The following is a 57,671-nucleotide window of genomic DNA, read 5'->3' as shown; positions in this document are numbered from 1 at the left end:
CGCCGACTCGGCGACGCGCATGACCTGCCGCCGGAATCAGGGGCCGATGCATGGAGGGCAATCATGAAGGGCAACAGTAAGGCTGGCGGGATCGCGATCCTGATTGCGATCGGGCTGGTGTTGGCCTACTGGAAGTGGATCGTCGGGTTCGCGGCCATGTGCCTGGCAGTGTGGGGTGCCTACGTCGGCCTCACGGCGGCGGTTCGACGGCATCAGGAGCGGACCGCGAAGGATCGTGCCGACAACGCCGCCCTGGCCGCCCGTGCTGACGAGCAACACCAGGAGTACCTAGCCGGCAAGGACGATGGACTGTACGGCGACTATCAGCCGGCGCCACTGGACTAGTCGACCGTCTCCGCTACGTTCGCCACGATCGACCGGTGTGGGCGCATATCCAGCGGCTGACCTGGTTGAATCCGGTGGGTTCGCGGATGGCGAGTCTTCGTACTCGGTCCCGCAGCCTTGTCGACCTGCTGTAGTGGTGCCCCCGGCAGGAATCGAACCTGCGACCTAGAGATTAGAAGGCTCTTGCTCTATCCAACTGAGCTACGGAGGCGCGCGGGAAAGCATACCCGCTGAATGTGGATGGCCTGTGCAACCGGGTCAGCTCCAGAGCGTCACGTGCACCTTCGGCTTGAAGTGGGTGACGTCGACGCCGGTGCCGCGGATCATCGCCTGGATGCAGCGGGGGGTGTTGACGAAGTGCAGTAGTTCGGATGCGGCGGGTTGCAGGTGCTGGTGGTGCAGGGTGGTGGCGCACCATTTGCCGGTGGCGCGTAGTTCGGGGCCGTCGATGCGGGTGAGGGAGCCCTCGGACAGTTCGTCGCTGACGGCGAACCCGAGGGCCAGGGTGAGCGCGGACGAGCGTCGGACGGCGTCGGTGGCGGCGGCGTCGCTCTGGAAGATCCGTTGTCGGTCGCGGGGGATGTCGAGGGCCCGCAGCAGATGGCGCATCGCGCCGTCGCCGCCGACCGCGGACGGGCCGAGGAACCACTGTTGCTCGCGCAGCCGGGACCGCGTCGGGCGGGTATGGGCGAGTGGATGATCGGGGGCGCCGACGGCGAGTACCTCGTAGTGCAGGAAGGGGTGGTTGCACAGGGGTTCGCCGCCGACGATGCGGGGGCCGAGGGCGACGTCGACCGCGCGGGACGAGATCAGGTTCGCGAACTGGCGGACCGGGTGGACGCTGAGTTCCACCGCCAGGTCCTTCGCCCGTCCGGCGAACCTGTCGATCAAACCGGGGGCGGCGTGCTCGGCGAACAGCGGTGACGCCGCGAGCCGCAGGAGGCGTCGTCCGTGCCCGGCCTGGCTCACCTCGAGCGCCGTCTGCTGCTGCAGCCCCAGGATCTCGACGGCCCGGCTCGCGAGACGCAGACCGCCGGGTGTGAATGCGAGTCCGGACGGCCGGCGGCAGTACAGCGGGTCGTCGAGTTCCTTGCGGAGTTGGGCGATATGCATGGAGACGCCCGAATCCGTCATGCCCAATTCGCGGGCGGCCGCTCGAACCGATCCGAGTCGCACCACCGCGGAATAGGCTCGCAGTTGAGCGGGTGTCACGAATTCGAGGGTACGTCCCGGCGAAGATCGACATCCGCGATTCGGCCCCTCGGACCTGCGTCGACGGGCCGGGGCTGGAGGCCGACTCGATGCGTGACGTGTTGTCCGATCTGCTCGGAATCTGGCGGGCCGGAGGCACCGCCGGACTGGCCACCGTCGTCGCCACGTTCCGGTCCGCGCCGCGCACCCCGGGGGCCGCGATGGTGGTGGCACCGGACGGCGTCGTCGCCGGATCCGTGTCCGGGGGATGCGTGGAGGGCGCCGTGTACGAGTTGGCGGCGGAAGTGGTCGCCACCGGCGAGCCGGTGCTCGAGCGATACGGAGTGAGCGACGACGATGCGTTCGCGGTGGGGCTCACGTGCGGCGGCATCCTCGACGTGTTCGTCGAGCCCGTCTCGTCGCGCACCTTCCCGGACCTCGCCGAGGTCGCCTCCGACGTCGAGACCGGCCGGCCGGTGGCCGTCGCGACGGTGATCGAGCACGAGGACCGTGCCCGGATCGGCCGGCATCTCGTGATCCGTCCGGAGACGGTGTCGGGTTCGCTCGGCTCGTCGCGCGCCGACGCGGCCGTCACCGACGACGGCCGCGGCCTGCTCGCCGCGGGCCGGACCGCGGTGCTCGAGTACGGGCCGGACGGCCAGCGCCGCGGCGAGGGGATGCGGGTGTTCGTCGCGAGCTACGCCCCGCCGCCGCGGATGCTGGTGTTCGGCGCGATCGACTTCGCGGCCGCGGTGGCCCGGCAGGGCGCGTTCCTCGGTTACCGGGTCACGGTGTGCGACGCGCGGGAGGTGTTCGCGACGGCGAGCCGATTCCCGACCGCCGACGAGGTGGTCGTCGACTGGCCGCATCGCTACCTGGCGGGTGAGGCCGCGGCGGGCCGGATCGACGGCCGCACCGTGATCTGCGTCCTCACCCACGACCCCAAGTTCGACGTGCCGCTGCTCGAGGTGGCACTGCGTCTGCCGGAGGTGGGGTACGTGGGGGCGATGGGGTCCGCGCGGACGCATGCCGACCGGCTCGGACGCCTGCGTGAGGCGGGGCTCACCGACGACGAGCTGGACCGGTTGTCGAGCCCGATCGGTCTGGATCTCGGGGCCCGGACACCGGAGGAGACGGCGGTGTCGATCGCGGCGGAGATCATCGCCCGCCGGTGGGGCGGTGGCGGGCTTCCCCTGCACGACCTGCACGGACGAATCCACCACGAGCAATCAGGATGATCACGACAGGCCCGGCGCCGACGTGATCAAGTGATCGCTGAATCGTGCTTGACGGTGGCCCCGGCCGGGCACACGCTGGAAGATATCCGGCGGTGTGAGGGGTGCCACATGCAGGTTCCGGGACTGTTCGAATACGAACGCGCAACCGACGTCGAGCACGCGATCGCGCTACTCGACCGGCTCGGCGACGAGGCGCGGGTCGTCGCCGGTGGGCACAGCCTGCTGCCGATGATGAAACTCCGCCTCGCCAACCCCGAGTACCTGATCGACATCAACGATCTGGTCGCCGAGCTCGGTGACATCACCGTCGAACCGGACGCCGTGCGGATCGGCGCGATGGTGCGGCACCGTCAGATCCTCGAGTCCGCCGATCTCGCCGCGCTGTTCCCGATCTTCCGGGACGCCGAGCGGGTGATCGCCGACCCGGTGGTCCGCAACCGGGGCACGATCGGCGGGTCGCTGTGCCAGGCCGATCCCGCCGAGGACCTGACGACGGTGTGTGCGGTGATCGGGGCGGTGTGCGTCATCCGCGGACCGACGGGGGTGCGTGAGGTACCGATGGACGACTTCCTCGTCGGCCCCTACGAGACCGCGGTGCGCGGCAACGAGATCCTCGTCGAGGTGCGCATCCCACGCGAGCACGCCGGCGGCAGCGCGTACGCGAAAGTGGAACGGCGGGTGGGGGACTGGGCCATCGCCGCGGCGGGCGCCTCGATGTGGCTGGACGGCGACCGGATCGGCGGCGCCCGGGTGGGGCTCACCGCGGTACAACCGGACGCCGCCCGCGTCGCCGCCATCGGGGAGTACCTCGGCGGGCTGGCGCTGTCCGAGGACGTGTTCATCGAGGCCGGGGTCCTCGCCGGGCAGGCGTGCGACCCGGTGACCGATCCACGCGGAACCGCCGCCTACAAACGCCATCTCGCCGGGGAACTGACCGTCCGCGCGCTGCGGACTGCCGCGCAACGCGCCTCGGGAACGCTCGACGGAACGGAGTCCTGACATGCAGGTGACGATGACGGTCAACGGGACCGAGGTGTCCGAGGATGTCGAACCGCGGATGCTGCTGGTGCATTTCCTGCGGGACTGCTTGGGGCTCACCGGAACCCACTGGGGTTGCGACACCAGCAACTGCGGGACGTGCGTGGTGTCGGTGGACGGCGAGCCGGTGAAGTCGTGCACGATGCTCGCCGTGATGGCCGGCGGCCGGGACGTGCGCACCGTCGAGGGTCTCGCGGCCGACGGGGTGCTCGATCCCGTGCAGGAGGGCTTCATGCAGTGCCACGGATTGCAGTGCGGCTTCTGCACCCCCGGCATGATGATCACCGCCCGGGCCCTGCTCGATCGCGACCCGGACCCCGACGAGCAGACCATCCGCGAGGCCATCTCCGGCCAGATCTGCCGCTGCACCGGCTACACGACGATCGTCCGGTCGGTCCGCTGGGCCGCCGAGCACGGCGGTGCGACCACCGACACCGTGACGACCGGAGGCGCGTCGTGACCACAGTGGACGAACCGGCCGAGGTGAACCCGGACCGGGTCGCGAACGACGAGAAGCCGTGCGGGCACGGCCGGATGCTGCGCAAGGAGGACCCCCGCTTCATCCGGGGCCGGGGCCGCTACGTCGACGACGTCCAGTTGCCCGGCATGCTGCACCTGGCGATCCTGCGCTCACCCGTCGCACACGCCCGCGTCGTGCGCATCGACACGACCGCGGCGCAGGCGCACCCGAAGGTGGCGGCGGTTGTGACCGGCGCGGACCTCGCCGAGAAGAGCCTGGCGTGGATGCCGACATTGTCGAACGACGTGCAGGCCGTCCTCGCGACCGACAAGGTGCGGTTCCAGGGGCAGGAGGTGGCGTTCGTCGTCGCCGAGGACCGCTACGCCGCGCGGGACGCCCTGGAGTTGATCGACGTCGAGTACGAGATCCTCGATCCGGTGATCGACGCGCGCCGCGCCCTCGAACCGGACGCCCCGGTGATCCGCACCGACCTGGACGGCAAGACCGACAATCACTGTTTCGACTGGGAAACGGGGGACGCCGAGGCCACCGAGGCGGCGTTCGACCGGGCGGATGTCGTGGTGCGGCAGGAACTCGTCTACCCGCGGGTCCATCCGGCGCCGATGGAGACGTGCGGGGCCGTCGCGGACTACGACGCCGTGGACGGCAAGCTCACCCTGTGGTCCACCAGTCAGGCGCCGCACGCGCACCGCACGCTGTACGCGCTGGTCGCCGGGCTGCCCGAACACAAGATCCGCGTCATCTCCCCCGACATCGGCGGCGGGTTCGGCAACAAGGTGCCGATCTACCCGGGCTACGTGTGCGCGATCGTCGGATCGCTGCTCACCGGCAAGCCGGTCAAGTGGATGGAGGACCGCAGCGAGAACCTCACCAGCACCGGCTTCGCCCGCGACTACATCATGGTCGGGGAGATCGCGGCGACGTCCGACGGCAAGATCCTCGCGATCCGCACCGACGTCCTCGCCGACCACGGCGCGTTCAACGGGACCGCGGCGCCGGTGAAGTACCCGGCCGGCTTCTTCGGGGTGTTCACCGGCAGCTACGACCTCGAGGCCGCGTACTGCCACATGACCGCCGTCTACACGAACAAGGCGCCCGGCGGCGTCGCCTACGCGTGCTCGTTCCGGATCACCGAGGCCGTCTATCTCGTCGAGCGTCTCGTGGACTGCCTCGCGTTCGACCTCGACCTGGACCCGGCCGAGCTGCGGCTGCGAAACCTGCTGCGGCCGGAGCAGTTTCCGTACACGTCGAAGACGGGCTGGAAGTACGACTCCGGTGACTACGCCACCACGATGCGCAAGGCCATGGACATGATCGGGTACGACGCGCTGCGCCGCGAACAGGCCGAGAAACGCGAACGCGGTGAACTGATGGGCATCGGGATGTCGTTCTTCACCGAGGCCGTCGGCGCCGGCCCACGCAAGGACATGGACATCCTCGGCCTCGGCATGGCCGACGGTTGCGAGTTGACCGTGCACCCCACCGGCAAGGCCGTCGTCCGGATCTCCGTGCAGACCCAGGGGCAGGGCCACGAGACGACGTTCGCGCAGATCGTCGCCGAGGAACTCGGCATCCCACCCGACGACGTCGACGTGGTGCACGGCGACACCGACAACACCCCGTTCGGGCTCGGCACGTACGGCAGTCGATCCACCCCGGTGTCCGGGGCGGCCGCCGCGCTGGTGGCGCGCAAGGTCCGCGACAAGGCGCGGATCATCGCGTCGGGCATGCTCGAGGTGTCCGTTTCGGATCTGGAATGGGAGAAGGGCCACTTCCACGTGACGGGGGATCCGTCGGCAGCGGTCACCATCCAGGACATCGCGATGCGCGCGTACGGCGCGGGCGACCTGCCCGACGGCATCGAGGGCGGGCTCGAGGCCCAGATCTGTTACAACCCGGAGAATCTCACCTACCCGTACGGCGCGTACTTCTGCGTCGTCGACATCGATCCGGGCACCGGCGTCGTGAAGGTACGCCGCTTCCTTGCGGTCGACGACTGCGGCACCCGCATCAACCCGATGATCATCGAGGGGCAGGTACACGGCGGCATCACCGACGGAATCGGTATGGCGCTCATGGAGATCATCGCGTTCGACGAGGACGGCAACTGCCTCGGGGGCTCGCTCATGGACTACCTCATCCCCACCGCGTTGGAGGTGCCGCACCTCGAGACCGGCTTCACCGTCACTCCGTCGCCGCATCACCCGATCGGGGCCAAGGGGATCGGGGAGAGCGCCACCGTCGGGTCGCCGCCCGCCGTCGTCAACGCCGTCGTCGACGCGCTGAAACCGTTCGGGGTGCGGCACGCCGACATGCCGCTGACACCGTCGCGGGTATGGGAGGCGATGCAGGGCCGAGCGACCCCGCCGATCTGACGAGGAGAGTGCACATGGACCTGAGTGCGCGCGCCGCGCAACTGGCGGGCGAGCGGCGCCCGTACGTGCGCGCGACGGTGGTCCGGGCGCAGCAGCCGACGTCGGCATCGCCGGGTGACCGCGCGATCCTGTTGCCGGACGGCACGATCGAGGGATTCGTCGGTGGTCACTGCGCGCAGAACTCGGTGCGCGTCGCGGCGGCCGACGTCCTCGCATCGGGGGAGAGCCTGCTGCTGCGGATCCTGCCGGACGGCGGTGTCGACTACCCGGAGGCGCCCGGCGCGCGGGTCGTGGTCAACCCGTGCCTGTCCGGCGGCGCGATGGAGATCTTCCTCGAGGCGTGCCTGCCCGCCCCGATCGTGCGGGTGGTCGGCGCGACCCCGGTCGCCGACGCCGTCGCCGATCTGGCCGACCGACTCGACCTGGACGTCCGCCGCGGCGGCGAGCCGGTCCCGGACGAGACCGCGGTGATCGTGGCGAGCCTCGGTGGGGACGAGCCGACGACGATCCGGGAGGCGCTCGACGCCGGAGCCGGATACGTCGGCCTCGTCGCCGGCCGGGTGCGGGGCGCCGCTGTCGTCGACGGACTCGACCTCGATCCCGGGCCGCGGGCACTCGTGCACACGCCCGCGGGACTGCCGATCGGCGCCCGCACCCCCGGCGAGATCGCGGTCGCGATCCTCGCGGAACTGGTGCGGGAAATCCGTGTCGAGGGACTTCCCGTCGTAGGCCGGTTCGGCGGCGAGGCGGAGAATGCGGCCGCGCTGACCGTGATCGACCCGGTGTGCGGCATGTCGGTCACCGTCGGCGAGGACACCCCGCACCTGCAGATCGACGGCGAGGACTACTGGTTCTGCGCGCCCGGATGCCGCCGCAGCTACGAGAAGGAGCGTGCGCGATGTTCGTGACCGGACTGGTCCTGGCGGCCGGCGCGTCGCGGCGCCTGGGACGGCCGAAGCAGCTGTTGCCGTACCGCGGTGCGACGCTGCTCGACGCGACCCTCACCGTGGCGCGCGCGTGCCGGTTCCAGCAGCTGCTGGTGACCGTGCCCGGCGCCGCCGAGGCGATCGAGGACCTCGTCGACCTCCGCGGCTGCACCGTCGTCCACTGCCCCGACTCGGGGAGTGGATGCTCGGCCTCGGTGAAAGCGGCGCTGCCGGAGATCGATCCGCTGGCGTCGGGGATCGTGCTGATGCTCGGCGACCAACCCGGCGTCACCCCCGCGACCGTGCGGGCGCTGGTGACCCGCGGTCGTCTCGAGAACATCGGACTGTGCCGCTACACAGACGGTCCCGGACATCCACTGTGGTTGGGCCGCAGCAGCTTCGGTGACCTCGCCGCGCTGTACGGCGACAAGGCCGTGTGGAAGCTCTTCGATCGCGCGCTCACGGACGTCTTCGAGATCCCGGCCGAGGGACGGATCCCGCTCGACGTCGACACATGGGACGGCTACCGGGCGCTGCTCGACCAGGACCGGGACGCGTCGTGACCGCTGCCGCCGCCGAATTCGCCGACATCGAGGACCTGACGCGACGGTTCGACGCGCAGGACTACCTGCTCGACGAGGGGACGGCGACAGCGCTCTACCTGGCGTCGCGGCTGGGCCGCCCGCTGCTGCTCGAGGGCGAACCGGGGGTCGGGAAGACGACGGCGGCCAAGGCGCTCGCCGCCGCGTCGGGGACACCACTGGTCCGGCTCCAGTGCTACGAGGGTCTCGGTGCGGACGAGGCGCTGTACGACTGGAACTACCAGCGGCAGCTGCTCGCGGTGCGGTTGTCGGAGGCACACGGGGAGCGACTGCGGGAGGCGGACCTGTTCACCGAGCCGTTCCTGCTCGAGCGTCCGATCCTGCGGTGCGTGCGACACCGCGGTCCGCGCCCACCGGTGCTGCTGATCGACGAGATCGACCGGGCCGACGACGAATTCGAGGCGCTGCTACTCGAGTTCCTCGGCGAGTCCTCGGTGACGGTCCCCGAACTCGGCACGTTCGTCGCCGAGCGACCACCCACCGTGGTCCTCACCTCCAACCGCAGTCGGGACCTGCACGACGCGCTGCGCCGCCGCTGCCTCTACCACTGGATCGACTACCCGCAGCCCGCCCGCGCCGCCGCGATCCTGCGTCGCACCGTGCCCGGCGCCGACACCGCCCTGATCACCGCCGTCACCGACTTCGTGGCATCGGCCCGTTCCCTCGACCTCGACAAGGCGCCGGGCATCGCGGAGGCCATCGACTGGGTGTCCGCGCTCGCGGCGCTCGGGGCGGCGGATCTGGCGCCGGCCACCGCACTGGCGAGTCTCGGTGCGATCGCGAAGACCCCGGACGACCGCGTCCTGCTGGCCGCGGCGGTCGGCGAGTACGCGGCCGGCCGGACACCCCAGTGACACCACCGACACCACCGACAGCACCGAGAGGACCGGCATGAAGATCGCAGATCAGTTCACCGTCGACGCACCGATAGACCGGGCGTGGGAGATCCTCACCGATCTCGAGGGCATCGCCCCACTGCTGCCCGGTGCCACGATGACCGGACGGGAGGGCGACGACTACCTCGGCACCGTGAAGATCAAGGTCGGTCCAGTGACGAGTGAGTTCGCCGGCCGGGCGTCGTTCACCGAGAAGGACGAGAACTCGCACACCGCGGTGATCGACGCCCGCGGCCGGGAGAAGCGCGGCAGCGGCAACGCGTCGGCCACCATCACCGCCCGCCTGCACGAGGACGGCGGCGCCACCCGCGTCACGGTGGACACCGACATGAAGATCGTCGGCAAACTGGCCCAGTTCGGCAGCGGCATGATCGCGCAGGTGTCGGAGAAGCTGATGGGCCAGTTCGCGGCGTCCCTTCAGGGCAAGCTCGCGGCCGGCGGAGCTGAACCGGACGTCGCGCCGGCATCCATGCCGGTCGGGACCGTGTCGCCGGCAGCGCCGACAGCGCCTCCAGCGTCTTCTCAGGTGCAGCCCATCGACCTGATCGAGTTGGCCGGCGGGTCGGCGGCCCGGCGCGCGACGCCGTGGATCGTCGCGGTGGTCGCCGCCGTCGTCGTCTTCGCGATATTGCGGTCCCGGCGGACGTGACCGGATCCGCGGTCCTGCTGCGCGGTGTCGACCTCGCGGCGTTCGCCGTCGCGCTCGTCACCCGCGCCCGCCGCGCCGGGGTCGACGTCTCGGCGAGCGGCGCCGCGCGGTTCACCGAGGCGCTGCGGGTGCTGCCACCCACCGGCCGGCGACGGCTGTACTGGACGGCTCGGGTCAGCCTCGTCGGCCGGCACACCGACATCGAGCGGTTCGACGCGGTCTTCGCGGCGGTGTTCGACGACGCGGTACTCGCGCTCGACCCCGCCGCCCGCGCCTCGGCCCCGCACACGAAGCGGACCCGCGCCGGCGGGGGAGCCGACGACGGGTCAGCGGCGCCCGGGCCCCGGTCGCGGGGCGCGCCGCCGTGGGCGACCCTCGACGCCACCGCGGCCCCGCCGCCGGATCCGGGCGGGGGCGACGAGACCACCGCGGTGACGTTGCGGCTGCCGAGCCCGATCGAGGCGATCGCCGACGAACCGTTCGGGCTGTTACGTGACGACGACCTGCGCCGGCTGGGTCGCTGGCTGGAACAGACCGAACCGGACTGGCCCCGCCGGCCGGGCCGCCGCCACGAACCGCACCGGCACGGCCGGGTGGATCTGCGGGCCACCATCCGCCGGGCCCGCGGCACCGGCTTCGAACCCGTCCGGCTGGTGCGGTGCCGGCCGCGCGAGCGGCGGCGGCGGATCGTGCTGCTGTGCGACGTGAGCCGGTCCATGCACGGGTACGCCGACGTGTACGTGCACCTGATGCGGGCCGCGGTCGTGCGGGGCAACGCGGAGGTGTTCGCCTTCTCGACCCACCTGACCCGGCTGACGCCCGTCCTCGCGCACCGAAGCGCGGACGTGGCCGTCGCGCGTGCCAGCGAGCGTGTCGTCGACCGATTCGGCGGCACCCACATCGCCGGCAGCCTCGCCGCACTGTTGTCCTCACCACACGGAAGCGCGCTGCGGGGCGCCGTCGTGATCGTCGCGTCGGACGGCTGGGACAGTGACGATCCCGCCGACCTGGCCCGCGCCGTCGCCCGCATTCACCGCCGGGCCCACCGGGTGGTGTGGCTCAATCCCCGTGCCGGGGCAGCAGGATTCGAGCCGACCGCCGGTTCGATGGCCGCGGCGTTGCCGCACTGCGACGACTTCCTCTCGGCCCACACCGTCGCGGCGCTCGGAGAAATGCTGACCACCGTCGCCCGGAACGACCGAGTCGCGCGCGCCCGCGCTCGGGTGAGGGGCAAGTCCGACAGATTGTCGTAGGTCCTACCCTTGTCGGTATGGCAACACCCCTGCGCGAGCAGTCCGACCACGCTCCCGTCAGCTCCCCCCGATCAGGATCCGGCGTCGTCTACGCGGTCAGCGGAGTCCTCGCCGGGATCGTCGCCGCGCTCGTCGTGGCGATGTCCGCATCCCAGGCGCTGGTCTTGATGGGCATCCCGGACCCGGGCCCCCTCACCACGTACGGCCTACCCGCGCTGCGCGCGGTCAGCGAGGTCGCCGCCGTCATCGCGGTCGGCTCCCTCCTGTTCGCGGCGTTCATGGTCCCGCCGCAGAAATCCGGCGTCCTCGACGTCGACGGCTACCGTGCGATCCGGACCGCCTCCGCTGCGGCCCTCGTGTGGGCAGTGTGCTCGGCGGTCCTGGTGCCGCTGACACTGTCCGACACGTCCGGGCAGCCGTTCTCGGAGGCGGTGAAGCCGGCCAACCTGTTCTCCGCGATGGGGCAGGTCGAGACCGCCGTCGCGTGGCAGTGGACAGCGATCCTCGCCGTCGTGCTCGCGGTCCTGTCACGGATCGTGCTGCGCTGGTCGTGGACGCCGTTCCTGCTGGCGCTGAGCGTCGCGACGATGATGCCGCTCGCACTCACCGGACACTCGTCGTCCGGCGGTTCGCACGACATCGCGACCAACAGCCTGATCTGGCATGTCGTCGGGGCGGCGTTCTGGGCCGGTGGCCTGTTCGCTCTCCTCGCACACGCCCGGCGCCGCGGGGCGTACACCGACGTCGCGGCGCGCCGGTTCTCGTTCGTGGCGACCATCTGCTTCGTCGCGATGGCCCTGAGCGGTGTCATCAACGCGCTCGTGCGCCTGCCGCTCGACGACCTGTTCACCACGACCTACGGCCGCCTGATCGTCGCCAAGGTCGTCGCGCTGGTCCTGCTCGGCGTCTTCGGGTGGATGCAGCGCCGTCGGGCCCTGCCCGCGCTCGCCGCCGACCCGGAATCCCGGGGCGCCCTCATCCGGTTCGCCGGCGCCGAGGCCCTCGTGTTCGCCGCGACGATCGGCATCGCGGTCGGCCTCGGCCGGACCCCGCCGCCCCCGCCGGCCACGCTGCCGACCATCACCGAGGTGGAACTCGGCTACAACTTGGACGGCCCGCCGACCTTCGCGCGTCTCGCGCTGGACTGGCGCTTCGACCTGATCTTCGGCACGGCCGCGATCATCCTCGCGGTGCTGTACATCGTCGGGCTGCGCACGCTGCGCAAGCGCGGCGACAGTTGGCCCGTCGGACGCACGATCGCATGGATCAGCGGCTGCGTCGTGCTGCTGATCGCCACCTCGTCGGGCGTCGGCCGGTACGCCACGGCGATGTTCAGTGTCCACATGGGTGGGCACATGGCACTGTCGATGCTCGCACCGGTGCTGCTGGCACTCGGCGGCCCGTTCACCCTCGCGCTGCGGGCGCTGCGCCCGGCCGGCAAGGACGGGGTGCCGGGTCCCCGCGAGTGGCTGCTCGCGTTCCTGCACAGCCCGATCTCGCGTTTCCTCACCCAGCCGATCGTCGCGTCGGTGCTGTTCGTCGGAGGCTTCTACGCGCTGTACCTCGGCGGCATCTTCGGTGCGAACGTCGACAGCCACACCGCGCACCTGCTGATGAACGTGCACTTCATCCTCAGCGGGTACCTGTTCTACTGGGTCGTCATCGGCGTCGACCCGGCGCCGCGGCAGTTGCAGCCCATCACCAAGCTGGCCATGGTGTTCGGATCGTTGCCGTTCCACGCGTTCTTCGGCGTCACGCTCATGAGCATGGGCACGGTCATGGGCGGGACGTTCTACCGCTCGCTGGGTCTGGACTGGAACGCCGACCTGCTCGAGGACCAGCAGCTGGGCGGCTCCATCGCGTGGGCCACCGGCGAGGTGCCGCTGGTGCTCGTCATGCTCGCGCTGCTGGTGCAGTGGTCGCGCAGCGACCAGAAGACCGCCAAGCGTGTCGACCGGGCCGCCGACCGCGACGACGACGCCGAACTGGCCGCACACAACGCGATGTTCGCCGAACTGGCCCGCCGCGAACGTGAGGCCGGTCGATAGCACACCGGCACGACACGAACCGTCGCCGAACCCGGCTCCAGGGCGAGGCTGTGGATACGACTCCGGTTCGTCCACAGATCCGTCCCGGCCCGGATTCGGGCCCGAATCCACGGCATCGTCGAACGCACCGTCCCGATCGGGCGGTGCGTTCGCCGTTCCGGGGACGACAGGGTGTGAGACGCGAGGGGGCAACAGATGTACGAGACACACGGCACGGTCGTGGGCACCGTCATCACCGATCCGGTGAAGCGGGAGACGACGTCCGGTGAGGAAGTGATGAGCTTCCGGATGGCGAGCAACGTGCGCCGACGGGACCGCGAGACGGGTGAATGGACCGACGGCGCGACGCTGTACCTGACGGTGAGCTGCTGGCGCCGGCTCGTGCAGGGGGTGGGTGCCTCGCTCATGAAGGGCGACCCGATCATCGCGCACGGCGAACTGCGCACCAACGAATACAAGACGCGTGACGGCGAGCCGCGGTCCGACCTCGAGATGCGGGCCACCGCGATCGGGCCGGACCTGGCGCGCTGCACCGCCAAGCTCGACCGATCGTGGCGGATCCGGGTCGCGCCGTCGCCGGACGACGCCGCGACGTCGTCACCCGACCACGCCGACGACGGTGAGGACGTCGGTGACGCCGCCGGGGACGGCGTCGAATCGCTGGCCGGCTAGCCGGAACCGGATCGACGGATTCGGCGGATCGCCGCGTGGTGGCCCGCGCGGTCTGCGAAGGTGATCGAACGTCCGTTCAGGATATTCGCGACATACGGGGAGTGGGCCATGCGTCGATCGAGCCGTCAGTCATTGCGCCGCGCAACAGCGGTGGGGGCGGTCCTCGCCCTCACCGCGCTCCTGCCGGCCACCGCGTCGGCGGGCGGGGTGGTGTCCGCGGACACCGCGCCCGGACACGTCGAGTCCGTCGAGGCATTGCCGCCCGGGCTCGGATTGGCCGGGACGGCGCGTGAGTACCGCCTCACGTATACGACGCGGGACGCGGCAGGGCGTCCCGCGTCGAGTTCCGGGGTCGTGTTCGTACCTCAGGGCGTTCCACCGGAGGGCGGGTGGCCGGTGGTGTCGTGGGCGCACGGGACGGTCGGGCTCGGCGACGCGTGTGCGCCCTCGCAGAATCCGCGGTCGGCGCGCGACGCGAACTACCTCGGGCACTGGCTGTCCCAGGGGTACGCGATCGTCGCATCGGACTACATCGGACTGGGCACACCCGGTGTGCACCCGTACCTGGAGAGTGCGTCCGAGGCGAATGCCGTGGTCGACATGGTGCGGGCCGGGCGCGCGGTGGTGCCCGAGCTGTCGCCACGGTGGATGGCGATCGGGCAGTCGCAGGGTGGGCACGCCGCGCTGGCCGCCGCCCACCAGGCGACCCGCTACGCGCCCGAACTCGACTACCGCGGCGCGGTCACCACCGGCGCGCCGTCGAACCTCGAGTACGCCTTCTCGATCGGCGGCCCGTGGATCCCGCCGCTCGGGTTCGACGGGCTGACCTCGTTCACGACGTACATCCTCGCCGGGATGCGCGCGACCATGCCCGAGGTCGACGTGAACAGCTACCTCACCCCGCGCGGCCGCCAGCTCGTCGACGCCGCCGAGACCCTCTGCTACCAGGAACAGGCCGAGGCCGTGAAGGGCGTCTCCGTGGGTGAACTGCTGACCCGATCGCTCGGCGAACCTCCCATGCACGCGGCGATGACCGAGTATCTCGGCGTGCCCACCAGCGGCTACGACCGGTCACTGTTCATCGCGCAGGGCCTGCTCGACACCGTCGTCCCGGCACCGCTGTCGTTCAAGCTCATCGCCGACCTGCGACTGGCCGGCGTCGACGCCACCTACATGACCTATCCCACCAACCACGACGGGACCATGGCCGCGTCGCTGCCGGACTCCACGTCGTTCGTCCGGCACCGACTGTGATCACGCTCGATCAGGAGATGCTGCAGCCCGGCGCGACCGGAACATCGTCGAGACGGTCGAGCAGGTAGCGGACGGGTTCGCCGTCGACGTATGCATCGTCGATCAGCGGTCCGAAGTGATTGCCGAACGTGGTACCCGGTGCGAGCGGCGGCAGGTCGTTGGTGCGGAACGTGACGTTCGCGCCGCGGTCGCACCAGTCCACGGCCAGCTGTCGGGCCTGGCCGTAGGGGACGGTGTCGTCGTTGCGGCCGCTGCTGATCAGGACCGGGACGTCGGGCGCGACAGTGCCGATGCGTTGCTTGCGGAGCACGTCGAGGGCCTCGGGAACGTCGCGGAGGTTGTCGAGCAGGGGCCTGCCGTCCCGCGTGTAGGCGCTCGTCCGCAGGAACGGGCGTTCGACGATGATGTCGGCGATGCATTCGGTGGCGATGCCGTCGAGCGTCGCCCTGCCCTCGGGGGTGAGTCGCTCGTCGACCACCGACTGCAGGTCCGGGTAGCGCGCGACGAAGCCGTTGATCGCGAAGCCGATGGCGCCGCCGATGAGATTTCCGTCGATCTGGGCCAGTACCTGCTCGAGATCGGCGGTCGGACCACCGGCCCAGGCGCCCTTGATGTTCAGTTCGGGGGCGTACGAGGCGGCGAGTTCGACCGCGGCCGCGGTGGCGCCGCCGCCCTGCGAATAGCCCCACAGCGCAATCGGAGTCGCATCGTCGCCGCTGAGTGCGTTCGCGGCGCGGGCGGCGTCGAGCACCGCATGCGCCTGCTCGAGCCGGTTGACGTAGGTGTGGACACCGGGTGTGCCGAGGCCGACGTAGTCCGTCACGAACACTCGCGCCCCCAGCGACGACCACAGCGCTGCGGACGGTGCCTCCTGATTGGCCGACAGGAACAGCGGATCGACACCCGCGATCAGGCCGGTGGGGAACGCACGCGACATCGCGCACTGGTCGCCCTGCCCGGACGTGCCGGGCGCGATGACGACGGTCGGCCGCGGGCCCCCGCCACGCCACGGGTGCGTGCTGTCGATGAAGGTGCCCGTCACCGCGGTCGGCGTGCCGTCCTGCAGGCGCGAGGTGTACATCACCAGTTGCGCTGCGACAGGCCAGGTGCCGTCGGCTTCAGGGGGTGTGCCGAACACCGGCATCGGCTGCGCGCGGACGACCTCGCCCGCAGTCGCCGGCAACTCGGCCGGCGGCGTGTAGAAGTCGGGTGCGGGAGCGGCGGACACGGGCCCCGCCGTCGTGACGGCGAGCGCGACGGCGACGGCGCCTCCCAGGGCCGCGAGGGTGGAACGGAGCGGTCGAGAGCTGGTCATGGACAGGCCTTTCGGTCCGGAGTTCGAGCTGCGACGGGGCTGCGATGGGGCTGCGGCGGTCAGATGACCGTGCCCACGTCGTGCGCGACGATGCGGTCGAGGGCGCGCTCGGCGACCGCGGCGATGGTCATGGACGGGTTGCACGCGGCGGTGTTGCCCGGCATCAGGGCGCCGTCGAGGACGTACAGCCCACGCTGGCCGTGGACGCGGCCCTCGAGGTCGCAGACCGCGCCCATGTTCGCGCCGCCCAGCGGATGCCACGTGGACGGCACGATCGCGTTCGTGTCGGTGAGGATGCTCGTCGGGCCGGCGATCGCGCGGACCGTCCGATCGATGTGACCGTTCTGGATGGCCCGGTCGCCCTCGTGCGGCCAGCGCAGTACCGCGTCGCTGCTGGCAGGGTCGTACTCGAACCGTCCGCGGCCGTCGCTCACGCCGTAGCCGACGAGCATGGTGCTGCGCACGTCCACCGACAGCGACGGGATCGAGGCCTGGATGACGGTGTGGGCGGTCGCCGGATCGTCCCAGTTGAGGCTGCCGTAGACGACCGGTCCGCCCTGCGTGACGCCGAACTCGCGGGTCGGGTCGGTCCACACGTAGATCCGGTCGGCATTGGTGCCCCAGCCGCCGCCCAGCGCGTCGGGCAGGTCGGAGATCCGTCCCTGCGCGGCGGCCCGCACCAGCATCTTGGTGGTGTTCAGGCTGCCGGCGGACATGACGAGCGCGTCGGAGGTGAGGATCTTGTTCTCGAGCACGCGGCCGGTCGTGTCGATCCGGTTCACGAACACCGTCCAGCGGCCGTCCGGTGCCCGTTCGACGTCGGTGACCTCGTGCAGCGTCTGCACCGTCACCCTCCCGGTCGCCTCGGCGGCCGCGATGTAGGTGACGTCGACGGAGTGCTTGCCGCCGTTGTTGACGCCGAGCGCACCGTCGCCGTTGGTGTAGGCCGGCTTCATCAGCCCGCGCAGCTCGTCCAGGGCGTAGTTCCAGTCGATCGGCATCGGGATCTTCGACAGCGGCAGCCCGGCACGTTCGACGTTCTGTGCGAACGTCCGCGGTGCGAGGTAGCTGGGACTGTCGACCAGTTCGTCGGGTGCGACCGCGAGCCCCAGCATCCGGGCGACCCGGGGGTAGTGGACCCGCTCCATCTCCGCCCAGTCGATGCCGCCGGGGAAGTGCGTGGTGAACACGGCCTCCGACGGCTGCAGCGACATGCCCTGGTAGATCAGCGAGCCGCCGCCGACGCCGGCCGCGCACAGCGCGGTGATGTTGTCGCCCGGAACCGCCTCGATCAGACCGGTGAAGGGCTCCACGAGGATCGGCCGGCCGAACAGCTGCGGCGCGGACCGGTACCAGAGCGCACGCTTGTCCGGAGCGGTCGGGCTCGGGAAGGTCGTCGCGTTCGGCCCTGTCGGCCAGCGGATTCCGCGCTCCAGGACGGTCACCTGCACGCCTGCTTCCGCGAGCCGCAGCGCGGTCACGCCGCCGCCGAAGCCGGAGCCGATCACGATCACGCGGTGGTCCTCGCGAGTGACCGGAATCCGGTCGACGCGGGCAGCGATCCCGGCCGCGTGGGCACCGCCCGGCGCGGCCAGTGCAATCCCCGCGGCGGTGGCGGCAGCGGCGGTCAGGAACGACCTTCTCTTGATCTCGGACACGGCAAACCCCCCAGTTGGAACGCAGTGGTCGTCAACAGTCGAAGGGTCCCTTCATGCGCTGTAGGCGCATGAACGGTCCCTTCAGCTCGGGGCGGACGGATGGTCAGCCGCGCGGAGTGATCCGACTCACTCCGGAGAGCCAGGTAAAACTAGACACCTGTCGTCCCGAGTGTCAAGAACTTTCGGGTTTGGGGGCGGTGTGAGGGTCGGGCGTCATCGCCGGTGCCAGCCAGCGCGTGAGGAATCTGCGCAGGTCGTCGTCGGCGTGGACCGCGTCGTCGTCGAAGATGACGACGGACATGCCCAGGCGCAGAGCGATCTCGACGATGTCGTCGAGGCGGTCCGCGAGTGCGGGTTCGTACTCGAGGATCGGCGAGAGCAGTTCGCGGGCAATCGGCTTGGCGCGCGCGATCATCCCCGGGTCGAACAGCGGGTTGCCGTCACCCGCGTGGAGCAGGGCGGCGAGCACGGGCACGTCGCGGATCGCGGCACGCCCGGCGACGACGAGTTCGACGACGTACTCGACGGGGGACTGCGCCGTCGCGAGGCGGGCGCGGATGTCGCCGAGTACATCGACGAGGAGACCGGCGACGGCCTGCGAGACGAGGTCCTCGCGGGTGCCGAAGATGGAGTAGACGGTCTGCCGGGTCACGCCTGCGGCGGCGGCAACGGCGGCAATGTTGACACCCTCGAATCCGGCGCCGCCGATCAGTCCGACCGTGGCGTCCAAGATCTTCTTCCGTGACCGCACCGGGTCATTATCGGGTACCGGTCGCGCACGCGGGAGGGCCGTGGGTCGGGCGCGGTAGGCTGGCTGGCGAGTCGTACGTTCTCGCAGCCGGTGAGCTGCACTTTTCCGGTCCAGATTGGAGCCTTTGGGTGGCTGAGTTTATCTACACGATGAAGAAGGTGCGCAAGGCGCATGGTGACAAGGTCATCCTCGATGACGTCAGCATGAGCTTCTACCCGGGCGCCAAGATCGGTGTGGTCGGCCCGAACGGTGCCGGTAAGTCCAGCATCCTGAAGATCATGGCCGGTCTGGACCAGCCGGGCAACGGCGAAGCGTTCCTCGCTCCTGGCGCGTCGGTCGGCATCCTGATGCAGGAGCCGCACCTGGACGAGACCAAGACGGTCCGCGAGAACGTCGAGGAGGGCCTCGGCGAGACGATGGTGCAGCTCAAGCGCTACAACGAGATCGCCGAGCTGATGGCCACCGACTACTCCGACGAGCTGATGGAGGAGATGGGCACCCTTCAGGAGAAGCTCGACCACGCCGACGCGTGGGAGATCGACTCGCAGCTCGAGCAGGCGATGGACGCGCTGCGCTGCCCGCCGCCGGAGGAGATGGTCACCCACCTGTCCGGTGGTGAGAAGCGCCGCGTCGCGCTGTGCAAGCTGCTGCTGAGCAAGCCCGACCTGCTGCTCCTCGACGAGCCCACCAACCACCTCGACGCCGAGTCGGTCCTCTGGCTCGAGCAGCACCTGGCCGCCTACCCGGGCGCCATCCTGGCCGTCACCCACGACCGGTACTTCCTCGATCACGTCGCGCAGTGGATCTGCGAGGTCGACCGTGGCCGCCTGTTCCCGTACGAGGGCAACTACTCCACCTACCTGGAGCAGAAGGCCGCCCGCCTCGAGGTGCAGGGCAAGAAGGACCAGAAGCTGCAGAAGCGCCTCAAGGAGGAGCTGGCCTGGGTCCGGTCCGGTGCCAAGGCTCGCCAGGCCAAGAACAAGGCCCGTCTCGATCGCTACGAGGAGATGGCGAACGAGGCCGAGAAGACCCGCAAGCTCGACTTCGACGAGATCCAGATCCCGGCGCCGCCGCGACTGGGCGACGTCGTCGTCGAGGTCAACCACCTCGACAAGGGCTTCGATGGCCGCCTGTTGATCAAGGATCTGTCGTTCACGCTGCCGCGCAACGGCATCGTCGGCGTCATCGGCCCCAACGGCGTCGGCAAGACCACGCTGTTCAAGACCATCGTCGGTCTCGAGGAGCCGGACAGCGGCGAGGTCAAGATCGGCCAGACGGTCAAGCTCAGCTACGTCGACCAGAACCGATCGGGTATCGATCCGACCAAGACGGTGTGGGAGGTCGTCTCCGATGGCCTCGATCACATCGTCGTCGGTCAGACCGAAATGCCGTCGCGTGCCTACATCAGCTCGTTCGGTTTCAAGGGTCACGATCAGCAGAAGCCGTCCGGGGTCCTCTCCGGTGGTGAGCGCAACCGCCTCAACCTGGCGATGACGCTCAAGCAGGGCGGCAACCTGATCCTGCTCGACGAGCCGACCAACGACCTCGACGTCGAGACCCTGGGATCGCTCGAGAACGCGCTCGAGCAGTTCCCGGGCTGCGCCGTCGTGATTTCGCACGACCGCTGGTTCCTCGATCGCACGTGTACCCACATCCTGGCGTGGGAAGGCGGCTTCGGCGACAACGAGGCTGCTTGGTACTGGTACGAGGGCAACTTCGAGGGCTACGAGCAGAACAAGGTAGAGCGTCTCGGCCCCGACGCCGCACGCCCGCATCGCGTCACGCACCGCAAGCTGACCCGCGACTGACCTCGTGTCGAACCAGATCTACACCTGCGACATCCAGGTTCGCTGGGGTGACTCCGATCGGCTCGGGCACGTCAACAACACGCGGGTCGTGGAGTACATGCAGGAGGCGCGTTCGCTCTTCCTGATCGAGGGTGCGGCGTCGGTCGGCGCCGCACCCGGCGCGGCCGTCGTCCGGAAGATGGACGTCGAGTTCCTGCGCCCCATCACCGACGCGTCCGGACCGGTGCGGGTCGAGGTGTCGGCAGTGCGGCTGGGGACGTCGTCGTTCACGCTGCGGCACGTCGTCAAGGACGTCTCCGGCAACGTCTGTGCCAGCGGCGACGCCCTCATGGTCGGGTTCGACGTCCGAGGCGAGCGTTCGCGCCCGCTCAGCGACGGCGAACGCCGGGTCCTCGAGGGCTACCTGCCGGCCTCGGCGCCGGCGTAGGTCCGGCGCGGACTCGGTCGGATCGAGATCCACCCCGCTCGGGGTCACCGCGGTTAGGCTCGCCTTGAGCCACCCGCGGTGACCTCGAACAGGGATGGAGCGTCGTATGACGGATTCTGCCGATTCCGACTGGTCTCTCGCACTGCCCGACGGACTGCGGGCCTGTCTGCCTGATCTGGCGGCCGCGTACTTCCGGCACACGTCGGCCGGTGAGCCCGACAGCGTTCTGAACGGTCGTTCGGACGCCATCCTGCGGGAGCATGTCGCGCTCGCCAGCCACCGGATGCCGGGGTGGGCCGCGACGCGCGTGCACCGGCCGTCGGACGGGACCGGGCTCGGTGCGGCGCTGCAGATCGTCACCGACGACATGCCGCTGCTCGTCGAGTCCGTCACCGCTCTTCTCGGCCGTCTCGACGCGGCCATCGGCGAGGTGGTGCACCCGATCTTCACGGTGCGCCGCGATACCGCCGGCAATCTGGAGACGGTCCTGCCGACCTCGTCGATCCATGATTCGCCCCCGGGCTGCCTCGCCGAGTCGTGGATGCATGTGCAACTGCATCCGGCGACCGACGACGCGACGCTCGACGCGCTCGAAGGGGCGATCGGCGACGTCCTGTCCGACGTCCACCAGGTGGTGGCCGACACCGAGGCGATGAGGGCGTTGCAGTTGGCGCTCGCGGCCGAGCTCGACGTCCGGGCCGGTGACCCGCCGTCCGGGCGTTCGGCGGACGAGCTGAGGGACTGCGCGAATCTGCTGCGCTGGCTCGCGGACGGTCACTACGCGGTGCTGGGGTACCGGCGCTTCGAGTTCGACGGCTCGGATGCGGCCGGCGGCCGGGCCCGGCAGTGGGTGCCCGACAGTGGCCTGGGTGTGCTGCGGGCGGACGTCCGAGCCGACGAACGCGTCAATATTCCTCTCGCCGCGGATATTCCGGATCGTCCACTGCTGGTGCTGACGCAGGGCTCGGCCCCGGCGACGGTGCACCGCTCGGTGTACCCGTACTTCGTGGGGGTGAGCATCCTCGCCGACGACGGAACGATCGTCGGCGAACACCGCTTCCTCGGGGTATTCACGGTGACCGCGATGCACGAGAACGTGCTCGAGATCCCGGTGATCGCGCGGCGGGTGCGGACCGCGATCGAGCGTGCAGGATTCGATCTCGGCTCGTTCTCGGGGCAGGCGATGCTCGAGGAGGTCCAATCGTTCCCCCGCACCGAGCTGTTCTCGATCGACACCGACACCCTGCTCGAGACGATCACCGCGGTGCTCAACATCGGACTCCGTCGTCAGGTGCGGTTGTTCATGCGGGAGGACGGTTTCGGTCGTTTCGTCTCGTGTCTGGTCTATCTCCCGCGGGACCGCTACACGACGCGGGTGCGGTTGGAGATGCAGCGGATCCTGCTCGACGAACTCGGCGGTGGTTCGCTCGAGTACACCGCGCGTGTCACCGAAGGCGACCTGGCGCTGCTGCACGTGACGATCCGCAAGCCGGTCGGGAGTCCGCCTGCGCCGGTCGACACGTCCGAGGCGAATCGGCTGCGGATCCAGAACATGCTGGCCGAGGCGAGTCGGAGCTGGGACGACCATTTCGCGGACACGGTGGCGGCCGACCCCGACGTGGACCCGGTGATGGCTGCCAGGTACGCGGCCGAGCTTCCCGACGCCTACAAGGAGGACTTCGACGCGGCGGAGGCGCTCGTCGACATCAGCCGGTTTGCCGGGCTCACGGCCGATTCGATCGACATGCGGATCCACCACGATCCGCCGGCCCCGGCGTGGCGATGGCAGTTCGCGCTCTACTTCGCGGGCACGGGAATCTCTCTGTCCCACGTACTTCCGGTGCTGCACAGCCTGGGTGTCGAGGTGCTCGACGAGCGGCCCTATCAGGTCCGGCGCCCGGACGGACTGCAGTGCTGGCTGTACGAGTTCGGGATTGCCGTCCCGCCGGAGCTGTTGGACGACGCCGCTGCCGGCGTGCGGTCCGGTGGGCCCGACCAGCAGTTGCGCGATCGTCTCACCGACGCGTTCACCGCGGTCTGGTACGGCCGCTGCGAGGCCGACCGGTTCAACCAGCTCGTGCTGCGTGCCGGGCTGGAGTGGCGTCAGACCACGGTGCTGCGGGCGTACGTGAAGTATCTGCGGCAGGCCGGTTTCGCGTACAGCCAGGCGCACATCGAGACGGTGGTGCTCGCGCACCCGGAGATCGCGCGATCGTTGATCGATCTGTTCGAGGCGTTGTTCGATCCGGACGACGCCTCCCCGACGCGGGTGAAGGACCTCGAGCGGGGACTGCGGGCCGCGATCGGAGAGGTGGTCAGCCTCGATGTGGACCGCATCCTGCGCGCCCTGTTCGGCCTGGTGCAGGCCACACTGCGTACCAATCACTACGTCCGCGGCGACGACGGTGCGCCGCGTGGCTTCCTGTCGCTGAAGTTCGAGCCGCACCGCATCTCGGAACTGCCGAAGCCGCGGCCGCGTTTCGAGGTGTTCGTGTACTCGCCCGAGGTCGAGGGCGTCCACCTGCGGTTCGGACCCGTCGCGCGCGGCGGGCTGCGCTGGTCGGACCGGCGCGACGACTTCCGGACCGAGATCCTCGGCCTGGCCAAGGCGCAGGCGGTCAAGAACGCGGTGATCGTGCCGGTCGGGGCGAAGGGTGGGTTCGTCGTCAAGCAACCCGTGGCGCCGACGGGTGATCCGGCGCTCGACCGGCAGGCCGTGCGGGACCAGGGCGTCGCGTGCTACCGGACGTTCATCTCGGGTCTGCTCGACGTGACCGACAACGTCGACCGCGCCAACGGCGCGGTCGTGCCGCCGCAGCGGGTGGTCCGCCGCGACGCGGACGACACGTATCTCGTGGTCGCCGCCGACAAGGGGACGGCCACGTTCTCCGACATCGCCAACGACGTGGCGGCCGGTTACGGCTTCTGGCTCGGTGACGCGTTCGCGTCGGGAGGCTCGGCAGGCTACGACCACAAGGAGATGGGCATCACCGCCCGAGGGGCGTGGGAGAGCGTCAAGCGGCACTTTCGTGAACTCGGAATCGATGTCGCGGCAGACGATTTCACGGTTGTCGGGATCGGCGACATGAGCGGCGACGTGTTCGGCAACGGCATGCTGCTGAGCGAGCACATCCGACTCGTCGCGGCGTTCGACCACCGGCACATCTTCCTCGACCCCGACCCGGACGCGGCCCGGTCGTTCGCCGAGCGGCGCCGGATGTTCGCGCTGCCCCGATCGTCCTGGGCCGACTACGATTCCACGGTCGTCAGCGAGGGCGGCGGCGTCTACCCGCGCACCGCGAAGTCGGTGCCGGTCAGCCCCCAGGTGCGCGCGGTGCTCGGGCTCGGGGCCGACGTGACGACGATGGCGCCGCCGGACCTGGTGAAGGCGATTCTGGCCGCGCCGGCGGATCTGCTGTGGAACGGCGGTATCGGCACCTACGTCAAGGCGGCGTCCGAGTCCGACGCGGCGGTGGGGGACAAGAGCAACGACGCCGTCCGGGTGCACGGGGCCGACCTCCGGGTGCGGGTGGTCGGGGAGGGCGGCAATCTCGGTGTCACGCAGCTCGGGCGCATCGAGTACGCCCTGCACGGCGGCAAGATCAACACCGACGCGATCGACAACTCGGCCGGGGTGGACTGCTCCGACCACGAGGTCAACATCAAGATCCTGCTCGACTCGCTGGTCAGCAGTGGCGCCCTCGCGCAGCGTGACCGGGACCCACTGCTCGCGTCGATGACCGACGACGTGGCCCGACTGGTGTTGGCGGACAACGTCGCCCAGAACAACCAGCTGGGAATGTCCCGCGCCAGCGCGTCGCAGATGCTCGGCGTGCACCGTCGGTTGATCGCGATGCTGATCTCGCACCACGGCCTCGATCGGAAGCTCGAGGCGCTGCCCACCGAATCCGAGTTCAACCGGCGCGCGCAGGCCGGCGCCGGCCTGACGTCACCCGAGTTGGCGACGGTGATGGCACACGTGAAGCTGGCGTTCGAGCAGGACCTGCTCGCGACCGATCTGCCGGACAGCGAGTTCTTCGCGTCCGGGCTGCCCGGCTACTTCCCGCGTCCCCTGCGGGAGCAGTTCGAGGCCGCGATCCGCGCGCACCCACTGCGCCGGCAGATCGTCGCGACGATGCTCGCCAACGAGACGATCGACAACGGCGGCATCACCTACGTCTACCGGCTCGCGGAGGACGCCGGTGCGTCGAGCACGGACGCGGTCCGCGCCTACGCGGCCGTCACGCAGATCTTCGGCCTGCACGACGTGTGGGAGCGGGTCCGGATCACCGACGTCCCGTCGGACGTCTCGGATGTGCTGATGCTGCAGTCGCGCCGGGTACTCGACCGCGCATCGCGGTGGTTCCTGTCGAACCGGCCGCAACCCATCGCGGTCGGGGCCGAGATCAGCCGCTACGCGACGGCGTATCGACAGCTGGCGCCGCAGGTGCCCGGGTGGCTGCGCGGACACCACGTGACGGACCTCGAGAAGCGGTCGCGGGCGGTCATCGCGGACGGCGCACCGCGGGAACTCGCCCTCGAGGTGTACCGGCTGCTGGACCTGTTTCCGCTGCTCGACATAATCGACATCGCCGACATCTGCGAGCGGGACGGCGCGGAGGTCGCAGAGTTGTACTACGCGCTCGACGCGCACCTGGGCATCGACTGGTTGCTCACGGCGGTGTCCGACCTGGCGCGCGGCGACCGCTGGCATTCGCTGGCGCGGCTGGCGCTTCGGGACGACCTGTACGGGTCGCTGCGGTCACTCACGCTGGAGGTGCTGGTCGGTGGGGAACCGACGGAGACGCCGCAGGAGAAGATCGACTACTGGGAGTCGACCAACGCGTCGCGACTGTCGCGGGCGAGGTCCGCGCTCGCCGAGATCTTCGAGTCTGGAACGCTGGACCTCGCGACGCTCTCGGTGGCGGCGCGTCAGGTTCGCAGCATGGTGCGGGGTGTGGGCACCAGATCGGAGGTCGGAAGGTGAGCGGTTCTCAGGAGGCCGTGAGGAACGGGAGCCCTGTCGGTGCGGAGCCGGTGGGATTCCACACGCGGGTCGCGGTCCGCTGGTCGGACATGGACGCCTTCCAGCACATCAACCACGCCCGGATGGTGACGCTGCTCGAGGAGGCGCGGATCCCGTGGTTGTTCGAGGACCACTCGCCGACGGTGACGCTGCGGGACGGCGCGGTGATCGCCGACCTGCACGTGCGCTACCGCGGTCAACTCCGGCACGACGACAGCCCACTCGACGTCCTGATGTGGATCGAGCAGGTCCGTGCCGTCGATTTCACGATCGCCTACGAGGTTCGGCCCGCGGGCGCGGCATCCACGACGCCGGCGGCGATCGTCGCGTCCACCCAGATCGCTGCCTTCGACATCGGGACCCAGCGGTTGCGGCGGCTGACGGATTCCGAGCGCGCGTACCTGGAGCGCTGGAAGCGTGCGTGAACGTGTTCTGACGGTCCCGAACCCCGCGGACCGGGCCGACCTGGCGGTGTTCGTCGGGCGTGCCTTGCGGCTCGACGAGGCTGCGGTGGTGCGGCTGCGACAGCGGCCGGCGGGAGGGCTGTCGGTCTGGGCGGCAACAGGATTCGACGCCCTGGCGACGCGAGTCGTTGCCGGGGAGATCCGTCCGCAGGACACGACGGCCGGCGCCGACATCCTGCTACGGGCGATGTCGGAGCCCGATGTCGGCGCCGAGATCGACCCGGGGTTCGCGATGGACTCGGCGTGGCGCGGCGCGTTGCCGCCCGAGTCGGGATACGTACACGTGGACGACGTGCCCGCGCGGGTCCTGCTCGAACTGGCGCAGCGCGGCGCCGCGCTGGCGAAGGAACACGGCAGCGCGCAGGGCCCGCCCACGTCGCTGCTCGAGCAGAAGGTGCTCGACGTCGAGGGCGGCGGCACCCGCATCGAGGTCTCGATGCGCACCGTGTTCGCGCTCACCGGAATGGGATTCGTGCCACTCGCCGCGGGCGGTGCCGCGACCGCCGACACCGACCTCGCCGCGATCGCCGAGACCGAGATCGTGCGGGTGCGTGCGCACCCGTCGTGGCTGCGACTCGACGCCCGATTCGGATCGGTCTACGCGCGTCGGGCCGGCGCCATTCCGCTCTTCACGACGTAGGTCGGTGATCGGTGCCGGGTGCAATCAGCACCGGCACCAGGAACTGCTCGACCATGGCCCGCTCGTCCGCGGCGTCGGCGCCGGGCACGGTCAGTAGCGAGACGATCGCCCGCACCAGCCAGCGTGCGCGCCGGACGATCTCGATGTCGTCGGCGTGCCACAGGTCGGCCAGGAACGCGGTGCCGATCACCTCGATCACCTCGGACGTGCCTGCCAGTTCCGACGCGAGACCGGCGTCGCCCAGGCCGAACCACGCCGCCAGTGTCGGGGTGGAACGGACCTCGGCGATCGCCAGGAGGACAGCTTCGGTCACCCGCACCCGTGGGTCGTCGATGGGCGCGACCGTCGCCGCGATCTGCTCACCGAGCCGGCGGGCCTCCCGGTGCACGTACGCCCGGTGCAGTGCGCGTCGGTTCTCGAAGTAGCGGTAGAGCGTGGCGCGCGAACACCCGGCGGCCTTGGCCACCTCGGCCATCCCGGTTCCGGCAACGCCGCGTTCGACGAACAACTCGGCGGCGGCGTCGAGGATCTTCCCGGCCGCCGCCTCGTTGCGCTCGTCGCTCAGCCATACGCCGGATGTCTTGGCGGTCATGGCTATCCGGCGCGGAACGGGACGTGGGTGGGCCGGCGGACGTAGTTGCCGGCGGCGTACTCGACGCCGTCGATGTCGACCTCGAAGTCCGGGCAGCGCGCAAGCAGTTCCTCGAGCGCCACCCGAGCCTGCATTCGTGCGGCGGCAGCACCGAGGCAGTGGTGGTTGCCGTTGCTGAACGTCATGATCTGACGCGGATTGCGCAGCACGTCGAGTTCCTCGGCGTCCGGCCCGTACACCCGCGGATCACGGTTCGCGGAGCCGTACACCAGCAGCACCTTGCGGTCGGCGGGGATCGTGACGTCGTCGATGGTGACGTCGCGGGTGGTGGTGCGGGCCAGTCCCTGCACGGGGGACGTCAGTCGCAGCAGTTCCTCGATGGCGCCGTTGATGCGCGACGGATCGGCCAGCAGCAGTTCCCGCTGATCCCGGCGCTGGGTGAGCAGTTGCACTGCGCCGCCCAGCATTCCGGTCGTGGTGTCGTTCCCGCCGGTGACCATCGTGAAGGCGAACCCGAGGATCGACAGCAGTCCCGAGATGTCGTCGCTGTCGGCGCCGACCCCGGCCGCCACGAGGTGCGAGATGGTGTCGTCGCCCGCGGCGCCCTTGCCGATCTCGGCCCGACGCCGTTCGATGAGCCCGCCGAAGTAGCCCATCAGTTCGCCGACGGCGTTCGCCGCATCGAGTGGATCCCCGGTGGCGTTGGCCGCGACGATCGCGTCCGTCCAACCGTCGAACTGCCCGCGGTCCTCCGCCGGCACGCCCAGATAGTGGGCGACGACCATGCTGGGCAGCGGCTTGAACAGCGCCGTGACGATGTCGCCCTCGCCGGCGGCCCGCAGTTCCTCGAGTCGCTCGACGACGAACCTGCGCACCTCGGGTTCGACGGCCTCCACCTGGCGCGGTGTGAACCCGCGGGCGACCAGGCGGCGGAACTGCGTGTGGACGGGCGGGTCGAGCATCACCAGCGGGGGATTGTCCCGGAGCCCGATCTTGTCGAGTTCGCCGTAGGTCATGGTCAGTCCCTCGGCGGACGAGAACGTCCCCGCGTCGCGCGACGCCTCGTACACGTCCGCGTGCCGGGTGAGCACCCAGAAGTCGTCGGCGGGGGAGTTCGCGGGCACGACATTGTGGACGGGGTCGTGGTCGCGCAGTGCGGCGTACATCCCCCACGGGTCGCGCCAGGACTCGCCGGAGCGGGGCACGTAGGACGCCTGGCCGGACACTGTCGTCGTCATGTTTCGACAGTGAGACACATCACCCTTTTTGTCAAGGGTTCGAGTGTGCCCGCCGGCCGGCGGTGTCAGACCATCCAGGCGGCCGAATCTGCCGGAAGCAGCCCGTCGACGAGGGGTGCGCTCGAGAGCACGACCGTGCCCGGCGGGAGTTCGATCGGGCCGTCCGTCGCGTTCAACACGCAGATCAGACCGCCGGTGCGGCGGAATGCGAAACAGCCGGGAGGGCTTCCGTACCAATCGATTCCGGGCCCCGAACACTCCGGCAGCCTGGCTCGCAACTCGAGCGCCGCGCGGTACAGCGACAGCGTCGAGTCGACGTCCTCGAGCTGGGACTCCACGGTCAGTGCCGTCCACTGCGGCGGCATCGGCAGCCACGTGTCGGGGGTCGTCGAGAAGCCGAAGGGCGGGCGGTCACCCTCCCACGGCACCGGGACCCGGCACCCGTCGCGACCGCGCTCGGTATGCCCGGATCGCTCCCATGTCGGGTCCTGGAGGACGGCGTCGGGGAGATCGACGTTCGGCAGGCCGAGCTCGCCACCGTTGTAGATGAACGCCGCCCCCGGCAACGCCAACTCCACCAGGGCCATCGCGCGGGCGCGGGCCACACCGCGGGCGCCGCCGCCGTACCGGGTCACCTCGCGTTCGACGTCGTGATTCGACAGCGTCCAGGTCGGGGTGCCGCCGACCCGCGCCACCGCGTCGAGCGAGTTCTCGATCGCGGCGCGGACCGCATCGGCGGCGAACACCGTCTCGGCGAGCCGGAAATTGAAGCCCAGGTGCAGTTCGTCGGGGCGGATGTACCGGCCGAACCGCTCGTTGTCGCGCACCCAGATCTCGCCGACCGCCACCGCGTCCGGGAACTCGTTCATCACCCGGCGGATACCGCGATGGATCTCGTGCACGGCCGGGTTGTCGAAGCGCGGATCGTCGTCGTCGTTCTTCAGGAGTTCGTTGCCGGCCCAGTCGTGGTCGGGGAGCCCCTCCGGCTTGGCCATGCCGTGCGCCACGTCGATGCGGAACCCGTCGATGCCGCGGCGCAGCCAGAACCGGAGGGTCTGCTCCAGGTCCGCGAACACCTCGGGGTCGTTCCAGTTCAGGTCCGGCTGCTCGCGTGCGAAGATGTGCAGGTACCACTGGCCGGGAGTGCCGTCCGGTTCGGTGATCCGTGTCCACGCCGGCCCGCCGAAGACGCTCGGCCAGTTGTTGGGCGGCTCTGCGCCGTCCGGGCCACGTCCGTCCCGGAAGATGTAGCGGTCCCGGGCGCGGCCGCCGGGACGGTCCGCGAGAGCCTCCCGGAACCACGGGTGCTCGCTGGACGTGTGATTGGGGACGAGGTCCATCGTCACCCGTATCCCGCGGGCGTGCGCCTGAGCGATGAGCTCGTCCATGGTCGCGAGATCGCCGAACAGGGGATCGACGTCCCGGGGGTCGGAGACGTCGTAGCCGTGATCGGCCATCGGTGAGCGCATCACCGGACTGAGCCAGAGCGCATCGACACCCAGCAGCTCGAGATAGCCCAGTCGGTCGATCACACCACCCAGGTCGCCGATGCCGTCGCCGTTCGAGTCGGAGAACGACCGCGGATACACCTGGTAGAAGACCGCGTCGGACCACCACGACCGGGAGTCGGACGGTTCGTGGGCCGCGGACTTGTCCTCACGGATGGTCACAGCCACCAATAGTGCCGCATCGGCGGGCCGCTGAAGCGGTATGCGGCCGTGGTGTTTCTACACCGGCGAGTTGACCATCGACGCCGCCGCCATGTCCATGTAGTCGATCAGCGCGCGGCGGTGTGGTTCGTCAAGCGTCTGCTCGTCGATCGAGGCGATCGCGGTGTGCATGCACCGCAGCCACGCGTCCCGCTCGATCGGGCCGATCCGGAACGGATTGTGGCGCATCCGCAGGCGTGGATGCCCACGTTCCTCCGAGTAGGTGCGCGGTCCGCCCCAGTACTGCTCGAGGAACATGCGCATGCGGCGCTCGGCCGGCCCGAGGTCCTCCTCGGGATACAGCGGTCGGACCACCTCGTCCTTCGCGACTTCCTCGTAGAAGCGCGCGGTGAGTTTGCGGAACGTCTCAGCTCCGCCGACCGCCTCGTAGAAGGTCTGCTGCGTGGTGGGGTTCGTTTCAGTCATGTCCCGTCCCATTGTGCCCGGTTTCGAGTCGAGCATGCCTCGAGGACCGCCCGGCGCGCACGGACGTGGGGTGCGCCACCGTTCGTTCACCGTCCGTGCCGCAGATTTTTTCCCGGAAATGGGTGTGCGGACGCCGATCATCCGTGGTCAACTGGGGTCAGTCTTCGCGGAGGTCGCATGACACATCGACAGAGCGCGCGAGCGCATCGACAACTCGTGCCCACTGACGTGCGGGGAGACCGCACGCTGGGGGCTTTTCCGCTGCATGTCATCCCCGAGCCCGGATCGTCCGGGCTCGGTCTGCCGAGTCTCGGCACCGAGACTTCCTGGACTTCCCGGACCTCCTGGAACAAACGTCGGGTGCTGCTCCTCAACGCCACGTTCGAACCTCTCACCGCGCTGCCCGCGCGCCGCGCCGTCGTGCTCATGGTCTGCGACAAAGCCGACCCGGTTCACGAGGACCCGCTCGGTCCCGTGGTCCACTCCGAGGGCTGTGCCCTCCAGGTTCCGTTCGTCATCCGACTCCGCAACTATGTCCGGGTTCCGTACCGGACCCGAGTCCCGATGACCCGCGCCGCGCTCATGCACCGTGACCGCTTCCGCTGCGGGTACTGCGGGGACAAGGCCGAGACCATCGATCACGTCGTACCGCGCAGCCGTGGCGGCGGGCACTCGTGGGAGAACTGCGTCGCGTGCTGCGCGCCGTGCAACCACCGAAAAGCGGACAAACTGCTCACCGAGCTGGGGTGGACCCTCCGGACGGCGCTCGTGCCGCCCTCCGGGCCGCACTGGCGGTTGCTGTCGACCACCACCGAGGTACATCCCACCTGGCTTCCCTATCTCGGCGAGGGTGCGGCCTGATTCGGCCCCGACACTTCCATTTCGGCAGGACTCGGCTACGGTTTGCGTCGTGAGCATTCTCGAGACAGTGCTGATATTCGTAGGGATCCCCGTACTGGTGATCGCGATTGTCGCGGTCCCGTCCTACATGACCAAGAAGTCGCCCGGATTCGTTCCGACCGAGTACCGACTCGGTCAGCGCTGGACCCATCAGCCGGTCCTGTGGAGCGCTGTCGACGAGGTGACCACGCACGGTCACCACAGCGGACACGCTGCCGGTGCAGATCTGATCGGAGGTTCGGCAAGTGGCAAGTGGTGACGTTCTCCAGTCCTCGTCGGTAGCAGCGGCGGATCTGCCGATGGGCACCGTCGTGACCTCCGGCGGCCGCATCTCCGGCGTGCACCGCATCGGCGAGCCCTTCGCCGACCTGCTGCCGTTCACCACCGAGCAGTTGGTGCGCCTCGACGTCGCCCTGACGGAAGCGACGCGGTCGACCAAGGTGCGCTTCAACATCTACGTCGGCGATCTGGGCGAGAACCCGGCCGCCGGCGCGGACGCGGTCTTCCCGAACACCCCGGAGGCCGACCGGTCGATCCTGATCGCCGTGTCGCCGAACCAGCGGGTGATCGAGGTCCGCGGTGGCCGCGGCGTCGCGAACCGGGTCACGGATCGGGTCACGCAGCTCGGCGTCACCGCCGCCGTCGGGTCCTTCGGCGAGGGTGACCTCATCGACGGTCTCGTCTCGGCGCTGCGCGTCATGAGCGCCGCGATCGCCCCGAAGTAGTCCCGCACTTTCCGCTTCACCCCCGGTGACCCGATGTCACATGCGTTCAGTCGAACTGAACCGCTGTGACATCGGGTCACCGGCGTTTCCGGGGCCGGACGCGCAGGTCAGGTCGCGTCGAACGCGCGGGCCTTCAGTGAGCGAACGATGCCGGCGCGGCCCTCGACCACCAGCCGGCGCAGCGCGGGCGGATGCTCACCGGACAGGAACGCGTCGGCTGCGGCCACCGACTCCTCGCTGATCGACCACGACGGGTACAGCCCAACCACGACGGTCTGCGCGACCTCACTCGAGCGACGCTCCCACACCTCGGGGATCTCCGCGAAATACCGTGCGACATACGGCTCGAGCAGGGCGTCCTGGCCCGGACCGGCGAAGCCGCCGATGATCGCGCGGGCCGTGATGTTCGGGACGGTGTCGTCGTCGACGACGGTCGTCCACGCCCGCTCCTTCACCGCGGCCTGCGGGCGCGCCGCCGCGGCGGCCGCAGCGTGCCGTGCCCCCGCCGCAGTCGGATCCCGCTGCGCCTCGGCGTCGATGAACGGTGTCTCGATGCCGTCCGCGTCGACCTGACCGGCCGCGGCCAGGGCGTGCACCAGCCGCCAGCGCAGGTCGGTGTCCACGACCAGCCCGGTCAGACCCAGCGTTGCAGGGTCGGCGTCGAGCAGTTCCTGCAGCACCTCGGAGTGCCACGCCGACAGTTGCGACCCGGTGAGCGCGTTGACGAACGCCAGTTGGTGGTCCGAGCCGGGCTCGGCCTCGCGAGCCAGCTCGAGCAGCCGATCGGTGAACGCCGGCCACCCGAACGCGCCGGACCAGCCGGGCTCCGCGTACGCCGCGAGCGCGGTGTGCGCCTGCATCAGCAGCCGCTGCACCACACCGACCTCCGTCTCGGCGCCGATACCGCGCTGCACCAGGCCGACGAAGTCGCGCGCACGCATCTCCGCCTGCCGGGTCATCTCCCACGCCGCCGACCACGCGAGGGTGCGGGGGAGCGGCTCGGCGATGTCACCGATCCGGCCGATCAGGGTGTCGAGCGAATCCCGGTCCAGGCGCACCGAGCAGTACGTCAGATCGTCGTCGTTGACCAGGATCAGCTTGCCGCGCGGCACCCCGACCAGCTCGGGCACGTCGGTGCTCGCGCCCTCGACGTCGAGTTCGACGCGGTGCGTGCGGACCAGCTTGCCGCTCGCCGGGTCGTCGTCGTAGATGCCGACCGCGAGGCGGTGCACGCGGGTCTCGCCGGCGCCCGGCGCGGCGCCGTCCTGCAGCACCGCGAAGTTGCGGAAGGTGCCGTCGGGCTCGATCTGGAAGTCCGGGCGCAGGATGTTCAGCCCGGTCGTCTTGAGCCACTGCGCGCCCCAGCTCGACAGGTCGCGGCCGGACGCCTTCTCCAGCGCCCGCAGCAGGTCGTCGAACGTCGCGTTGCCGAACGCGTGCTCGGCGAAGTAGTCACGCAGGCCGGCCATGAACGGCTCCTGGCCCACATACGCGACGAGCTGCTTGAGCACGCTCGCGCCCTTGGCGTACGTGATGCCGTCGAAGTTCACCTCGACGGCCGCCAGATCCGGGATGTCCGCGGCGATGGGGTGCGTCGACGGCAACTGGTCCTGCCGGTACGCCCAGGACTTCTCCACGTTCGCGAACGTGGTCCAGGCGTTGGTGTACTCGGTGGCCTCGGTCTGGCACAGCACCGACGCGAACGTCGCGAACGACTCGTTGAGCCACAGGTCGTCCCACCAGCGCATCGTGACGAGGTCACCGAACCACATGTGCGCCATCTCGTGCAGCACGGTCTCGGCGCGCCGCTCGTACGAGTAGCGGGTCACCTTGGACCGGAACACGTAGTCCTCGAGGAAGGTCACCGCGCCCGCGTTCTCCATCGCGCCCGCGTTGAACTCCGGCACGAACAGCTGGTCGTACTTGCCGAACGCGTAGGGGATCCCGAAGTTGCGGTGGTAGAAGCCGAAGCCCTGCTTGGTCTCGGTGAACAGGCGTTCGGCGTCCATGTGTTCGGCGAGCGAGGAGCGGCAGTAGATGCCGAGCGGGATGGTGCCGTGCTCGTCGGTGTAGAAGTCGGTCCACTGCGCGTACGGTCCGGCGATGAGCGCCACCAGGTACGTGCTCATCCGCGGCGTCGTCCGGAAGACATGCCGGCCCGGCGTCGCGACCAGCGTCTGGACGGTCTCGGCGTTGGAGATCACCTTCCAGTCGTCGGCGGCGGTGACAGCGATGTCGAACGTGGCCTTGAGGTCCGGCTGGTCGAAGCACGCGAACATCCGCTTGGCATCAGCGGTCTCGAACTGCGAGTACAGGTACACCGCGTCGTCGGTGGGGTCGACGAACCGGTGCAGTCCCTCGCCGGTATTCGTGAACATGCAGTCGGCCTCGACGACCAGTTCGTTGGACTCGGCCAGGCCGTCGAGCGTGATGCCCGTCGACTCGTCGTACGACGACACGTCGACCGGGGTGCCGTTGAGCACCGCGGAATGCACTCTGGCGGCGATGATGTCGATGAACGTCGACGCACCCGCCGTCGCCGAGAAGGTGACGGTGGTGCGGGACCGGAAGGTGCTCTCGCCCGGCCGGCCGGCCCCGTCGGTGAGATCCAGTTCGATGCGATAGTTGTCGACGGTCAACAGTGCCGCGCGTTCGGCGGCCTGTTCGCGGGTCAGATTCGGTGGGGCCACAAAGATCTCCTCATCACGGATGGACAATCGACTCACTGCTATCCCATCACGCGTCCCCGTCCTCCCGCGATTTGCGCACTTATCGCGGCCGTTCCGAGGTCCGAGGCGCGACAAGTGCGCAAAACGCGGGGTCAGGGGAGGAGGGTGGGCAGCGGAACGGTGGGGTCGGCGAGGCGTTCGGGGTCGACCGGACCGGAGAACGCGACGAGCGCCTTGATGTCGTCGGTGACGTCCCAGATGTTGACGTTCATACCGGCCATGACGCGGTTGTCCTCGTCGAGCCAGAACGCCAGGAACTCTCGGCCCCCGACGTCGCCGCGGGTGACGACCGTCGCGTACTCCGGTGCCCAGCCCACGTACTCCATGCCCAGGTCGTACTGGTCGGTGAAGAAGTACGGCAGGTTGGTGTACTCGACCGGATGGCCGAGCATGGTCGCGGCCGCGACCGCCGGCTGGTTCAGCGCGTTGGCCCAGTGCTCGACGCGGACCCGGGCCGCCAGCAGCGGGTGCTGCTGCGCCGCGATGTCACCGACCGCGACGATGTGCGGATCGCTGGTCGTCAGCGTGCCGTCGACGAGGACGCCGCCGTCCACGGAAAGCCCCGCGGCCTCGGCGATCTCGATGTTGGGCTGCGCGCCCACCGCGACCAGCACCGCGTCGGCGGGCAGCACCGTCCCGTCGCCGAGCCGGACGCCGTCGGCGCGTCCGTCGGTGACGGTGATCTCCTCGACCTTGGCCCCGAAGCGGAGATCGACGCCGTGTTCGCGGTGCAGATCGGCGAACACCGCACCCATCTCCCGGCCCAACGCCGCGAGCAGTGGCAACTCGGCCGACTCCACGACGGTGACCGCGACATCGCGTCCGCGCGCGCCCGCCGCGACCTCGAGTCCGATCCAACCCGCGCCGACGATCACCAACCGGGCATCCGGGGAGAGCGCCTCGATCAGCGCGTCGGATTCGTCGACGGTGCGCAGGTAGTGCACCCCCGTCGCGTCCGCGCCCGGAATCGGTGGGCGACGGGATCGGGATCCGGTCGCGAGCGCGAGACGGTCGTAGCCGAGCGTCGACCCGTCCGGCAGGACCACGCACCGGCGGTCGCGATCGAGGGCCGTGACGGTGGTCCCCAGACGCAGATCGACGCGGTGGTCTCGGTACCAGTCACCGTGCAGCACTGTGAAATCAGGCAGATCCTTCTTGCCGGCGAGGTGTTCCTTCGAGAGGGGTGGCCGCTCGTAGGGGAGGTGATCCTCCTGGCCGAGGAGGACGATGGATCCGTCGAAATCTCTGGCTCGCAACGATTCCGCGACCTTGGCGCCGGCCAGGCCGCCGCCGACGATGACGAACGTGCGATTCGATGACTCGTGGGACGTCACGGCAGGCTCCGTTCCAGGGTGGTTACCGGCTGTCCTCCATCGACAGTAACGTTGCTTCGGGGCGTGCGGGAAGGCTTTCCGAACGTGCATGGTTGTCTATCAGTCGAGAGGTGTGACGCGGATCTGTCACACCGCAGGACGAGGGAGACACGCGTGAGCGCGGAAGCACAGACAAACCCCGGCAAGCCCGGCGAGAAGGACACCGTCGACTTCTGGTTCGACCCCCTGTGCCCCTGGTGCTGGATCACCTCGCGGTGGATCCTCGAGGTCACGAAGGTGCGCGACATCGAGGCCAACTTCCACGTCATGAGCCTGGCCGTGCTCAACGAAGGCAGGGAGCTGCCCGAGGAGTACCGCGAGAAGATGAGCAGGGCGTGGGGCCCGGTGCGGGTCCTCATCGCCGCTGCCCAGCAGCGGGGTGACGAGATCCTCCTGCCGCTCTACACCGCGATGGGAACGCGGATCCACAACGGCGGCAACCAGGACCTGACGAACGTCGTCGCCGAGGCTCTCGCCGAACTGGGCCTGCCCGCCGAACTGGCAGCGGCCGCGGACGCCGACGAGTTCGACGTCGAACTGCGCCGCAGCCACCACGCCGGCATGGACAAGGTCGGCGACGACGTCGGCACCCCCACCATTCACGTCAACGGCACCGCCTTCTTCGGCCCGGTGCTCTCGCGCATCCCGCGGGGCGAGGACGCCGGCAAGGTCTGGGACGGCACCGTCGCCCTCGCGTCCTACCCGCACTTCTTCGAACTCAAGCGCAGCCGCAACGAGGATCCCCAGTTCGACTGACGTCGACGGTCCGAGCGTGACGTCGTCGCGGCGTCCCCGAGGGGCGCCGCGACGACGTGACCTGTCAGAATTGACGTCATGCGCGTATACCTGGGTGCCGACCACGCCGGCTTCGAACGCAAGAACCAGATCATCGAACACCTCACCGCGAACGGCCACGAGGCCATCGACTGCGGTGCACACGTCTACGACGCCGTCGACGACTACCCGGCGTTCTGCATCGAGGCGGCCCGCCGCGTCGTCGCCGATCCGGGCAGCCTCGGCCTGGTCCTCGGTGGCAGCGGCAACGGCGAGCAGATCGCCGCGAACAAGGTCCCCGGCGCGCGCTGCGCCCTCGCGTGGAGCGTCGAGACCGCGCAGTTGGCCCGCCAGCACAACAACGCGCAGCTCATCGGTATCGGCGGCCGCATGCACTCGCTCGAGGAGACCCTCGCGATCGTCGACGCCTTCCTCGCCACCGAGTGGTCCGACGAGGAGCGTCACCAGCGCCGCATCGACATCCTCGCCGAGTACGAGAAGACGGGCGTCGCGCCGGCCGTGCCCGCGGCCCCCGAAGCCTGACGAAAACTAGGTAGTCACCTTGCCCGAGGGCCACACCCTGCACCGTCTCGCGCGCCTGCATCAGCGGCGTTTCGCGGGATCCGCGGTGGCGGTGTCGAGCCCACAGGGCAGATTCGCCGAGGACGCGGCCCTGATCGACGGCCGCGTCCTCGTGCGTTCCGACGCGTGGGGCAAACACCTGTGGCACCACTACGAGAACGGTCTCGCGGTGCACGTCCACCTGGGCCTGTACGGCAAGTTCACCGAGTCCGCCGTGCCGCTCGACGCCCCCGTCGGACAGGTCCGAATGCGCATGATCGGCGCCGACCACGGGACCGACCTGCGCGGACCCACAGCGTGCGAGGTGCTGCATCCGCCGCAGGTCGCGGCCATCGAAGCCCGGCTCGGCCCCGACCCACTCCGCAGTGACGCCGATCCCGACCGGGCCTGGGCCCGGATCTCGAAGTCGCAGACGCCGATCGGTGCGCTGCTCATGGACCAGGCCGTACTGGCCGGCGTCGGCAACGTCTACCGCGCCGAGATCCTGTTCCGGCACAACGTCCATCCCGAACGTCCCGGCAAGCGCATGGGCCGCACCGAGTTCGACGCGATGTGGGCCGACCTCGTCGACCTGATGAACGTCGGCGTGCGGCGCGGCAAGATGCACGTCGTGCGTCCCGAGGACGACCACGGCGACCCGGCCTACGCGAAGGACCGGCCGCGCACCTACACCTACCGCAGAGCAGGATCGGCGTGCCGCATCTGCGGCACGCCGATCGCTCACGCTGTCATGAAGGGGCGCAACCTGTTCTGGTGCCCCGGCTGTCAGGTCGACTAGAAGTCGAAGCCCCCGAAGTCGCCGCCACCGAAATCTCCGCCGAAGTCGCCGCCACCGTCGCCCATGGCGCCGTAGTCGGTGTCGCCGCCCCCGAAGTCGCCACCGTCGCCGCCGTCCCCACTGTCACCACCGTCGGCTCCGGCATCCCCGCCCGCATCGGAGCCGTCACCGGTACCGCTCTCGAAAGCCTGGGCGTCGTACGGAACTCCGGCCATGCCCGAGAACATCGCCGAGAACAGGAACATCGAGCCGACGCCCCACGCGCCTGCGACGAGCGCGGGCTTCCACCACGGCTCGGAGTACCAGCCGGCCGGGACCGGACGTCCCGCGACGCGGCCGCCGGGGTAGTAGTTGGGTGTGCGCGCCGACGGATTCGGCGATGCCGAGACCTGCCGGCCCTCGAACTCGATATCGCGGTTCTCGGTGACCGAACCGGCCGCCTTCTGGCCGTCGATGCTCGGGATCTCGGGACCGGGATCCATGCCCATCGCGGTGCGCGCGGCACGGATGTAATAGAGGCCCTCGAGGGCGGTCTGCTTCGCCAGACGTGCCTGCACGGGTGTCGTGGCCTGTTCGATCTGGGACCCGGCGGCGGTGTACCGCTCGGAGGCGTCGGCGAGGGCCTGCTTCGAGGCATCGTCGTTGCCGGCGAGGTTGTAGACCTGACCACCCAGGCGTTCGATCGCCTGGCGGGCGTCCGCCTTGGCGTCGTCGAGTTGGTTCGCCGAGTGGCCCTTGCTCTTGTTCTGGCTCTTCATCACCAGAAAGACGACGGCGCCGATGACGGCGATGATGAGGAGGAGTTCCACGGGGGGACCTTCCGGAGGTGTCAAATCGGACAATGTCAAGAGTACCGGGGTCCGGCGTGGCGTGATCGTGTCTCGGAACCTGTCGGTGGGCGATGCGAACATATGTTCGTGTCCGATTTCGCCGCTCGTTCGTCGCAACTGCCGCCACCGCCGCAGCGTGCCGAGGCGTCGATTCTGCATGCAGATCTGGACGCGTTCTATGCCTCGGTGGAACAGCGGGACGATCCGGGGCTGCGTGGTCGGCCGGTCATCGTCGGCGGGGGAGTGGTCCTCGCGGCCAGCTATGAAGCGAAGGCCTACGGGGTGCGCACCGCGAGCAGCGGAGCGGAGGCGCGGCGGCGCTGCCCGCACGCGATCGTCGTTCCCCCGCGGATGTCCGCGTATGCGCGGGCCAGCCGCGAGGTGTTCGACGTCTTCCGGGACACGACTCCGCTGGTCGAGGGGATCTCGATCGACGAGGCCTTCCTCGACGTGGGCGGGCTGAGGCGGATCGACGGCAGCCCCCGGCACATCGCGGAACGGCTACGGCGGCAGGTGCGGGATCAGGTGGGGCTGCCGATCACCGTCGGCATCGCGCGGACGAAGTTCCTCGCCAAGGTCGCGAGCGCAGTGGGGAAGCCGGACGGGCTGCTGTTGGTTCCGCCGGACCGCGAGCTCGAGTTCCTGCATCCGCTGCCGATCGAACGCCTGTGGGGTGTCGGGGCCGTGACCTCGGGGAAACTGCATGCGTACGGCGTCCGGACCGTCGCGGAACTGGCGGCGCTGTCGGAACGTGAACTGGCCACGGTGGTCGGGCCGGGGTCCGCCCGGCATCTGCATGCGCTGGCGTGGGCGCGCGATCCGCGACGGGTCGAGACGGGCCGGCGGCGGCGGTCGATCGGGGCGCAGAGTGCTCTCGGGCGCCGGACGCGGACTTTCGCGGAGATCGAGACGATCGCTGCTGCGCTGGTGGACCGGGTGACGCGGCGGCTGCGCGCCGCCGGGCGGGTGTGCCGGACCGTGGTGATCCGGATGAGGTTCGCGGACTTCGGACGTGCCACCCGGTCGGTCACTCTCGGTGAGGCGTCGGCTCGCACGGAGACCGTCCTCGCCGCGGTACGGGAGTTGCTGGAGCAGGCGCGACCGCTGATCGCCGAGCGGGGGCTGACCCTGATCGGCGTTGCGCTGACGAACCTGGACAGCGAAGGTGCCGAACAACTCGCCCTGCCGTTCGAGCCGGACACCGGGAACTCGTTGCGAGAGTCCGGCGGTGTCCGGCTCGACGGTGCGCTCGATGCGGTCCGGGCGAAATTCGGGTCGGTCGCGGTCACCCGCGCCGCGCTGCTCGGCCGCGACGGCGGCGAGAGCGTTCCGATCCTGCCCGACTAGTGCGAGCGCTGTGGTCTTTCGAGGACGATCAGGCGTTCGCGGCCTCGTTCAGCTGCTCGAGGGTGCCGGTGGCCTCCAGATACTCCTGCACCCAGCGTTCGATGACCGCGGAGGTCTTCTCCACCTTGGTGAACTGGCCGACGACCTGACCCACCGGGTTGAACGCGACGTCGACGGTCTCGTCCGGGTACTTGTGGGTGGCGGCCACTGCCATGCCGGACACCATGTACTGCAGCGGCATGCCCAGCGGCTCCGGGTTGCCCTCCTGCTCCCAGGCCTCGGTCCAGTCGTTGCGCAGCATGCGGCACGGCTTGCCGGTGAACGAGCGGCTCCGGACGGTGTCGCGGCTGGTCGCATTCACGTACGCGGCCTGCTGGACGGGCGTGTTCTCGGCCTCTTCGACCATGAGCCACTGCGAGCCGGACCACGCGCCCTGGGCGCCGAGTGCGAGTGCGGCGGCGATCTGCTGGCCGCTGCCGATGCCGCCCGCCGCGAGCACGGGGACCGGAGCGACCTCCTTGACGACCTGCGGCCACAGCACGATCGAGCCGACCTCGCCGCAGTGCCCGCCACCCTCGCCGCCCTGCGCGATGATGATGTCGACGCCGGCGTCGGCGTGCTTGCGGGCCTGGTACGGCGAGCCGCACAGGGCGGCGACCTTACGTCCGGCGTCGTGGATGTGCTTGATCATGTCCGCCGGCGGGGTGCCGAGAGCATTGGCGATCAGCGTGACCTTCGGGTGCTGCAGCGCGACCTCGACCTGCGGGGTGGCGGTGGCCTCGGTCCAGCCGAGCAGTTGCAATGCGTTGTCGCTGCCGTCGTCGGGCAGGGGCACGCCGTGGTCGGTGAGAATCTTGCGTCCGAAATCGAGAGTGGACTGCGGCACCATCGACTGGAGCATCTTGGTCAGCTCGTCGGCCGACAGGTTCGAGTCCATGCCCTCGTACTTGTTGGGGATGACGATGTCGACGCCGTACGGACGATCGCCGATGTGCTCGTCGATCCACTTGAGCTCGATCTCGAGTTCCTCGGGTGTGAACCCCACGGCGCCGAGAACGCCGAATCCGCCGGCCTTGCTGACGGCGACCACGACATCGCGGCAATGGGTGAATGCGAAGATCGGGAACTCGATACCGAGATCGTCGCAGAGTGGGGTGTGCATCCGGCACTCCTTCAGTGGTCTGCCTGATTCAGGCGGAGATTCTGTAACAGGTTCCAACCTAGGCCGGGATGCCTTCGCTGCGGTGGGAATCGCGGAGTGCCGGCAGCTCGTCGTAATGTGACAAGAGTCACTATGCGGGGATCGGTGCGCGCCGGCGACGGGTGTCCGGTTCGTCGAGCGGGTCCGAGATGCGGAGGGCCCGAATGGATGCAGAAACCAGAAAACCCCCACTGTTCGGACGGGTATCCGAGTGGTGGGGGCTTCCTCCGTGTGGAGGGGATGACGGGAATCGAACCCGCGTAATCAGTTTGGAAGACTGAGGCTCTACCATTGAGCTACATCCCCGTGCATACGACATTAGTGGGATCGCCAGCGATGCCGTCTGCGAGATGAGACTGTACCCAACCTCGCTTTGGATTTCATAATCGGGGGGCCGTAGGATTCTGTCTCGGGTCCTCGCGAGGTTGGCGATGGCCTGTTTCTGACGGGATGTGGCGCAGCTTGGTAGCGCATCCGCTTTGGGAGCGGAGGGTCGCAGGTTCAAATCCTGTCATCCCGACCACGTATGCGTCGGTGTCGCGATTGCGGCACCGACGCACGACATAGAGCAACGAAGAGCACCACCACTACGAAGGAGCCAGATCCGTGAAGAGCACCGTCGAGCAGCTCAGCCCGACGCGAGTCCGTATCAACGTTGAGGTGCCCTTCGAGGAGCTCAAGCCTGATTTCGACAAGGCCTACAAGGCGCTCGCGCAGCAGATCCGTCTCCCCGGCTTCCGTCCGGGCAAGGCTCCGGCCAAGCTGCTCGAGGCTCGTGTCGGCCGCGGCGCAGTGCTCGAGCAGGTCGTCAACGACGCCCTTCCGGCTCGCTACTCCGAGGCCGTCAACGCCACCGAGGTGAAGGTCATCGGCCAGCCGGAGATCGAGATCACCAAGCTCGAGGACGGCCAGGAGCTCACGTTCACCGCTGAGGTCGACGTCCGCCCCGAGATCACCCTCCCCGACTTCTCCACCGTCGCCGTCACGGTCGACCCGATCGAGGTCACCGACGAAGCGGTCGCCGAGCAGCTGCTGTCGCTGCGTCAGCGCTTCGGCACCCTCAAGGGTGTCGATCGTGAGGTCCAGGACGGCGACTTCGTGTCGATCGACCTGTCCGCCACGGTCGACGGCCAGGCCGTCCCGGAGGCCACCGCATCGGGCCTGTCCCACGAGGTCGGTTCGGGTCAGCTGATCGAGGGCCTCGACGAGGCCATCGTCGGCGTCAAGGCCGGCGAGTCGAAGGACTTCACCTCCAAGCTGGTCGCCGGTGAGTTCGCGGGCCAGGAGTCGGTCATCACCGTCACCGTCGCGTCCGTCAAGGAGCGCGAGCTGCCCGAGGCCGACGACGAGTTCGCCCAGATGGCAAGCGAGTTCGACACCCTCGAAGAGCTCGAGGCCGACCTGCGTGAGCGCGTCGCACGCGTCCGCAAGGTCGAGCAGGCGGGCCAGATCCGCGACAAGGTTCTCGAGACGCTGCTGGAGACCGTCGAGGTTCCGCTGCCCGAGGCCGTCGTCAAGGCCGAGGTCGACGCCGCGCTGCACGATGCGATCCACGGCCTCGACCACAACGAGGAGAAGCTGAACGAGCTCCTCGAGTCGCAGGGCACCACGCGTGAGCAGTTCGACGCGGACGCCAAGGAGGCTGCGGAGCGCTCGGTGAAGACCCAGCTGCTGCTCGACGCCATCGCCGATGCCGCGGGCACCACCGTCGGCCAGGACGAGCTCACCGAGCGCATCCTGTTCCAGGCGCAGCGCTACGGCATGGCTCCGGAGCAGTTCATCCAGCAGATCCAGCAGGCGAACCAGCTCGGCGCCGTCTTCGCGGACGTCCGTCGCGGCAAGGCCCTTGCCGGTGTCGTCGAAGCTGCGACCGTCACCGACACCACCGGTGCCGCGATCGACACCGCCGAGATGTTCGGATCCGCCGAGGCGGACGCCGACGAGGCCGAGGCCGAGGGCGACGACAAGTAACACCCCTGCGGAACGACGTGTGCCACCTCCGGTGGGCGCGAGTATTTCCGCTTAAAGCGAAGTAGGGCGGCACCGGGACTCCGGTGCCGCCCTACTTGGTTAGTGTCAGTGTCAGGAACCAACGACTTATCGAGAAGGCAGGTACCGTGACTTACCAGAATCCCGCCATGACTTCAGCCACCTCCGGTCTGAATCTCAGCGACTCGGTGTACGAACGCCTGCTTCGCGAGCGCATCATCTTCCTCGGCACGCAGGTGGACGACGACATCGCGAACAAGCTGTGCGCCCAGATCCTGCTGCTGTCGGCAGAGGACCCCACCCGGGACATCTCCCTGTACATCAACTCGCCCGGCGGTTCGGTCACGGCCGGCATGGCGATCTTCGACACGATGCAGTTCGCCGAGTGCGATGTTGCGACCTTCGGCATGGGCCTGGCGGCCTCGATGGGACAGTTCCTCCTGTCGGCGGGCACGAAGGGCAAGCGGTACGCCCTGCCGCACGCGCGGATCATGATGCATCAGCCGTCCGCCGGCATCGGTGGCACCGCGTCCGACATCGCGATCATGGCGGAGCAGTTTGCGCACACCAAGCGTGAGATGGCCGAGCTCATCGCGGAGCACACCGGTCAGACCGTCGAGCAGATCACCGCGGACTCGGACCGTGACCGTTGGTTCACCGCGAAGGAAGCGCTCGAGTACGGCTTCGTCGACCACGTCATCACCCGCGCGCGGCAGGCCGGCGGCGCAGGCAACTAGCCCGCGACCCATCCGACCTTCCGCCCACACCTTCTTGGAGAACTGATGACCAACCTCTTCGATCCCCGTGCCGCCCACGCACTCGGCGGTCAGGCTCCGGCCGGCGCCCAGTCGCGCTACATCCTGCCCTCGTTCATCGAGCACTCCAGCTACGGCGTCAAGGAGTCCAACCCGTACAACAAGCTGTTCGAGGAGCGCATCATCTTCCTCGGCGTGCAGGTGGATGACGCGTCGGCGAACGACGTGATGGCGCAGTTGCTGGTGCTCGAGTCGCTCGACCCGGATCGCGACATCACCATGTACATCAACTCGCCGGGCGGCTCGTTCACGTCGCTGATGGCGATCTACGACACGATGCAGTACGTGCGGGCCGACATCACGACGGTCTGCCTCGGCCAGGCGGCGTCGGCTGCCGCGGTCCTGCTGGCGGCCGGCACGCCCGGCAAGCGCCTGGCACTGCCGAACGCGCGTGTGCTGATCCATCAGCCCTCCACCGGTGGCATCCAGGGCCAGGTGTCGGATCTCGAGATCCAGGCCGCGGAGATCGAGCGTATGCGCCGTCTCATGGAGACCACGCTCGGCAAGCACACCGGCAAGGATCCCGACGTCATCCGCAAGGACACCGATCGCGACAAGATTCTGACGGCGGAGGAGGCGAAGGAGTACGGCATCATCGACGACGTGCTCCAGTACCGGAAGCTGTCCGCGCAGAAGTGATGTGGGGCATCCCGGTTCGCCGACACGCCGAGGGATCGGATTGCGGCGGACCGGGGTGCGCACCGGTCAAGCTGGGGCATTCCGCGTGCTGCACGCGGATGTGATTCATGTGTCGGGATCGTGTTCACCGTGCGGGAATCACCGGCTTTTGGTCGACCTCTTTCCCGATCTGCGGGTACGGTCACACCATGGGCCTTCGATCCTGATCCGAGATCGCGGCAGAGCGGGCACAGCGGCCCGCGGGGATTCGGGTGAGGGTGCTCGCACGTAGACAAGGAAGTAGGGACCTTACGAGATGGCACGCATCGGTGACGGCGGCGATCTGCTCAAGTGCTCTTTCTGCGGTAAGAGCCAGAAGCAGGTCAAGAAGCTCATTGCGGGACCGGGGGTCTACATCTGCGACGAATGCATCGATCTGTGTAACGAGATCATCGAGGAAGAGCTGGCGGAGTCCAGTGAGGTCAAGCTCGACGAGCTGCCCAAGCCCGCGGAGATCCGCGACTTCCTCGAGAACTACGTGATCGGCCAGGACGCGGCGAAGCGGACGCTGGCGGTGGCGGTCTACAACCACTACAAGCGCATCCAGGCGGGCGACCGTAGTCGGGACGCGCGCGGTGAGACCGTCGAGTTGGCGAAGTCGAACATTCTCATGCTCGGGCCCACCGGCTGTGGCAAGACCTACCTGGCGCAGACGTTGGCGAAGATGCTCAACGTGCCGTTCGCGATCGCGGACGCGACGGCGCTGACGGAGGCTGGATACGTCGGCGAGGATGTCGAGAACATCCTGCTGAAGCTGATCCAGGCCGCCGACTACGACGTCAAGCGCGCCGAGACCGGCATCATCTACATCGACGAGGTCGACAAGATCGCCCGGAAGAGCGAGAACCCGTCGATCACGCGGGACGTGTCGGGCGAGGGTGTGCAGCAGGCGCTGCTGAAGATCCTCGAGGGCACGCAGGCGAGTGTGCCGCCGCAGGGTGGGCGCAAGCACCCGCATCAGGAATTCATCCAGATCGACACCACGAATGTGCTGTTCATCGTGGCGGGTGCGTTCGCCGGGCTCGAGCGGATCGTCTCCGATCGAGTCGGTAAGCGCGGCATCGGCTTCGGCGCGGAGGTGCGTTCGAAGGCCGAGATCGACACGCAGGACCATTTCTCGGAGGTCATGCCCGAGGACCTGATCAAGTTCGGTCTGATTCCCGAGTTCATCGGCCGGCTTCCGGTCGTGGCGTCGGTGACGAATCTCGACAAGGATTCTCTCGTCAAGATCCTCTCCGAACCGAAGAACGCGCTCGTCAAGCAGTACACCCGCCTGTTCGACATGGACGGCGTCGAACTCGAGTTCACGGTGGACGCGCTGGAGGCGATCGCCGACCAGGCGATCCACCGCGGCACGGGCGCCCGTGGCCTGCGCGCGATCATGGAGGAAGTCCTGCTGCCGGTGATGTACGACATCCCCAGCCGTGACGATGTCGCGAAGGTCGTCGTCTCTGCGGAGACCGTCAACGACAATGTCCTGCCGACGATCGTGCCGCGTAAGCCGGACCGCAACGAGCGCCGCGACAAGAGCGCGTAGTTCCGCTCCGAACGAAACGAGGGAAGCCCGGGTGCCGACAGTGCGCCCGGGCTTCCCTCGTTTCAGGGCGCGCGTAGCAGGGCGAGCGCGAGGGAGTTCAGTTCCTTCTCGTAGTCGGCGAGATCGGGCGCCCAACCGGCCTCGTGTTCGCGCTCCCACGTCGCCAGACCCGACACCACGAATCGCACCGTCATCGCGACGCGCCGGGCGCTGCGTTCGGTGTCGAGGTGGGTGAGTTCGGCGCGGATGCCGGCGAAGACGTCCTGCAGCAGCGCGGTGTGGCCGATGCGGGGGTATCGGGGATCGTCCGGCACGAGCGAGGTCGGGCGGGTGACGAAGTCCATGTGGACCCCGGTCAGCCACTGTTCGTTGAAGCGCGCCCAGTACGACGGCGAGTACGCGCCGACCTCCGCGACGAGGGGATGCACGTAGGCGGCGACGAGTCCTTCCAGTCGGTCGGGGTCGTCGCTGTCGATGCTGTGGAGAATCTCGCGGCGCAGCTCGTTGATGGTGCCGAGATGCTGCAGCCACACCGATTCGAGCAGGCCGTCCCAGCTGCCGAAATGGTAGGTGATCGCCGAGTTGTTCCGCTGGCCGGCGGTTCTCACGATCTCCCGAGCGGAGACCCCGTGCATGCCGCGTTCGGCGATGAGGCGCTCGGCAACCTGGAGGATCGTGTCGCGGCCATTCGGGGTTGTCATAGCGGTCAGCGTACTGAATGGGTTATCTTCATCCGCCTAAGGCATATTTCTTAACCCGGAGGTTCTCTGTGTTCTCGGTGACGAAGACCCGCGATGGTCGACGTGGAGGCGTTCTCGCCGTCGTCGCGGCAACGTCCGTCGCGCTCGTTGCGGCCGGCTGTAGCAGCGACGCGGGCGGTGACGCGCCTGTGGTGCTCGAGCCCGGCCGGTTGCTGTCGAGTCAGCCGCTCACGGGCGCCCCCGTGCTGCCCAGCGCTGCCCGCAGCGAACTGATCACCTACGTGTCGCAGAATGCGCAGGGTGATCCGGTGGTCGTGTCCGGCACGGTATCGCTCCCGAAGACGTCGGCGCCGGACGGCGGGTGGCCGGTTCTCAGCTGGGCGCACGGCACCACGGGTGTCTCCGACCTCTGCGCGCCGTCCGCAGATTCGGACGACGGCCTCGCCCACGACTACCTCGCTGCGGTCGACGTCACGCTCGACCGCTATGTCGCCGACGGCTACGTCGTCGTGCAGACCGACTATGTCGGCATGGGCACTCCGGGCGGCCACCCGTACATGGACGGTGGGACGGAGGCCAACGCCGTCGTCGACATCGTGCGGGCGAGCCGCGACCTCGACGATTCGATCAGCGGTCAGTGGTACGCGATGGGGCACAGTCAGGGCGGGCACGCCGCGCTGTTCACCGCCGCGCAGGCCGAGGAACGTGCGCCGGAACTGGATCTGCGGGGCGCGGTCGCGATCGCGCCGGGCAACGGCACCAGCCGGACGCCCGAGTACTTGGCCTCCGGAGATCCTGCGGTGGCCCCGGCGCTCGCGTTCCTGCCGCTGATCCTGCTCGGCGCCGAGGCCGCGGACCCGTCGATCGACGCGGATGCGTACGTCACGCCCGCCTCGAAGGCTCTGCTGACCGCCGCCCGCAATGGCTGCGTCGCGCAGATCCGCGACGTGATCCCGTCGGTGCCCGTCGACCAGGCCTTCGCGCCCGGCGCGGACATGGACGCGCTGATCGGGTACCTGAAGAAGCAGGAGCCGTCGCAGTTGACGCTGTCGGTCCCGACGCTGATCCTGCAGGGAACCGCAGACACGCTGGTCGCCGAGCCGGGATCGCGGGCGCTGGCGAAGGCTCTGTGCGACAACGGATCCTCGGTCGGATACAAGACGTACGAAGGTGCCGACCACCGCGCCGCGGTCGCGGACTCGTTCGGCGACGCCGAGCAGTTCTTCCGGCAGTTGCAGAACGGTGAGACGCCCGCGGGCGCCTGCTAGAAAGGCCCGAACAGCTCCGAGTATCGCGGGGGATTCCCCACCAGTTCCCCGGTGGGGAGCGTGACGACGGTGTCGACGAGTCCGACGGCACCGTCGTCGTCGGCGCACTGCGCGGTGACGGTGTAGTCGGCGCTGTCGGTGTACTGGCCGGCCAGGTGCAGCGTCTCGTGGGGTGTGGTCGCCCAGTAGACGCCCACGCCACCGTCGAGGATCTCCATCAGTTGGCCCATGACGGGCTGATCGTCCGCGTCGCGGACGAGGATGGCGCACCGGGCGGGAGCATCGGTGGTGGACTGCACGTCCAGCAGCGTCACCAGGATCGAGTTGCCGAACGTGCGGGCCTCGGCCTGCGCCGTGACGGCCGCCGATGCGGGTGACGCGCACAGGACGGCCGTGAAGGACATGCCGGCGAGTGCGGCGGACAGCGCGCCGATGCGCAGTGACGACCTCGCAGCACCCATGTGTGACGCCCTCTCGTCCGTCCCCGCTCGAGCGCCATCCACTCTCGCACGTGAGGCGCCGGGCCACCCGGGATCACCCGATTTTCGGGTGCGGCCCCGGGTCACTGCTTGATGCGGTGCTCGCCGGTGTAGACGTTCATGCTCTCGCCGCGGAGGAAGCCGACGAGCGTCATCCCCTGGTCGCGGGCCAGGTCGACGGCCAGCGACGACGGCGCCGACACGGCACCGAGCATCGGGATCCCGGCCATCGCGGCCTTCTGCACGAGTTCGAACGAGGCCCGGCCACTGACGATCAGGACGACACCGGACAGGGGGATCCGCCGCTCGGTGAGCGCCCAGCCGACGGCCTTGTCGACCGCGTTGTGCCGACCGACGTCCTCGCGGAGCGCGAGGAGGGCGCCGTCGGGGGTGAACAGCCCGGCCGCGTGCAACCCGCCGGTGGCCTCGAACACCCGCTGGCCGCGACGCAGGGTGGGCGGCATCGAGAACAGCGCGGCGGCCGTGACGTCGACGGCGGCGGTCGACAGCGGGAAGCGGCTGCGGGTGGCGACCTCGTCGAGCGACGCCTTTCCGCACACCCCGCATGCCGAGGTGGTGAGGAACGCGCGTCGCCCCCGGTCGCCCGGATCCGGCACGCCCGCCGCCAGTTCGACGTCGAGGACGTTGTAGGTGTTGGCGCCGGCATCGTCGACGCCGTCGCAGTACCGGATCACCGAGATGTCCTCGGCGCCGCCGATGATGCCCTCGGCCAGCAGGAAGCCGTGGACCAGGTCGATGTCGTTGCCGGGGGTGCGCATCGTGACGGTGAGGGACCGCCCGCCGAGACGGATCTCGAGGGGTTCCTCGACGGCGAGGGCGTCCGGGCGGCGTCGGATGCCGTCCGGGGTGATGTGCAGGACCGGCCGCCGCGCGGTGACGCGTCCCATCAGCCGGTCCGGGCAGGTTCGAGTCGCACGACGATCGCCTTCGACACGGGCGTGTTCGACTTGGCGGCAACGTGATCCAGGGGGACCAGTGGGTTCGTCTCGGGGTAGTAGGCGGCCGCGTTGCCGCGCGGGGTGCTGTACTCGACGATCCGGAAGTCGTGGACCCGACGTTCCTCGACCGTGCCGTCGGGCGTGGTCCACTCGGAGACGATGTCCACCATCCGGCCGTCGGACAGTCCCATCTCGGCGATGTCGGCGGCGCTGACGAAGACCACCTTCCGTCCGCCCTTGACGCCGCGGTAACGGTCGTCGAGGCCGTAGATCGTGGTGTTGTACTGGTCGTGGCTGCGCATCGTCTGGAGGATCAGCCGTCCGGGTGGGGTCGGCACCCACTCGAGCGGGTTGACCGCGAAATTGGCGCGGCCGGTGTGGGTCCGGAACTCCCGGGCATCGCGCGGGGGGTGCGGCAACTGGAAGCCGTCGGGGCGGCGCACCCGGGTGTTGTAGTCCACGCAGCCCGGCACGACGCGGGAGATGGAGTCCCGGATCAGGTCGTAGTCGCCTTCGAACGCGGTCCACGGCACCGGATGGTCGGAGCCGAGCAGTTCCCGCGCGAGCTGGCAGACGATCGCGACCTCGCTGCGCAGGTGTTCGCTCACCGGCTTCAGCCGCCCGCGGGACAGGTGCACCATCGACATCGAATCCTCCACCGACACCAACTGTTTGCCGGCCGCCTGGACGTCGAGGTCGGTGCGGCCGAGGGTCGGCAGGATCAGCGCTGTGCGCCCGTGCACGACGTGGCTGCGGTTGAGCTTGGTCGAGATCTGCACGGTCAGTTCGCAGTTCCGCAGCGCCTGCTCGGTGGCGGCGGTGTCCGGGGTGGCCGACACGAAGTTGCCGCCCATCGCCACGAACACTCGCGCGCGGCCGTCGCGCATCGCCCGGATCGCCTCGACGGTGTCCCAGCCGTGCCGGCGGGGGCTCTCGATCGAGAACTCGGCGTCGAGGGCGGTGAGGAACTCCTCGGGCATCTTCTCCCAGATGCCCATGGTGCGGTCGCCTTGCACGTTGGAGTGGCCGCGGACGGGGCACACGCCCGCGCCCGGCTTGCCGATCATGCCGCGCATGAGCAGCAGGTTCACGGCCTCCTGGATGGTGGCGACCGCGTGGGCCTGCTGCGTCAGGCCCATCGCCCAGCAGGTGACGGTGCGGTTGGAGGCGGCCAGCGCGCTGGCGGTGTCCTCGAGTTGTCGCATCGTGAGCCCGGTGGCTTCGACGACGGTGTCGAGGTCGACGGCACGCACGTGCGCGGCGTACTCGTCGAACCCCGCGCAGTGCGCGTCGACGAACGCCCGGTCGACGACGGTGCCGGGTGCGCGGTCCTCGGCCTCGAGCAGGAGCCGGCCCAGGCCCTGGAAGAGTGCCATGTCGCCGCCGAGTCGGATCTGCAGGAACTCGTCGGCGATCTGGACGCCGTCACCGACGACCCCGTTGATCTTCTGCGGGTCCTTGAACCGGCGCAGGCCGGCCTCCGGCAACGGGTTGATCGCAATGATCCTGGCGCCGTTGGCCTTCGCCTTCTCGAGCGTCGACAGCATGCGGGGGTGGTTGGTGCCCGGATTCTGGCCGGCGATGAGGATCAGGTCGGCCTGCTCGATGTCCGGAACCGAGACCGAGCCCTTGCCGATGCCGATGGCCTCGGTGAGTGCACTGCCCGACGACTCGTGGCACATGTTGGAGCAGTCCGGCATGTTGTTGGTGCCGAAGCTGCGAATCATCAACTGGTACAGGAACGCCGCCTCGTTGCTGGTGCGGCCCGACGTGTAGAATACGGCTTCGTCGGGCGTTGCGAGCGAGCGGAGCTGGTCGGCGATCAGCCGGTACGCCTCGGCCCAGTCGACCGGTTCGTAGTGGTTGCTGCCGGGGCGCAGCACCATCGGGTGCGTGAGCCGGCCCTGCTGCCCGAGCCAGTAGTCGGTGCGGTCGGCCAGGTCCGAGATCGAGTGAGCGGCGAAGAACGCGGGCGTGACCGTCCGGAGCGTCGCCTCCTCGGCGACCGCCTTGGCGCCGTTCTCGCAGAACTCGGCCGGCTTGCGGTGGCCGGGTGTCTCCGGCCAGGCACAGCCGGGGCAGTCGAAGCCGTGCCGCTGGTTGAGTCGGGTGAGGGTGCGCGCGGTGCGGGCGACGCCCATCTGCTCGACCGCGCGCTCCAGCGACACGAGCACGGCAGGCACGCCGGCCGCGTAGTCCTTGGCGCGGCCGACGACGAGATCGCTTTCGTCGATGTCTTCCCGGGGACCCTTGCGCGTCATGCCTCCCATACTGGCCCGAGAGATCGTGCGATGCACGGTCCGACGCACCGAACCGCAGGGTAAGGTCGGTGAGCCTTACCTACTTCTGTGCTCGTGTTGCGAACGGAGGGTCTGACGATGGGGGATTGCCGACCGGGGCGCGGTTTCGAGGTGATCGAGCGCCGGGACGCGAGCGCTCTCTCACGGAGGTGTTTCCTGATCGGCGGCACGGGCGCCCTCCTGGCATTCGCGGCGGCGTGCAGCAGTGCAGAATCCGCCGGTGGCGGCTCCGACGACGCTCCCGGTGCGACCATGGCCCACAAGTACGGGCAGAGTACGGCGCCCGCCGAGCCCAAGCGGGTGGTGAGTGTCGGCTACAACGATCAGGACGCGCTGCTGGCTCTGGGAGCGGTGCCGGTCGGGGTGTTCGACTGGTACGGCGACCACCCGAGCGCCGTGTGGCCGTGGGCGCAGGACGCCCTGGGTGACGCGGAACTGCCGATCATCGGCAGCGCGAGCAGCGGCATCGACATCGAGAAGGTCGCCGGTGTCGCACCGGATCTCATCGTGGGTACGTATTCGGGTCTCACCCAGGGCCAGTACGACAAGCTCTCCGCGATCGCCCCGACGGTGGCGCAACCGGCCGGGGTCGCGGATTACGGTGTGCGCTGGCAGGATCAGATCACGATCGTCGGGGAGTCGCTGGGGCGGCAGGACCGCGCCGCCGAACTGGTGTCGGGTGTGCAGCAGCAGTTCACCGACGTTGCGGCCGCGAACCCGGTGTTCGCCGGCAAGACGGTGCTCGTTGGGGCGTTGAAGGGGCCAGGCCAGTTCGGGGTGTACGGGCCAGAGGACCCCAAGGTTCGCTTCTTCACCGAACTCGGGTTCGTGAATCCGCCTGTGGCCGAGCAGGTCCGCAGGACGAACTTTGCCGAGATCAGCACCGAGCAGCTCTCGCTCGCGGACGTCGACCTTCTCGTCTGGTACGCGGGCGGCGGGTTCGGCGACGATCTCCGCGCCGAGCTCGGCAAGACGGCGATTTACCAGACACTCGACGTCGTCCGGAACGGGCGCACGATTATCCTCGACGACGAAGCGGCGGAGGCCATGACCTGGAGCACGGTGCTGTCGTTGCCGTACGCGCTGCAACAGATTCCGCCCCGAATCGCACCACTACTGGGCTGACCTGGCCGGTACCCTCGTGGTCATGGCTGTCGTCGTACGACCCGTGACCCGACCGGACATTCCCGCGTTGTCGCGCGCGCTGGCCGAGGCGTTCGACGACGATCCGGTGATGAGTTGGATGCTGCCCGACGCATCCAAGCGGCCGGCGGGCCTGGCGCGACTGTTCGCGGCCGAGATCCGCTACCACCATCTCGCCGGTGGGGGTGCGGAACTCGCGACTTCGGCCGACGGCGCCATCGTCGGCGGTGCTCTGTGGGATCCGCCGGGCCGCTGGAAGCAGTCGGCGTTCGATTCCCTTCTCAGCCTGCCGACCGTCGCGCTGGCGCTGGGGCGGTACATGCGTGTCGGTGCCGAGGTTTCGCACGTCCTCGAGGCCGCGCATCCCACCGAACCGCACTGGTATCTGGCGACCATCGGCACCTCGGCGGCGGGCCGCGGTGGCGGCTACGGGAAGGCCCTGTTGAACTCGCGCCTGTCCCGCTGCGACGCCGAGGCGGCGCCGGCGTACCTCGAATCCAGCAAGCACGGGAACATTCCGTACTACGAACGGTTCGGATTCGAGGTCACCGGCGAGATCGTGATCCCGAACGGCGGTCCGACCCTGTGGAAGATGTGGCGCAACCCGAGGTGATCGGATCCTGAACGTGCAGCGTGACGGCCGTCACCGGCGGTCCCGGCGTGGTACCAATCAGGGGTGACCTCGACCTCGCAGCACCCTCTCGGCACCCCCTTCCAGGACCTCGACGACTACCTGGCACTGCCCCGCATGTCGGGCCTCGACCTGTCCCCGGACGGCACCCGACTGGTCGTCGCGCAGGCGGTTCTCGACGAGACGGCCACCAAGTACGTGTCCGCGCTGTGGGAGATCGACCCGGCGGGTGCCGGTCCCGCCCGGCGACTCACGTGGGGATCGAAGGGCGAAGCCGGCGCCGCGTTCACCCACGACGGCGACCTGCTGTTCACGTCGACCCGGCCCTCGCCCGACGAGTCCGACTCCGACAGCTCGGCGGTGTCACTGTGGCGGTTGCCCGCCGTCGGCGGTGAGGCGTACCGGGTGGCCGGACGCGGTGGCGGGATCGCGGGGGTGCGTGCCGCCCGGTCCGCGGCGCGTGTCGTGGTGAGCACCGGCGTCCTCGGGGCATCCGGGTCCGCGGAGGACGACGAGCGGATCCGCGCCGAGCGCAAGGACAAGAAGATCTCGGCGGTCCTGCACACCGGCTACCCGGTGCGGCACTGGGACCACGACCTGGGCCCCGACGTCCCGCACCTGCTGTCGGCGGTCACCGACGACGAGTTCGTGCTCGACGACCTGACCCCGGCGCCGGGGATCGCTCTGCGTGACGCCCAGTACGCGCTCGCCGACGACGGTTCGTTCGTCGTCAGCACCTGGTCCGTCCCGGGTGTGCTCGGCACGATGCGCACGATCCTGGTCCGGATCGACGTGGCGACGGGGGAGCGGGTCACCCTCGTCGACGACGACGCGGCGGACCTGTCGCATCCGGCGATCTCACCCGACGGCACGCGGGTGGCGTATCTGCGCGAATCGCACGGAGATCCGGAGCAGGCACCACGAATCACGCTGCAGTGCATCACTGTCGCCGACGGCGCCGTCGAGGACCTCGCACCGGGCTGGGACCGGTGGCCGACGTCCGTCGTCTGGCTGCCCGGCGGGGACGGCCTGCTCGTCACCGTCGACGAGCACGGCCGCGGCCCGATCTTCCTGGTGCGCAACGGAGCACCGGCGGCGCTGACGGCCGACGACGCCGCCTACACCGATCTGCGTCCGGCCCCGGACGGTTCCGCGGTGTATGCGATGCGTGCCTCGTACGCCCAGCCGCCGCACCCGGTGCGGATCTCACTGGCCGGCGACGTCGGGGCTGTCACCGAACTGCGGGCCCCGTCCACGACGCCGCGACTGCCCGGCCGGCTCACCGAGGTCGTCGGGCAGGCGGCCGACGGCACGCCGCTGCGCTCGTGGCTGGCACTGCCCGAGTCGGCGTCGGCGGAGACCCCGGCACCGCTGCTCCTGTGGGTGCACGGTGGGCCGCTGAACTCGTGGAACACCTGGTCGTGGCGCTGGAACCCGTGGCTGCTGGTCGCCAAGGGGTACGCGGTGCTGCTGCCGGATCCGGCGCTGTCGACCGGCTACGGACAGGACTTCGTCCAGCGTGGCTGGGGGCAGTGGGGCAAAGCGCCGTACACCGATCTGATGGCGATCACCGATGCGGCGGAGGCGCTGCCCGAGATCGACGCGAAGCGGACGGCCGCGATGGGCGGCTCGTTCGGCGGCTACATGGCGAACTGGATCGCCGGTCACACCGACCGCTTCAAGGCGATCGTCACGCACGCGAGCCTGTGGGCGCTCGACCAGTTCGGTCCCACCACCGACGCCGCCTGGTACTGGCAGCGCGAGATGACGCCGGAGATGGCGTTCGAGAATTCCCCGCACCTGTATGTCGCCGACATCGTCACCCCCATGCTGGTCATCCACGGCGACAAGGACTACCGCGTGCCGATCGGCGAGGGCCTGCGGCTGTGGTACGAGTTGCTGTCGGAGTCGGGGCTGCCGGCCGACGCCGAGGGGAAGACCGATCACCGGTTCCTCTACTTCCCGGACGAGAACCACTGGGTGCTCAGTCCCCAGCACGCCAAGGTCTGGTACCAGGTTGTCGAGTCGTTCCTCGCCGAGCACGTGCTCGAGGAGGAGATCCCGCTGCCCGACACCGTCGGGTAGGCGCTCGGGTCGGCGTGCTCGGGTGGACGTGCTCGGGTAGCCGACGCCCTCCTTCCTCTCCCGCGTTTTGCGCACTTGTCGTGTACCAAATCGAGGTGGGGCAGCGATAAGTGCGCGAATCGCGAGGAGGGGAGACGCGGATGGCCACGCACGGTGAGGATGCTGGGCGCCCCGGGATGCGAGGCCGGGTGCGGGCGTTGTTCGTTCGCCCGCCGGGGTGGATCCTGACGGCGGCCGTCGCAGCGGCGTGCCTGGTGTGGTTGTGGTCGACGAGTGTGGCCGGGGTCATGCTCGGACCGTGGCTGCTCAGTAGATTCGCCCTGGTGGTGTTGGGCGTCTGCTGGCTCGTACGAGTCATCGCGTTCGTCTGGCTCACCCGGCGCGGATCCTGGCGGATCGCGTGGGCGCCGATGGTGGTGCTGGCGTCGGTGGCGCTGATGACGGTGAGCGCGCCGTTGCACGTTCGGTGGCTGTTCGCGCAGTCCGAGTTCGAGAACGTGGCGACGACGATCGGCCACAGCACTGTCGACGGGCGGGACTGGGACGCGCCTGCGGGGTTCGACATCGACCGGATCCGCCGCGCCGGAAACAACGTGTACTTCTTCGACCGCAACGGCTCCTTCTTCCTCGACGCGGGTCTGGCCTATCTGCCGGACGGTGTCCCGGCCGAACCCGACGCGGTAGGCGAAGGTCCGAGGTTCTCCCACCTGCGCGGCGACTGGTACATGTTCGTCACGGGCTGGTGACCCACGCGACAAGTGCGGAAAGCGCGGGATTCGGGGCCCGCGGGGCGCGACAAGTGCGCAAAACGCGAGGGGGAGGGGC

At 69.3% G+C, this 57,671-nt stretch carries 50 protein-coding genes and 3 tRNA genes; 35 read left to right on the top strand and 18 right to left on the bottom strand.

Annotated elements, in window-relative coordinates; all coding sequences use genetic code 11:
* Positions 1 to 63: 63 nt before the first annotated feature.
* Positions 64 to 345 (top strand): hypothetical protein, encoded by a 282-nt coding sequence (locus tag IJ15_RS0101500; RefSeq protein ID WP_031936583.1) that lies wholly within the window; start codon positions 64 to 66, stop codon positions 343 to 345.
* Positions 346 to 479: 134 nt separating this feature from the next.
* Here the strand turns inward: IJ15_RS0101500 and IJ15_RS0101495 are convergent.
* Both IJ15_RS0101495 and IJ15_RS0101490 read right to left on the bottom strand, forming a co-directional pair.
* Positions 480 to 556: transfer RNA gene (locus IJ15_RS0101495), tRNA-Arg, on the bottom strand.
* Between the two features lie 47 nt (positions 557 to 603).
* Positions 604 to 1,557, bottom strand: coding sequence for a LysR family transcriptional regulator (locus tag IJ15_RS0101490; RefSeq protein ID WP_031936582.1), 954 nt, complete (start codon positions 1,555 to 1,557; stop codon positions 604 to 606).
* Between the two features lie 89 nt (positions 1,558 to 1,646).
* Between IJ15_RS0101490 and IJ15_RS0101485 the strand changes: the two genes are divergently transcribed.
* The 12 genes from IJ15_RS0101485 (at position 1,647) to IJ15_RS0101425 (ending at position 14,968) form a co-directional block, all read left to right on the top strand.
* Positions 1,647 to 2,774, top strand: coding sequence for an XdhC family protein (locus IJ15_RS0101485; protein WP_031936581.1), 1,128 nt, complete (start codon positions 1,647 to 1,649; stop codon positions 2,772 to 2,774).
* Between the two features lie 108 nt (positions 2,775 to 2,882).
* Entirely contained in the window at positions 2,883 to 3,773 is an 891-nt protein-coding gene (locus tag IJ15_RS0101480) for an FAD binding domain-containing protein (protein ID WP_031936580.1), read from the top strand.
* 1 nt (position 3,774) lies between these two features.
* Positions 3,775 to 4,272, top strand: coding sequence for a (2Fe-2S)-binding protein (locus IJ15_RS0101475; RefSeq protein ID WP_031936579.1), 498 nt, complete (start codon positions 3,775 to 3,777; stop codon positions 4,270 to 4,272).
* Positions 4,269 to 6,668: an aerobic carbon-monoxide dehydrogenase large subunit gene (locus IJ15_RS0101470; RefSeq protein ID WP_031936578.1), complete on the top strand. Its 2,400-nt coding sequence runs from the start codon at positions 4,269 to 4,271 to the stop codon at positions 6,666 to 6,668. The genes IJ15_RS0101475 and IJ15_RS0101470 overlap by 4 nt, the downstream gene beginning before the upstream one ends.
* Before the next feature lie 14 nt (positions 6,669 to 6,682).
* On the top strand, positions 6,683 to 7,576 hold the full coding sequence (locus tag IJ15_RS0101465; RefSeq protein WP_031936577.1) for an XdhC family protein: 894 nt from the start codon (positions 6,683 to 6,685) through the stop codon (positions 7,574 to 7,576).
* On the top strand, positions 7,567 to 8,157 hold the full coding sequence (locus IJ15_RS0101460; RefSeq protein WP_031936576.1) for a nucleotidyltransferase family protein: 591 nt from the start codon (positions 7,567 to 7,569) through the stop codon (positions 8,155 to 8,157). Before IJ15_RS0101465 ends, IJ15_RS0101460 begins: the two co-directional genes overlap by 10 nt.
* Positions 8,109 to 9,050, top strand: coding sequence for an AAA family ATPase (locus IJ15_RS0101455; protein WP_081880524.1), 942 nt, complete (start codon positions 8,109 to 8,111; stop codon positions 9,048 to 9,050). Before IJ15_RS0101460 ends, IJ15_RS0101455 begins: the two co-directional genes overlap by 49 nt.
* 37 nt (positions 9,051 to 9,087) lie before the next feature.
* A complete protein-coding gene (locus IJ15_RS0101450; protein ID WP_031936574.1) occupies positions 9,088 to 9,741 on the top strand; it encodes an SRPBCC family protein in 654 nt (217 codons plus the stop codon).
* Positions 9,738 to 10,994, top strand: coding sequence for a vWA domain-containing protein (locus tag IJ15_RS0101445; protein ID WP_031936573.1), 1,257 nt, complete (start codon positions 9,738 to 9,740; stop codon positions 10,992 to 10,994). Before IJ15_RS0101450 ends, IJ15_RS0101445 begins: the two co-directional genes overlap by 4 nt.
* Before the next feature lie 17 nt (positions 10,995 to 11,011).
* Positions 11,012 to 13,042, top strand: coding sequence for a cytochrome c oxidase assembly protein (locus IJ15_RS0101440; RefSeq protein WP_031936572.1), 2,031 nt, complete (start codon positions 11,012 to 11,014; stop codon positions 13,040 to 13,042).
* A gap of 195 nt (positions 13,043 to 13,237) precedes the next feature.
* Positions 13,238 to 13,714: a single-stranded DNA-binding protein gene (gene ssb, locus IJ15_RS0101435; protein ID WP_031936571.1), complete on the top strand. Its 477-nt coding sequence runs from the start codon at positions 13,238 to 13,240 to the stop codon at positions 13,712 to 13,714.
* Between the two features lie 108 nt (positions 13,715 to 13,822).
* Entirely contained in the window at positions 13,823 to 14,968 is a 1,146-nt protein-coding gene (locus tag IJ15_RS0101425) for a lipase family protein (RefSeq protein WP_031936570.1), read from the top strand.
* A 10-nt stretch (positions 14,969 to 14,978) separates the two neighbouring features.
* On the opposite strand, the gene IJ15_RS0101420 is transcribed toward IJ15_RS0101425, so the two are convergent.
* The 3 genes from IJ15_RS0101420 to IJ15_RS0101410 all read right to left on the bottom strand — a co-directional run bounded on the left by IJ15_RS0101420 (position 14,979) and on the right by IJ15_RS0101410 (position 18,692).
* The gene (locus IJ15_RS0101420) at positions 14,979 to 16,283 is read right to left on the bottom strand and encodes a lipase family protein (protein WP_051918435.1); all 1,305 of its coding nucleotides are present in this window, start codon (positions 16,281 to 16,283) and stop codon (positions 14,979 to 14,981) included.
* 59 nt (positions 16,284 to 16,342) lie between these two features.
* Positions 16,343 to 17,941, bottom strand: coding sequence for a GMC oxidoreductase (locus IJ15_RS0101415; RefSeq protein ID WP_081880523.1), 1,599 nt, complete (start codon positions 17,939 to 17,941; stop codon positions 16,343 to 16,345).
* A gap of 172 nt (positions 17,942 to 18,113) precedes the next feature.
* Complete coding sequence (locus tag IJ15_RS0101410; RefSeq protein WP_051918434.1) at positions 18,114 to 18,692, bottom strand: TetR/AcrR family transcriptional regulator; 579 nt, start codon at positions 18,690 to 18,692, stop codon at positions 18,114 to 18,116.
* A 128-nt stretch (positions 18,693 to 18,820) separates the two neighbouring features.
* Between IJ15_RS0101410 and ettA the strand changes: the two genes are divergently transcribed.
* The 5 genes from ettA to IJ15_RS0101385 all read left to right on the top strand — a co-directional run bounded on the left by ettA (position 18,821) and on the right by IJ15_RS0101385 (position 27,057).
* Positions 18,821 to 20,500 carry an energy-dependent translational throttle protein EttA gene (ettA, locus tag IJ15_RS0101405; protein ID WP_031936566.1) on the top strand — a complete coding sequence of 560 codons (1,680 nt, stop codon included), beginning with the start codon at positions 18,821 to 18,823 and terminating at the stop codon, positions 20,498 to 20,500.
* 4 nt (positions 20,501 to 20,504) lie between these two features.
* A complete protein-coding gene (locus IJ15_RS0101400; RefSeq protein ID WP_031936565.1) occupies positions 20,505 to 20,927 on the top strand; it encodes an acyl-CoA thioesterase in 423 nt (140 codons plus the stop codon).
* Positions 20,928 to 21,033: 106 nt separating this feature from the next.
* The gene (locus IJ15_RS0101395; protein WP_031936564.1) at positions 21,034 to 25,914 is read left to right on the top strand and encodes an NAD-glutamate dehydrogenase; all 4,881 of its coding nucleotides are present in this window, start codon (positions 21,034 to 21,036) and stop codon (positions 25,912 to 25,914) included.
* Between the two features lie 17 nt (positions 25,915 to 25,931).
* Positions 25,932 to 26,378 carry an acyl-CoA thioesterase gene (locus IJ15_RS0101390; protein WP_269321463.1) on the top strand — a complete coding sequence of 149 codons (447 nt, stop codon included), beginning with the start codon at positions 25,932 to 25,934 and terminating at the stop codon, positions 26,376 to 26,378.
* Positions 26,371 to 27,057, top strand: a complete 687-nt coding sequence (locus IJ15_RS0101385) for a hypothetical protein (RefSeq protein WP_031936562.1) — start codon at positions 26,371 to 26,373, stop codon at positions 27,055 to 27,057. Before IJ15_RS0101390 ends, IJ15_RS0101385 begins: the two co-directional genes overlap by 8 nt.
* On the opposite strand, the gene IJ15_RS0101380 is transcribed toward IJ15_RS0101385, so the two are convergent.
* The 4 genes from IJ15_RS0101380 to IJ15_RS0101365 form a co-directional block, all read right to left on the bottom strand.
* Complete coding sequence (locus IJ15_RS0101380) at positions 27,047 to 27,649, bottom strand: TetR/AcrR family transcriptional regulator (RefSeq protein WP_031936561.1); 603 nt, start codon at positions 27,647 to 27,649, stop codon at positions 27,047 to 27,049. The genes IJ15_RS0101385 and IJ15_RS0101380 overlap by 11 nt on opposite strands.
* 2 nt (positions 27,650 to 27,651) lie before the next feature.
* Complete coding sequence (locus tag IJ15_RS0101375; RefSeq protein WP_031936560.1) at positions 27,652 to 28,887, bottom strand: cytochrome P450; 1,236 nt, start codon at positions 28,885 to 28,887, stop codon at positions 27,652 to 27,654.
* 65 nt (positions 28,888 to 28,952) lie between these two features.
* Positions 28,953 to 30,551 (bottom strand): glycoside hydrolase family 13 protein, encoded by a 1,599-nt coding sequence (locus IJ15_RS0101370; protein ID WP_156111985.1) that lies wholly within the window; start codon positions 30,549 to 30,551, stop codon positions 28,953 to 28,955.
* 63 nt (positions 30,552 to 30,614) lie between these two features.
* Complete coding sequence (locus IJ15_RS0101365; protein ID WP_031936558.1) at positions 30,615 to 31,022, bottom strand: globin; 408 nt, start codon at positions 31,020 to 31,022, stop codon at positions 30,615 to 30,617.
* Between the two features lie 177 nt (positions 31,023 to 31,199).
* Here IJ15_RS0101365 and IJ15_RS0101360 point away from each other — a divergent pair, with 177 nt between their 5' ends.
* The 3 genes from IJ15_RS0101360 to IJ15_RS0101350 are packed head-to-tail and all read left to right on the top strand — an operon-like array spanning position 31,200 to position 32,647.
* Positions 31,200 to 31,883, top strand: coding sequence for an HNH endonuclease (locus tag IJ15_RS0101360; RefSeq protein WP_081880522.1), 684 nt, complete (start codon positions 31,200 to 31,202; stop codon positions 31,881 to 31,883).
* Positions 31,884 to 31,932: 49 nt separating this feature from the next.
* The gene (gene ctaJ / locus IJ15_RS0101355) at positions 31,933 to 32,181 is read left to right on the top strand and encodes an aa3-type cytochrome oxidase subunit CtaJ (RefSeq protein WP_031936556.1); all 249 of its coding nucleotides are present in this window, start codon (positions 31,933 to 31,935) and stop codon (positions 32,179 to 32,181) included.
* Complete coding sequence (locus IJ15_RS0101350) at positions 32,168 to 32,647, top strand: DUF5130 domain-containing protein (protein ID WP_031936555.1); 480 nt, start codon at positions 32,168 to 32,170, stop codon at positions 32,645 to 32,647. The genes ctaJ and IJ15_RS0101350 overlap by 14 nt, the downstream gene beginning before the upstream one ends.
* Before the next feature lie 107 nt (positions 32,648 to 32,754).
* Here IJ15_RS0101350 and pepN read toward each other — a convergent pair whose 3' ends face one another.
* Together pepN and IJ15_RS0101340 are read right to left on the bottom strand one after the other, a co-directional pair.
* Complete coding sequence (pepN, locus tag IJ15_RS0101345) at positions 32,755 to 35,337, bottom strand: aminopeptidase N (RefSeq protein WP_031936554.1); 2,583 nt, start codon at positions 35,335 to 35,337, stop codon at positions 32,755 to 32,757.
* A gap of 131 nt (positions 35,338 to 35,468) precedes the next feature.
* On the bottom strand, positions 35,469 to 36,710 hold the full coding sequence (locus IJ15_RS0101340) for an NAD(P)/FAD-dependent oxidoreductase (protein WP_031936553.1): 1,242 nt from the start codon (positions 36,708 to 36,710) through the stop codon (positions 35,469 to 35,471).
* A gap of 153 nt (positions 36,711 to 36,863) precedes the next feature.
* On the opposite strand from IJ15_RS0101340, the gene IJ15_RS0101335 reads away from it, so the two are divergent.
* The 3 genes from IJ15_RS0101335 to IJ15_RS0101325 all read left to right on the top strand — a co-directional run bounded on the left by IJ15_RS0101335 (position 36,864) and on the right by IJ15_RS0101325 (position 38,883).
* Positions 36,864 to 37,505, top strand: coding sequence for a mycothiol-dependent nitroreductase Rv2466c family protein (locus IJ15_RS0101335; RefSeq protein WP_031936552.1), 642 nt, complete (start codon positions 36,864 to 36,866; stop codon positions 37,503 to 37,505).
* Between the two features lie 78 nt (positions 37,506 to 37,583).
* Positions 37,584 to 38,066, top strand: coding sequence for a ribose-5-phosphate isomerase (locus IJ15_RS0101330; protein ID WP_031936551.1), 483 nt, complete (start codon positions 37,584 to 37,586; stop codon positions 38,064 to 38,066).
* Positions 38,067 to 38,085: 19 nt separating this feature from the next.
* On the top strand, positions 38,086 to 38,883 hold the full coding sequence (locus tag IJ15_RS0101325) for an Fpg/Nei family DNA glycosylase (RefSeq protein ID WP_031936550.1): 798 nt from the start codon (positions 38,086 to 38,088) through the stop codon (positions 38,881 to 38,883).
* Here the strand turns inward: IJ15_RS0101325 and IJ15_RS0101320 are convergent.
* Complete coding sequence (locus tag IJ15_RS0101320) at positions 38,880 to 39,692, bottom strand: hypothetical protein (protein WP_031936549.1); 813 nt, start codon at positions 39,690 to 39,692, stop codon at positions 38,880 to 38,882. The genes IJ15_RS0101325 and IJ15_RS0101320 overlap by 4 nt on opposite strands.
* Before the next feature lie 102 nt (positions 39,693 to 39,794).
* On the opposite strand from IJ15_RS0101320, the gene dinB reads away from it, so the two are divergent.
* Entirely contained in the window at positions 39,795 to 41,060 is a 1,266-nt protein-coding gene (dinB, locus tag IJ15_RS0101315; RefSeq protein WP_031936548.1) for a DNA polymerase IV, read from the top strand.
* Between the two features lie 28 nt (positions 41,061 to 41,088).
* Here dinB and IJ15_RS0101310 read toward each other — a convergent pair whose 3' ends face one another.
* Together IJ15_RS0101310 and IJ15_RS0101305 are read right to left on the bottom strand one after the other, a co-directional pair.
* Complete coding sequence (locus tag IJ15_RS0101310; RefSeq protein WP_031936547.1) at positions 41,089 to 42,222, bottom strand: nitronate monooxygenase; 1,134 nt, start codon at positions 42,220 to 42,222, stop codon at positions 41,089 to 41,091.
* 271 nt (positions 42,223 to 42,493) lie between these two features.
* Positions 42,494 to 42,567 (bottom strand) — tRNA-Gly (locus IJ15_RS0101305).
* Positions 42,568 to 42,707: 140 nt separating this feature from the next.
* Between IJ15_RS0101305 and IJ15_RS0101300 the strand changes: the two genes are divergently transcribed.
* From IJ15_RS0101300 to clpX, 5 genes are all read left to right on the top strand, one after another.
* Positions 42,708 to 42,784, top strand: a tRNA-Pro gene (locus IJ15_RS0101300).
* A gap of 83 nt (positions 42,785 to 42,867) precedes the next feature.
* On the top strand, positions 42,868 to 44,232 hold the full coding sequence (gene tig / locus IJ15_RS0101295; protein WP_031936546.1) for a trigger factor: 1,365 nt from the start codon (positions 42,868 to 42,870) through the stop codon (positions 44,230 to 44,232).
* A 146-nt stretch (positions 44,233 to 44,378) separates the two neighbouring features.
* Positions 44,379 to 44,987 carry an ATP-dependent Clp protease proteolytic subunit gene (locus tag IJ15_RS0101290; RefSeq protein WP_407983947.1) on the top strand — a complete coding sequence of 203 codons (609 nt, stop codon included), beginning with the start codon at positions 44,379 to 44,381 and terminating at the stop codon, positions 44,985 to 44,987.
* A gap of 45 nt (positions 44,988 to 45,032) precedes the next feature.
* Positions 45,033 to 45,704: an ATP-dependent Clp protease proteolytic subunit gene (locus IJ15_RS0101285; RefSeq protein ID WP_031936544.1), complete on the top strand. Its 672-nt coding sequence runs from the start codon at positions 45,033 to 45,035 to the stop codon at positions 45,702 to 45,704.
* A 295-nt stretch (positions 45,705 to 45,999) separates the two neighbouring features.
* A complete protein-coding gene (gene clpX, locus IJ15_RS0101280) occupies positions 46,000 to 47,280 on the top strand; it encodes an ATP-dependent Clp protease ATP-binding subunit ClpX (protein WP_031936543.1) in 1,281 nt (426 codons plus the stop codon).
* Between the two features lie 62 nt (positions 47,281 to 47,342).
* Here the strand turns inward: clpX and IJ15_RS0101275 are convergent, their stop codons facing one another.
* Positions 47,343 to 47,981 carry a TetR/AcrR family transcriptional regulator gene (locus IJ15_RS0101275; protein WP_031936542.1) on the bottom strand — a complete coding sequence of 213 codons (639 nt, stop codon included), beginning with the start codon at positions 47,979 to 47,981 and terminating at the stop codon, positions 47,343 to 47,345.
* Between the two features lie 77 nt (positions 47,982 to 48,058).
* On the opposite strand from IJ15_RS0101275, the gene IJ15_RS0101270 reads away from it, so the two are divergent.
* Positions 48,059 to 49,249, top strand: a complete 1,191-nt coding sequence (locus IJ15_RS0101270; protein WP_031936541.1) for an alpha/beta hydrolase family protein — start codon at positions 48,059 to 48,061, stop codon at positions 49,247 to 49,249.
* Here the strand turns inward: IJ15_RS0101270 and IJ15_RS0101265 are convergent.
* The 3 genes from IJ15_RS0101265 to IJ15_RS0101255 all read right to left on the bottom strand — a co-directional run bounded on the left by IJ15_RS0101265 (position 49,246) and on the right by IJ15_RS0101255 (position 52,948).
* On the bottom strand, positions 49,246 to 49,710 hold the full coding sequence (locus IJ15_RS0101265; protein WP_197059711.1) for a 3-oxoacyl-ACP synthase: 465 nt from the start codon (positions 49,708 to 49,710) through the stop codon (positions 49,246 to 49,248). The two genes, IJ15_RS0101270 and IJ15_RS0101265, sit on opposite strands and share 4 nt — an antisense overlap.
* Positions 49,711 to 49,811: 101 nt before the next feature.
* The gene (gene fdhD / locus IJ15_RS0101260; RefSeq protein WP_031936539.1) at positions 49,812 to 50,636 is read right to left on the bottom strand and encodes a formate dehydrogenase accessory sulfurtransferase FdhD; all 825 of its coding nucleotides are present in this window, start codon (positions 50,634 to 50,636) and stop codon (positions 49,812 to 49,814) included.
* Complete coding sequence (locus tag IJ15_RS0101255; RefSeq protein ID WP_081880519.1) at positions 50,636 to 52,948, bottom strand: FdhF/YdeP family oxidoreductase; 2,313 nt, start codon at positions 52,946 to 52,948, stop codon at positions 50,636 to 50,638. The genes fdhD and IJ15_RS0101255 overlap by 1 nt, the downstream gene beginning before the upstream one ends.
* Before the next feature lie 117 nt (positions 52,949 to 53,065).
* Between IJ15_RS0101255 and IJ15_RS0101250 the strand changes: the two genes are divergently transcribed.
* The 4 genes from IJ15_RS0101250 to IJ15_RS0101235 all read left to right on the top strand — a co-directional run bounded on the left by IJ15_RS0101250 (position 53,066) and on the right by IJ15_RS0101235 (position 57,592).
* Positions 53,066 to 54,112, top strand: coding sequence for an iron-siderophore ABC transporter substrate-binding protein (locus IJ15_RS0101250; RefSeq protein ID WP_051918437.1), 1,047 nt, complete (start codon positions 53,066 to 53,068; stop codon positions 54,110 to 54,112).
* 22 nt (positions 54,113 to 54,134) lie between these two features.
* The gene (locus tag IJ15_RS0101245) at positions 54,135 to 54,743 is read left to right on the top strand and encodes a GNAT family N-acetyltransferase (protein ID WP_031936536.1); all 609 of its coding nucleotides are present in this window, start codon (positions 54,135 to 54,137) and stop codon (positions 54,741 to 54,743) included.
* Between the two features lie 63 nt (positions 54,744 to 54,806).
* Positions 54,807 to 56,846 carry a S9 family peptidase gene (locus tag IJ15_RS0101240; RefSeq protein ID WP_031936535.1) on the top strand — a complete coding sequence of 680 codons (2,040 nt, stop codon included), beginning with the start codon at positions 54,807 to 54,809 and terminating at the stop codon, positions 56,844 to 56,846.
* Between the two features lie 140 nt (positions 56,847 to 56,986).
* A complete protein-coding gene (locus IJ15_RS0101235; protein WP_156111982.1) occupies positions 56,987 to 57,592 on the top strand; it encodes a hypothetical protein in 606 nt (201 codons plus the stop codon).
* Positions 57,593 to 57,671 lie beyond the last annotated feature (79 nt).

This window comes from Prescottella defluvii (genome assembly GCF_000738775.1).
GTDB classification, from domain to species: Bacteria; Actinomycetota; Actinomycetes; order Mycobacteriales; family Mycobacteriaceae; genus Prescottella; species Prescottella defluvii.
The sequence above is the reverse complement of the archived record's forward strand: the minus strand, read 5'-3'. Positions and strand labels throughout refer to the sequence as shown.

Coding starts and splice junctions, on each gene's coding strand:
- IJ15_RS0101395 (WP_031936564.1), top strand. CDS start 21,034: ATGACGGATTCTGCCGATTCCGACTGGTCTCTCGCACTGCCCGACGGA.
- IJ15_RS0101275 (WP_031936542.1), bottom strand. CDS start 47,981: ATGACAACCCCGAATGGCCGCGACACGATCCTCCAGGTTGCCGAGCGC.
- IJ15_RS0101460 (WP_031936576.1), top strand. CDS start 7,567: ATGTTCGTGACCGGACTGGTCCTGGCGGCCGGCGCGTCGCGGCGCCTG.
- IJ15_RS0101245 (WP_031936536.1), top strand. CDS start 54,135: ATGGCTGTCGTCGTACGACCCGTGACCCGACCGGACATTCCCGCGTTG.
- IJ15_RS0101360 (WP_081880522.1), top strand. CDS start 31,200: ATGACACATCGACAGAGCGCGCGAGCGCATCGACAACTCGTGCCCACT.
- IJ15_RS0101420 (WP_051918435.1), bottom strand. CDS start 16,283: ATGACCAGCTCTCGACCGCTCCGTTCCACCCTCGCGGCCCTGGGAGGC.
- IJ15_RS0101365 (WP_031936558.1), bottom strand. CDS start 31,022: ATGACTGAAACGAACCCCACCACGCAGCAGACCTTCTACGAGGCGGTC.
- IJ15_RS0101310 (WP_031936547.1), bottom strand. CDS start 42,222: ATGCACACCCCACTCTGCGACGATCTCGGTATCGAGTTCCCGATCTTC.
- fdhD (WP_031936539.1), bottom strand. CDS start 50,636: ATGGGACGCGTCACCGCGCGGCGGCCGGTCCTGCACATCACCCCGGAC.
- IJ15_RS0101250 (WP_051918437.1), top strand. CDS start 53,066: ATGGGGGATTGCCGACCGGGGCGCGGTTTCGAGGTGATCGAGCGCCGG.
- IJ15_RS0101440 (WP_031936572.1), top strand. CDS start 11,012: ATGGCAACACCCCTGCGCGAGCAGTCCGACCACGCTCCCGTCAGCTCC.
- clpX (WP_031936543.1), top strand. CDS start 46,000: ATGGCACGCATCGGTGACGGCGGCGATCTGCTCAAGTGCTCTTTCTGC.
- IJ15_RS0101455 (WP_081880524.1), top strand. CDS start 8,109: ATGGGACGGCTACCGGGCGCTGCTCGACCAGGACCGGGACGCGTCGTG.
- IJ15_RS0101235 (WP_156111982.1), top strand. CDS start 56,987: ATGGCCACGCACGGTGAGGATGCTGGGCGCCCCGGGATGCGAGGCCGG.
- dinB (WP_031936548.1), top strand. CDS start 39,795: ATGTTCGTGTCCGATTTCGCCGCTCGTTCGTCGCAACTGCCGCCACCG.
- IJ15_RS0101285 (WP_031936544.1), top strand. CDS start 45,033: ATGACCAACCTCTTCGATCCCCGTGCCGCCCACGCACTCGGCGGTCAG.
- IJ15_RS0101330 (WP_031936551.1), top strand. CDS start 37,584: ATGCGCGTATACCTGGGTGCCGACCACGCCGGCTTCGAACGCAAGAAC.
- IJ15_RS0101480 (WP_031936580.1), top strand. CDS start 2,883: ATGCAGGTTCCGGGACTGTTCGAATACGAACGCGCAACCGACGTCGAG.
- IJ15_RS0101265 (WP_197059711.1), bottom strand. CDS start 49,710: ATGGGTGCTGCGAGGTCGTCACTGCGCATCGGCGCGCTGTCCGCCGCA.
- ssb (WP_031936571.1), top strand. CDS start 13,238: ATGTACGAGACACACGGCACGGTCGTGGGCACCGTCATCACCGATCCG.
- IJ15_RS0101380 (WP_031936561.1), bottom strand. CDS start 27,649: ATGACCGCCAAGACATCCGGCGTATGGCTGAGCGACGAGCGCAACGAG.
- IJ15_RS0101255 (WP_081880519.1), bottom strand. CDS start 52,948: ATGACGCGCAAGGGTCCCCGGGAAGACATCGACGAAAGCGATCTCGTC.
- IJ15_RS0101425 (WP_031936570.1), top strand. CDS start 13,823: ATGCGTCGATCGAGCCGTCAGTCATTGCGCCGCGCAACAGCGGTGGGG.
- IJ15_RS0101500 (WP_031936583.1), top strand. CDS start 64: ATGAAGGGCAACAGTAAGGCTGGCGGGATCGCGATCCTGATTGCGATC.
- IJ15_RS0101450 (WP_031936574.1), top strand. CDS start 9,088: ATGAAGATCGCAGATCAGTTCACCGTCGACGCACCGATAGACCGGGCG.
- IJ15_RS0101475 (WP_031936579.1), top strand. CDS start 3,775: ATGCAGGTGACGATGACGGTCAACGGGACCGAGGTGTCCGAGGATGTC.
- IJ15_RS0101375 (WP_031936560.1), bottom strand. CDS start 28,887: ATGACGACGACAGTGTCCGGCCAGGCGTCCTACGTGCCCCGCTCCGGC.
- IJ15_RS0101485 (WP_031936581.1), top strand. CDS start 1,647: ATGCGTGACGTGTTGTCCGATCTGCTCGGAATCTGGCGGGCCGGAGGC.
- IJ15_RS0101465 (WP_031936577.1), top strand. CDS start 6,683: ATGGACCTGAGTGCGCGCGCCGCGCAACTGGCGGGCGAGCGGCGCCCG.